Origin of the sequence: Halorhabdus amylolytica (assembly GCF_004944975.1) — an archaeon.
Classification (GTDB): Archaea; Halobacteriota; Halobacteria; order Halobacteriales; family Haloarculaceae; genus Halorhabdus; species Halorhabdus amylolytica.
Map to the genome: position 1 here is coordinate 107320 of NZ_SPQG01000007.1, position 57671 is coordinate 164990.

The following is a 57671-nucleotide window of genomic DNA, read 5'->3' on the forward strand; positions in this document are numbered from 1 at the left end:
CCACTGATGTGGTGGATGGACAACGACGTACTGACGGGCTGGGAAAATAATGATACACTGGTGGGATGGATGGACAACGCCGGAACCGTGTGCGTTCGAACATCGATCCGAGGGCGTCAGAACGAGCCATAGAACGGACATCACGGTCAGTCACCAAATATCTCACTCCGGAGTCGTGGTATATCAGTAGACATATCTGGTTTCAGGTAGACGGTGTCCGTTCGACGGCATCGGTACGTATCCTGACGGGCTCGGACCGTCGTTCGTCACGGGACACTGTGACACGTTCCGCCGCAGTCCGTGCCCTGATACGTATAAAGAACTAACACGGCGTATGTCACGTCGACGTATCGGTCGCGTAGCCTATCTGGCCGCGTTCATCGCAATCCAGCAGTTCACCACCGTCTTCGACCAGTACCCGCTCCTGGAACTCCTCGGGATCGTCGGTGTCGCGATCGTCGGCCTGGACGCGCTTGTGTGTTCGCTCCGTCGCTGGCGGTCGATGGACGCAACGCTGTTCGGAGACGACGCTTCAACCAGCGAGTAAAGGGCGGTGTCGTATCCTGCAAGCAGGATCACGGTCCAAGGGCGACGCCCTCGAGTCGGTGACGTCCTGACTGACGTTCGGTGTCGTCTCCGACGACCGTCAGAGAGTGCCTCCCCGTGACGGTCTTCCGACGACTTTGGTACGCCGTGGTCTCATCGCTGCCCATGCAAATACTCGTCACCTCTTTGGAGACGTATATCGGCGAACTGCGCCGATTTCGGTTCGATCGCCACGACCAGAATCACAACAGTCGCGATCACTTCCATCCGCTGCCGGACGCCAGCACGGAGGACGCACAGGATCGGGAATTCCCGACTGACCTGACGACAGTGATTCGGGACATCGTGTTGCCGTGGGTAGAGACGCGATTCGGTGAGCTTTGGGAGCAGGCATAGGGCCAGCCATGTCCTCATAGGTTTCCCAAAGCCACGTTTCAATTTATGTAGCAAACCGACCAAATCGAATCACAACCGATGAAGGTCTACCCGAAGATTCCACGCCACGACCATCCGGTTGTCCCGTTGTCGTTCTTCGACGCTCCGGACCTGTGCCTCCTCGAGAAGTACGACGGGAGTTCCTTCCGGTTCACGCTGTACGACGACCGCTACGCCGACGCGTATCCGGACGCAGTCATCGAGGCCGCAGACGGCGACGGCAGCCTCGTCTTCGGGACCCGGCGCTCGACCCGGGGCTCCCATCGCGATCCGCTCGGTGACATCGACGGGGCGCTCCATCGTGCCGTCCGCTGTCTTCGCGAGGGGATCGACGCCGCGGCGCTACGGTCTGCCCACGACGAGTTCGACGGTCCGCTCGTCGTCTACGCCGAGAACCTGGTGTACTCGACGCTGGACTACGGGTACACCGAGCGCGAGATTCCCGCGCTGGTCGGGTTTGATGTGCTCCCGTACGCCGCGATCGAGACGATGACGCCGCCGGGGAATCCGTACGCGGAGACCTTCGAGGGGTTCCTCGCTCTCGAGGACGCGTGGCAAATATTCGATCGGATCCGCGTTGCGGACGCGCCGACAGATGCGGCGTTCGTCCCGGCGCGGATCGTCGATCGGCCCGATCCCGGATTCGACCCGGAGGCGTACACGTTCCCCACCTCTTCGCTGGCCGACGACGTGCGGGTTGAGGGAGCCGTGGTCAGGAGCGACGAGACGAACCGTCGTGTGAAGGCCGTCCGCGAGGCCTTCGCGGAGTTGAACCGCGAGCAGTTCGGCCAGCGTCCCGAGGAAGCCGAGACGGGCGCGGAGTACGTCGTCGCGACCTACTGCACGCCGGCCCGGATCCGCACGCAGGTCCGGGAACTGCTCCTCGAGGAAGGTCGCGAATTCGGGCTCCACCTCAACGAGGAGCTGTACCCCCGCGTCGTCGAGGACATCTGGGCCGAAAACTGGCAGGAGTTGATGGATCTCGACGAGTCGTTCACTCCAGCCGACGTGTATCCGCTGGTCGCCGAGCGCTGTATCGCGGAACTCCGGACCATGCAGACGAACGCCGAACTCAACGAGACCGATCCGGCGAGACTCTGGGAGCACCTGGAGTGAGTTCTGTTAGCGCGAACACGTCACGCCACTGGTCGAGCCAGATCCGTTCGCCGGGTAGTTGGTCGTTCGTCGGTCCACCGCAGAACGTCTGCGGTTCGGTCGAACGTATCACTCGTCCACGAGCGCTGCCTCGCCCGATCGCAGCGCCGCTTCGAGTGCAGGGGAGTCCCGGATGGCCGCGATCGGTTCGGGCGGGGCCGGATCCCTCGGCCGGTCGCCCAGCTGTCGATGCCACCACTGGACATCCTGCCACGAATCCTGCTTGTAGCCAGCCGCGGGGAAGGTTCCGACCTGTTCGAACGCGACCTTCTCGTGAAGGCGCACACTCGCCTGGTTCCGCACGGTCACCGCGGCGTAGGCGTCGACGTAGCCCTGCTCGCGCAGGATTTCCAGCAGCGCCGTGTACAGCGCGGTTCCGACGCCCGATCCCTGGGCATCGCCATCGACGTAGACGGTGAGCTCGACCGACCAGGCGTAGGCTTCCTTCGACCGGAGCGAACTCGCCGTCGCGTAGCCGATGACGCCTTCGTCGTCGGTCTCATAGACGATCCAGGGAAATGCCTCGTGGGTCTGCTCGATTCGCTCTTCTATCTCTGCCGTCGTCGGGGCCTCGGTCTCGAAGGTGATCGCCGTTGACTCATACGGACTGCTGTAACTGTTTCCCGGTACGACCGCCCGCACTCGGGGGGTCGATATCGAAATGACTTACAGCAGTCCGTATCAACATACGGCGCGTAGATCGAATGGATCGCGGCCGCGTCTGCGGGCGTGGCGATCCGGAGCGACGCGTGCATGTCCAAACGGTTTCGACGGAAGTACTGGAGTGTTGTTGGTTCCCTTCCGGTCGGCAGCACGTCGATTTTTCTCTGTCATGTTCCTATCTCACCGATCTTTTTATACCGGAGTTCGGCCAGCTAGGAATCACACTACCGCTCGTTGAGCTTCCGCCCGCCGGAACGCTCTCTCCGCAACAGCGATGTGATATCCATGCCAATCGAAATTTCAGGCGAACACACGACCGCTGAATTTCTCGTCGACGAGGAGTCACTCATCGAGGACAACTGTCTCGAACAGGTCCGCACGCTCGTCGATCACCCGGCCTTTACCGAGCCGATCCGGATGATGCCCGACGCCCACGTCGGAGCCGGCGCACCCATTGGGTTCACCATGCCGCTGCCGGATCGAGTCGTTCCCAACATCGTCGGCGTCGACGTCGGCTGTGGGATGGTCGCGACGAACCTCGGTGAGGACCTGCCACTCGACGGCCCGGAACGCGAGCGTCGGGTGCGCGAGGCCGTGCCGATGGGGCGGACCGTCCACGACTACGACGATGCACCCCACCTCGTGGAAGAGTTCCCGTTCGACCGGGCGAACAAGGTGTTCGACCGCTTCGACGCAGCGTATCGCGAGCGCTTTGGCCGCCCGATAGACCCGATCGAGTTCGACTTTGAGGGCTACGACGACGAATACTTCAAGGCGCTGTGTCGGCGCGTGCTCGCTGGCTCGCGCCAGGGAATGGGCTACGTGATTCGCGGCGCGGGCACGCTCGGCGGCGGCAACCACTTCGTTGAGTTCGCGAAGGCTCGTGATTCCGGGGCGTACTGGCTGGTCATCCATAGCGGCTCGCGGTATCTCGGCAAGTCCGTCGCCGAGTACTGGCAGGACAAGGCAACGCAGTACCGCGAAGCCGACGCGATCCGGGAGGCCTTGCCAGCGGAGTACGCCGAGTATCTGAAGTTCGATCCCGAGACCGTCAGTGACGAAGACCTCTTCGCGTGGGTCACCGGTGGGAAAGGCGAGTCCCACGTCCGCAAGGAGGCCATCCGGGCGGATTTCGACGGTGAGCGAGTCGACGAGGTCTTTCGGGCGCTCTCCCGGTCGCAGGAAGCTCTCGAAGGTCGCGACGAGGATCTCGACTGGCTGGAGAGTCGAGAGGCTCACGGCTACTACGTCGACATGCTGTTCGCCCAGCAGTACGCCCGCTGGAGCCGCGAGCTGATGAGCGACGCCATCTGTGCGGTGCTGGACGTTGATCCGGTCGACCGGTTCCAGTCGATCCACAACTACGTCGACTTCCGGGATCTCACGATCCGGAAGGGCGCGACACCAGCCCGGGAGGGCCAGCGACTCGTCATCCCGTTCAACATGGCCGAGGGCTCGCTGCTGGCTCGCGGGAAGGGGAACCCGCGATATCACTCTACGGCTCCCCATGGGGCCGGCCGGACGATGGGGCGTCGCGAGGCTCACGAGACGCTTTCAGTCAAGGACTTCGAGACGGCGATGGCCGAGGTGTATTCGGAGTCGGTTGGCGAGGCGACGCTCGACGAGGCACCGACGGCCTACAAGCCCGTGGGGTCGATCGTCGAAGCAATCGAACCGACCGCGGAGATAATCGATCGGCTCGACGTCGTTCACAATCTGAAGGCGACAGAGTGAGTGACGTCGACGGGCATCAGGCCCCACATTTCGGGGACGACACCGCGTTCGTCTACGCAGAAAGACTTAATGACATAGAGTGACAAAAGATGACAACCATGCCGCGCCACGTGAACGACCTCCGGGACGGCGACCCGTTTCCGGTGAAACCGGACACGAACGAATATCGCGCGGTAAGTTTCCTCGTCCAACACCGCGAGTACGGTTTTACCCCACGGGAAATCGCTGATCACACCGAGATCAGCGGGTCAAGCGCGTCAAAAACGATGACCCGGCTGTTCGAGAAGGGGCTCGTCGAACGGGCAGACGGCACGTATTACGTCGAACCCGAACGTGCTGACACCCTCCAGCGCCGACTGGAGTCGATCGACGCAGCGACTCGATTGTTCGACGATGCACCCGCGGATGACGCGTACGCCGAACCCGGGTGGGAACAGCACGTGCCGAGCATTGGTGAGGAGCGTGCCGAGCAGACCGAGCGTACTCGTTCTGAACACGACGCTGACACAACGGCTGCAGATCCCACCCGAAAAGCCGAGCGACTCGTCGCCGAGCTCACAGACGACGAGACGATCGACCGCGAGGAGTGACGTCGATGGCGTATCGTCACGGGGACGTGGTGTCGATTCCGGATCCCCACGACAGACGACCGTCGCGACCGGCGGTCATCATCTCCGATTCGGACTGTCCCGATCACGGGACTTGCTATACAGTAGCTGCGATCACTGGAAGTGAGCGATTTGGGGAGACACGGTACGCAGTCGAAGTGGAGACTGACGAACCGGTCGAAGGGACGCTGCTCAAGCGCTCGTTCGTCGAACCGTGGACGACCGAACGGATCGCGCACGACGACATTCGAGACGTCCATGCGCGATTCGGGGCTGAAACGATGAAGCGTATCGCAAAGGCATACGCCGCCATGGTCCTACGGGGATGAACGACCACTGTCCATCGCTACGGATGCAAAACAAATCCCTGGGACGTTGGTCTCGGCGAGAATTTGCATCCGTCCTCAGTCGGCTTCTTCGACGGATTCAGTCCCGTTCGCGACGAGCGTCCGGATCCGGCGTTCTCCCTCCTGACGTGCCGACTCGTCGGCGCGCTCCCGATCCGCGAGTTCCTCACGGTGGTCGTCGTAATAGTACGCCAGGGCGGTGCACAACGCTGCCATCGAGATCTCGTACTCGCCCGCGACGACGTGTGGGTCCTCGTCCTAGTCGATCACCCGTCGCTTACAATCCAAGACCGTGATTCGCGTCCCCGCTACCCGTGGCGAGCCATCGTGGATCTCGTCGTCGCGAATGATCGTCGTCATGGCTAATACTATAGTTTCAGAACTGTATAACGGTGAGGCGACCGAACCGGTATGTTCTTTCTGCCGGGTATGGATGTCCACGTATGCGCATCCTGCGGGTCGCCCAGAAGGTCTACCCCGAGGTCCCTGGCGGCGGGACCTACCACGTCCACGCGATGTGTCGCGATCAGGCCGCGATGGGTCACGACGTCACGCTGCTGACGATCCGTCACGACGAGTCGTTGCCACACGTCGAGGAGCGTGTGCGGGGTACACGGTGGTGCGCTACGATCCCGCGTTTTCCGCGCTGGGCAACAACATCAGTCCCGGGCTGGCGCGGTATCTCTTCTCGGCGGAAGATTTCGACGTGGTGCATGGCCACTCGCACCTGTACTTCTCGACGAATCTGGCCGCGTTCCGGTGTCGACTGGGGGACGTGTCGCTGGCGCTGACGAACCACGGGCTGTATTCCCAGAGTGCCCCCGAGTGGGTGTTCGACCTGTACCTGCGGAGCGTGGGTCGGTGGAAGTTTGAGCAAGCTGACGTGGTGGCGTGCTAGTATTTATTGTGTATTTGACCATTATGATTGATGTCGTTGGTTCGTGCTGTGGGCTCTAGGAGCGCTTCGCCCAGTATGGAGGTTGCATGAGATCTTGTCATGCGGATTCGAAGTGATTGTGGCCACCCTGAAAGCCCTCGTCAGTTCCGGTCCCGCGACTCTCACGGATCGCTTCGCTCCCCGTTCGAGTGAACGTGGCCTCGCTTTGCTCGGCCACGCACTCGCTGCGCGCTTCGAGCCTTCAGGCTCTGCAGTGCTTGCTTCATGAGGGTTCCCGGAACTGATTTGCCCTTTCATTCCGCCAGGGTTCCGCTGATTAGTGGGGAGGAACGGGCTCTTCACTCAGTGCTTATCTGCAGCCGCCTGGTTGTGGGTTCGAACAGAGGACTGCTACAAGGCGGTCAAAGAATTGTTTGGTAGACTTCCTGATATTCTGACACCATTCGTTCCTCTGTAAACTGTGTGGCGGCTACCGCCTGTGCTCGTCGGCTCATTTCGTGTCGTCGCTGGGGGTCTTCGATCAGAGTCTCGACGCGATCGACAAACAGTCCATCGGTCGTGTTTGGAGGGACCACAAAGCCGGTTTCGCCGTCGTCAATTGCTTCAGCAACGCCACCAACGTCGCTGGCGACTAGGGGAACACCGGCATGCATACATTCTAGGACAGTGATTGGAAATCCTTCGAACCGTGACGGCAACAAGAAGACATCGAAATCAGGGAGGAATTCCAGTGCGTCCTCGACGAATCCCGGCATGTACGTGTTCTTCATGTTATGATCGTCGATATATCGGTGGCACCGTTCCTCGAGCGGTCCACTCCCGATCAACACTGTCGCGACATCGTGGCCCTGCTCTCGGAGATGCTTTGCGGTTTCGAGGTTCGCGAGTGGATTCTTCTGAGGGGCAATCCGTCCGATAGATCCGATGATTGGCGTGTTTCGATCGATTCTGTACTCGTCATGGAGGGTCTTTCGATCGGACGGGAGTTCCAACGGTGGAATCCCGTTATGAATGATTGTCCCCTCGTTCGCAGAGAGAATTTCGTGGCGTTGCCCCTGTTGGCGGTCGTTACGGGAAACGCAAACGATCTCTTCAGTACGTCGTTCGAGAAACCGCTCGCCACGGATGACGAGCGGGCGGAGCACACTGTATTCCGTGTTGTAGAATCCCCAGCCGTGAACGGTGAAGACGCTCGGGACACCAGCGCGCGATGCGGCAATGCGGGCGAGTGCTCCCGCCTTGGTGCTATGGCTGTGAACGAGATCGAAGTCGCCCTCGTCGATCAACTGGCGCAGGTCACGGTACGCGAGCACGTCCTTGGGATGAGGAGTACTCTGTAGGTGGGGTTGGACGTGTACCGACACACCTTCGTTTTCGAGCCGGTCAATCAGTCGTCCACCCGGGCCGCAAGCCACGGCAGCAACGTCGTCGATCTGGGTTGCCAACGATTCGACGACACGGGGTGCTCCACCCCACTCTGACCGGGTGATTACCTGCAGGATACGTTGTGAATTCATTTGATACCCTTTTATTTCAGTAAATCAACTACAATCTCCGATGAGCCGGACGATTTTCTTCACTTCCTCCTGTTTAGTCATGATTAAACTGATGGCACCCGATTCGTCCACAGCTATAGAGACGCTTCGGTTTGTGTGGTGGGTTGCACGACTCAGATCCGGAAAACTGAATCCCTTGTATAGTTTGTCTCCCAGAATACCAAGTGCCCCGCTGTGGCACAATAATCTGACAGATCTGGGTGGATAACCCAATCATTAGTGTTATTGTCGACTTTTGATATTCACACATCCATGGATGCCAATATTCTCCGGGATTGCTTAGGACTGATGATGTTTGTGGTTGGTCCATGTAGTGCGATTTTATGTTGAGGATATTGGTACTGAAATCGTGGCGTGAAATGACTCATACGGATTAGTGTAGATTATTTCCGGATGACGTCGACCCGGGGGTCGACGGATACCGGTAAATCACTACACTAATCCGTATCACTTGATCTCTGGTGGAGTTCTCATAAGCCTATTCCAACTCATTATGTTAACGAGTCATATCCCTTCTAAAATCGCCGGGTTCGGATTGATTGACTATCGATCGTGAAAGAGACTTATGAGTGGGGGGACCTCTCATGAAACACACTTAGCGCCGTGTTTACATAACACACTATTGATTATCCGCCCTCTTGCAGTTCTGGTCTATACAAGTGAGGCTCGAATCATACCACAAAAACGTTCAGATTAGAACTCGCCGGCTGCCGTCCAAATGCAGTTATAATAACTCCTTGACAAGAACGTCGCCGATTCAAGTATATCTACAGTGGGGTAAATCAAGTCAACAGTCCCGCAACTATCTAGTATATAACTATTCTAAGTACCCGAGTTCTTTAAGATGGTCCTCAATCATTTCCTCGTCTTCGACGGCTGTCTGTCCGTGAGCACGCCGGTGTTGCATCTGATCTAAATGTTCGTCAAGTGTCGAACTCAATAACTCGTAGATTTCTCGTTCATCGTCAATCCGATTTTGCTCTTCGCTTTCTTCAGGATTTTCAGAAATATCAAAAAGATATTGGTCACCCTGATGACGGAGTAACTTCCATCCGTCAGTACGTCGCACACCAGCATGTTCACGATCTAGCTCTGCACCAACATCGATAAACCCGTATTCCCGATCGGGGGATTGCCATTCTTCTTCCCTGATGAGTGGATCACCATCCCACTGTGATGGAACATCAACATCGAGAAGAGAAAGTATCGTTGGCGGGAGATCAACTAAGCAAACTTGATTTTCAACTCTCGTCGCCGCCTGCTTCGGAAGCGATATCGCGAGGGGGACACGGATAACCTCTTCCCAGAATTCTTGTGGGTGACCGCCACGTCCGTGTTCACCATGCATGTCTCCGTGATCTGCAGTAAATACGATAATGGTTTCGTTAAGTTCGTTGCGGTCCGAGAGAGTATTGAATAGCCGCTTTATCTGGTTATCAAGATATCGACACTCAGCCTTATAGAGTTGTTTCTGGAGCTTCCAATCTTTATCATTCATCTCTTCAGGGTGATGTACGGCAGTTCTGGCGAGCTTTTGAGATTGAACCCTATCTATTGGCTCGTCCAAAAATAATCTCTGATACTCGTCTGGTGCTTCGTAGGGAGCATGGACATCCATCGGGTGCAACCAAGAAAACCACTTCTCTTGTTCACGAGACCAGTCAAGTAGATCATCTACAAGGACCTCTCCCCGCACAAAGCGACTCTCTTTATCACTTGCAGTAACGAAGGCGTTATCTATGAGATGGTACACGCGGAGAAGCGACTGGAATAGTATCCCCTCGTGGTCAAGATTTTCTCTGATAAATTGCTTGAATGTTTTCCAAGACGTGGTAGCACTGGCATCACGCATATCGTCGATTCCTCGGTCGTAGTTGTAGGCACTCGACGCGAACCGATTATCTGTGAAACCTCCCGTCGAATACCCCTCTTCGGACACTACCTCAGCCAAAGTCGGATGCGGATCTTCTTCTCCTGGAATACCGAATCCTTCGGTAGAACCTGCGTACCGACTTGCGAGTAGTGCTGGAAACGACCATGGTGTTCCAGGACCATTAGCGATGCATTCGGTAAATTCGACCGCGTCGTCAAAGAACGAACGAGTGAAGGGCATGATGTCCTCCCTAACGTGGTCAGCTCGAAGAGCATCCACCGTAATATAGAGGATGTTCATATCTGGTCCAATTCGACAATCCCGATAAATGGACTGGTTTAGTAATAAGCAGATATTCGTCCACTGATATTCTCACCCACGTTTCGGCAGAAACCGTTTAATGCTTGTTTATAGAATGGGTGGATAGAATATCGAATGGACGTCAGAATTGCACACTCAGAATCGCTTGACCGCGGTGGTGCTCTCACTGTGGCAGAAGAAGCTGCACGCACTTTCGATTGCCCGTTACATGTTGGCTTCCACGTTCCGGGGATCGTGGCCGACGATATCAATGCGATTGAACTGTTTGATGCACCGATCGCCCGTTGGCTCAGTCACCATTCGTCGGCCATTCGCGATGCATATTTCTCTTTGGCTTGGCAGCACGTCCCTGAGTTGCATGACGCTGACGTAGTAATCGAAAGTGGCAATAATCCTGGCTGGTACGTCCCCCGCGATACACAGGCTATCGTACGGTACGTCCACAGCACGCCCTATGCCGCCTATCACCGGTTTCACGAGTCTGGGCAGACCCTGGCAGGGAAACTTTATGGTACCGTTCTCCGGACGTTATATGCTCAGACAGTTCCATACCCAGATGTTTGGGTTGCCAATAGTGAACTCGTTGCCCGTCGAATACGGCGGTATTGGGGCGTTCAAGACGTTGAAATCGTTTATCCGCCTATTGACGTCAACTCATACGGCCCTCGTGAATCCGCTGACTATTTTTTCACTTTTTCACATCTGCGCGCAGAGAAACGCATTGATGAGATCATTCGTGCCTTTACCAGTCTTGACGAGCGTCTTGTTATTGGGGGGGATGGACCTGAGCGAGACCGGCTTGAACGGATGGCTCCGCCCAACGTGGAGTTTGTCGGTTACCTTGATGAGGACGAAAAGCGTCGCCGACTCGGGGAGGCACAGGCGTTTTTGTTCAACGCCCGTGCAGAGGACTTCGGTATCGTGCCTGTTGAGGCCTTTGCCTCTGGGACGCCAGTAATCGGTGTGGCTGAAGGATATACGCAGCATCAGATTGAGGATGGGAAAAACGGGATTCTTTATGCACGAGGCGTTGAAAACATCATCTCTGCTATACGATCATTTCAACAGGACGGAGTTGATTGGGATGACGAGTATCTCCAGAATATAGCCCAACAATATGACATCGATCAATTTCGCACTCAGATGCGAAGTGTAGTAGAGAAAGCTCACGAACAGACGAAAATTAATCCTGAGTATGAATAAATATAGAATATATGAAATCTACTAAATCATTAAACCTATCAAAAGAAACAATAATCTCTGTCGGTGCTAGAATCACGCTTTTACTCTCTGGATTTATTGGTATCGTATATTTCGCTAGGACTGTCCCGCCTGAGAATCTCGGAACTTATTTTTTCATAATCGCATTTTCTCAAATCATTCAACAAGTTATCGAAGGACTGGGTAAGGCAATTAAAAAAAGAATAAGCGAGGAGGGGGTTGATCCTGAAGGCTATTTTGGCCTCGGACTATTCTCTAACCTGATATTTGTACTATTCCTTTTGGCTTTGGTTAGTGTGGCGTATTTTGTTGGATTAGAGCAATCTATCGGTATTCCATTTGAATATATTTACTGGATGGTCGGCATAATCGCAACGTCGGGGTTGTTTGTTCTAACTAGTCAAGTGTACGCCGGCATCGGTTATCCTGGTCTTTCGATGTGGATGAACACAATTCGAAACATTGGAAGAGTCACGATCCAAATCGTTTTAGTAGCGAATGGGTTCGGCATTGCCGGTCTATTTGCAGGGTTCGTCATCTCTAATGTTATAATGGCTGTCACCGTATCTATCATATCAGGTATATGGCCACACCTACCATCGAAACGAACAATCAAAAGAACGGCCTCATTTGCGAGATGGAGTATCCCAAATGTCCTTTTTCAGCGATTTTATTCCAGAGCCGACGTTTTGTTGATTGGTATTTTGGTGGGAGGGACAGCTGTGAGTTATTATGAGGTTGCGCTTAAATTGACAACGCCAGCAATATTCATCCCAGTCAGTCTGGGTAATGTTCTTTTAGTGAAAACGAGCGGACTTTCGTCAATAAATGAAGATGCCAGATCTGGGTTACGACGTTCAATTGGATATGCAGGCCTCTTATCCATCCCAATATTTTTTGGCTCTCTTGTAGTTGGCCAGGAACTTCTTGTTGTTGCTTACGGTCAGAACTACGCAAGTGCTTTGCCTGTTCTCATTGGTTTGGGGTTGTTTCAGGTAGTAAATACGTATCGTATCCCGTTTGCTAGATTTTTTGATGGTATAGACAAACCCCGATTGAATACTGGGGTAAATCTTGTAACCATATCAATCCACTTATTGCTTGCTTTTTATTTAGGTACGAGATACGCACTATTGGGAATCGTTGCTGCAACGATCGTAGCTGAGGTAATTCGAATAACACTATATCTATACTTCTGTAATAAAATATATAATGATATATTTATTGACAAGATGGTTGCTCATCAGATCATCTCTGGAACGGTAATGTCGGGTGTAGTTTATATCCTTGCAAAACTCAATTATTTAGAACCGAATCTATTCGCCCTGTTGAGCCTTATCGCTATCGGGGGGGCCATATATGTCACGGTCCTTTCTACTATAAACGAAAATATCGAAGAAAATGCCAGAGAAGTCGTGAGTTTCCTCCGAGGGGCGTTCGTATCTGTCTTTAACTAAGCCGAATCTGTTTTCATTCTAATGTGCCCACGTATATTGTTTGCGATATTATTATATTTACCATGTGTGTTCTAGAGAGATAAACTACTCTTCGTTTCGTGTTCAGCGCCATTTGTCGTTGCTAACAATAGGAATGAGAGATCATCATACATCTAATCACGGCATCAGACTGTGTCTATGTCATTCATTCGATCAAATAATCAAACGATAAATCTTTTTTCTTTGTCTCACATTATCCTCAGTAAATGTACTCATTAGCTCAAATCCGACGTGGATTGTCTAATCCTGCATTGTTTTTACGGGAAGCAAATCGTCTCTTCCATCGTCGATTATACTTCCATACTTACAACCGAAGCGGTATTGATATATTTGATGAAGATTGGGACAACCTCATCTTGTTAGACGGGTGCAGGTATGATATGTTGGAAGAAAGATATAAAAAACTTCCAGGAGAGCTTGGGTATAGATACTCACGCGGGTCGACTACGGTTGAGTTTCTTCGGGGGAATATGAGTAACCGAAAGTTGACAGATACAGTATATATAACCGCAAACCCTCAATTGTATATGAATAAAGAAAATATTAACGTAGAATTCCATCGTGTTATTGATGTTTGGAAAGAAGATGGCTGGGATGAAGAAGTTGGCACCGTCTTCCCGGAAACTGTAGCAGACTGGGCACTGGACGCGTATGAACGATTTCCTAACAAGCGATTATTGATACATTTCATTCAACCCCATTACCCATTTATTGAGTCATCAATGAAAGAAGATAAAGGCCACCTGGATAAGGCGCATCTCGATGATGCCGATCAAGGACTTTCCCTTTGGTCAAAGAAGATGCTCGGAAACACAGAAATTACTAAAGAAGAAATTTGGGAAGCTTATACAGAAAATTTAGAACGTGCCTTCCCCTCGGTTAAAAAATTGATGAGTGAACTTAATGGACGTACTGTTGTCACGTCTGATCATGGGAATATGGTTGGGGAACCCTCGTACCCGATCCCGATCCGTGACTGGGGCCACCCTGCAGGGATCTACACTGAAAAGCTTACTAAAGTCCCGTGGCATATTTATGAGAAGAATCCGCGTCGAGAGATAATCACTGGCGAATCGAAACGAGAAGAACAAAAGGTACCTGAAGAGACGGTCGAGAATCGGTTGGAGGATTTGGGATACGTAAGTTAATTTTAAATATAAATCACCATTTAAATATTCTATACCTAACGAATGGGTTTTGGGATTCTAAACTTCATTCAAAATCAAATAAATCCTCTGCCATGACTATCTGAAGCTATTTTCTATGAGATTCCGGTCGTGGGAGTTGGGATGACCCCCCAGATCGTGACAAGAGAGGGCAGTCAGATATCCATCCATCAGTATTGACGAGAAACTCTGTCTTTGCGACATCGTTTTTCTCAGTGAATCGATGCAGGAACGCTGTCCTCAGAAATCGGAGATTCTTGTTGTGCAAACGAATATTTTGCTCTCGTTAACGCCGGGGAGTCTGTCCTGCGGCGGTTGAATATATCTTTTTCCAACAGCAGTTTCGACTCCGTATCGAAGCGGCATAGAGCCACTTCTTTTCGCCGTCTCCCTTGATCTGTTTCTCATCGACCGCGACTCACCGATAGCGCTACTGTCGATGGGTCGTTGGATCATAGCAAGTTCTTTTTCCTATTACCAGACTGCCTGATGATAGCAATCGAATATTTAGTCAGTCAAAGAGAGCCTCAACATCACCCAATGACCGACCCTTTGAGAAAGTCGAAACTCGAAACAGCGCACGGGAGTCAGCGTTCACTCGTTCTTCCAACTATCTTGATTTTCCACATCTAACAGTTCCCTGAAATGGTCCATGAGTTTCATGGACAGAACTCATCACGACCTCCTCGCTTCTCAATCCCTCAACTAGACAGTTCCATATTCTGATGTAGATAAAGCAAACAATCTTTGGGGGCCCTGAACTTTGAACGCATATGCCCACGAATCCGTCTCGAATTGAACGTGCCTTACTTCTTTTTGCTACCGCAGCCAGCCCACTGTTTTTCGTCCAGCTTGCAGGCAAAAATTTAGCTCCGTGGACAGTATTTTTCCCGATTGTTGTGTTGTTGTACGCAGTTCGGACTAATACTATTATAGTTGGTCCGACAACTCGATATCTGCTTGGACTTCTCATATTTTGTCTTGCAATTACATTATCAACGGTTAACAGCCCATTCCCGTTGGAATCTCTACTTGATAGTGGTCAATATTACATTATTTTACTCATGGTTATGCCTGCCTGCTTACTTGGGTTTCGCGATCTCACCACTAGATGGTGGGTTGTGCTTATCCTTGTTCTTTCACTGAATAGTATTAGCGTGATCGGCGAGGTCGTTGCGATCATTAACGGCTCACTTGTAGTTGAGCTTGCCTATGGTAACCACAATTTAATCCCTATGTTGACAGGTGCTGCAGCGATATTGAACTTCGGACTTGTATTTTCAAATAATTTTAATGATGAGTGTCGTAAACTTCTAGCAATGTTGTCTACCGTTCATCTATTTACTGTGTTTCTCGGACCTTCAAATGGCGCGAAAGTCATGCTCGTCATTGCCGCGTGGCTTTTCGGCTGGTGGATGGTTGAACGGTCACGCTATCCAAGTAGATTCTACGGTCTTGTTTCCGTGGTGGCCGGATGTATCGGCCTTTACGGAATCTATGCTTTCTGGGAGAAGATCTATGAAGCTGCTTTCTACCATCGGATACCAATGTATTATGAAGCGCTAATCGATGGCATCCGGACATTCCCTTTGGGCGGCGGCATGTCTTCGGCGAACGTATATCTTGCCGATCTGCCCATCGGCATTTCTCGAGAAGTTCACAATATTTGGCTATCCCACTGGCTCGAATTTGGTGTTCTTGGAGTCGCTGGCTCTGTTCTTCTATTCCTTGACTGGCCTATTCTCTTTACCCGTGTCATTCACAGTCGATCCGATGATCTTGCTGGTTGGGAGTTTGGGACCGCCGTGCTGTTCGGCGCTTGGTTCGTACAGGTCCAGTTTCAGCCTGCGCCAGTTACGCGATTCTGGTGGATTGTGTTCGCGCTTTCGTGGACGGTTTTGCTTGATCACCACCCAGACAGGTTGGCGCTTTCGTCACAAGTTACGCTTGATGGGTCGTCAGTACCACTCTCGACCGTTTGGCAGTCTTCGCGAGTTACTAGCGCTTGGGTGACTCTGAAGGAAACCATGTGGGCCGTTTCACAAAGGGTTTCCTCAGTTACTGTCTGTAGGGAGGACGAACCCATCACGCTGGACCAGATAGGGAAGGCGTTTACAACGCCTTGGCGACATTCGTTACTCCGAGATTTAGTACGGCTACTATTGTCGGACAGTGGTTCAAATACAAAATAGTATTATTATATAGTAATTGAATATATGTACACATTTGCCTTTACTACTGCGACTGGAATCCGGACTGCATAGGATCGTATATAATCATTTTTATGGCTCTTTTGGACCTTATCTTGTAATCATCTATATTGTATGTAGATCAATGAATGGTGGATGCTTCTTATTTTTGAAATCACTACGCACAGCGATTATCAACCTCGTACACATGGATATTTGGTTCTTGGGTATAGATCAGTGATAGTTCAGACCCCTTAATTTCTCCTCGGACAGTTGATGTTCCTCCAGAGAGTGGTACTGATTCATTACTGGAGATAGTCCGACCAATAGCTAAGGCATCAAAGGTGACCTTACCATTTTTCTCACGGACGGAGAATTGTTGACCAATTTCCCCATAGTATGCACCTTGTAACGATATACCGTGTTTTGTCAACACATGTTGCGTCTCTAGTGCATGTGCTAATCCAGCGATACCGCCATCTCGTGTTGGTGCCGAGACCTCAATCCAAGCAGAATCACAACCAGACTCGTTTATTTTGTCTGCAACTTGTTCTCCATTGTAGACATCTATTGCCTGGCCACTGTCTACCTGAACCCAAGCAATACCTGATGTAATTAAAGAAATCATAATCAGTACTGAGACCAATTCTACTTTGATATCTGATATAGATTCTTTGTGAATGAAAGTCCACGCCCCGAGTATACAAAGAGTGCTGAGGAGGATCAATGCGCGGGGTGTTACTCGAAATGTGGAAAGTATCGGAAGGCGGTAAAGCGGTTGAAAACTTATTGCTAGTAGAATACTGCCAATTGTGGCAGTACTCCAAGCGATCCACCATTTCCTGTTGTTTTCTTTATAATAAATATTGTATAAAAATCCAAAGACTGCTAATCCCACAAGCGGGGCACCAATAACTGCATAAGACTCGCGACGCATAGTCCATTGAATAGCTGGTGTCGATGACAACTCGATAGTGAACCCGATGAGATTTGGCAGGATTTTCCCCAGAGAAACACCACTGCCAACGGGGGGTCGAGAGATATCACGAATTATAACAGGTAATATAGATAATGCCAATTTCGGAAGTGATAGAAGGCCTCCAATTAAAAGACCCATGATGTACCTGTTATTCCAGAGTGTTAATGCAAAAATGCCGGTTAACAAGCCGAAATAGAAAAACCAGTAACCACCGCCAGTCAAAAGCAAAACTGAAAGGGAAACGCCAGCGATCGCTCCGCGGAACATAGTTTGCTGATTTAACCGGTTTGGAGTCAGTTGAAAGAGTAACAAAAGAACCCAAGGGTACGCAAGAATCTTCTGATAGTGGCCTTGAAATGCCGCAATCGGCATTATAGAAGCAATAGCAAATCCTGCAGCCAACGTCATATCAACGTCTTTTCGAGCGTAATAATATGTGACCGCCGGAGCGACGGCCATATGGCCTGCAAGGACAGCCTTCAAACTGCTTTTCAAAGGTAACGCTGGAATGTATACCGGCCACCAACCCGGGTAAAACCCCTTCCAAAGTGGATTTACGAATTGGTACATTCCACCGTACCAGAGGTCTGTATAGATTGGTAATGCACCATTTGCTATACTGTGGCGTGCATGAAGAACTGGTAGGAGGTTCGATATTCCATCTGCGCCGTACGGAATGCCCGGTGAGAAAAAATGACTAGCTGATAGAAAAACTGGGATGAGCATTATGAAAAATAGAACAATATAATCCTCTTGAGTAAAGAAACAAATCTCTTTCAACCTATTGTTCCGGTATCTTTTGAAGACCTCATTTAACTTGGATATAAATGCACTAAACAAGGTGTATAGTCGTTCTTGTGGTTGAGTGTAAAGGTTTTGATCCATCCTAGTGTATTATCCTTGATAATATTCTGTGAAAGAACCTTCTACTGTCAATTCAAATGGGGATATATAGATTATTCACTGCTAGAGATCTCTCATCGTAGTGAGCCCGTCTACGAGAGGACATTTCTATTCACGATTCCCGCCAACAGCCGGCACGTCCACTCACAAATGATTTGGTGGCATTAATTCAGGTCTTTCAAGCAATATCTTGTTTTTTCACTCTAATCTGAACGCTATCGCTTACTGAGTAAAACGTCATGACGAGAATTCGTCACTCACGACCTGCTATATCACAATATAAGTCTGCGTATTCCTTTGCCGATCGCGTTATAGAATACGTATCCTCAATTCGTTTTCGCGCTCTCTCACCGAGCTCAGAACGGAGGTCCGGGTTTTCGATCAACCGTTCTAAGGCATCTGCCAGTTCATTTTCGTCTGTGGCATCAACAAGAATCCCCGCGTCACCGACTACTTCCTGAAGAACCGGGATATCGTTACAAACAACTGGTGTTTCGGCAGCCATCGCTTCCGCGTTTGCCATACCAAAGCCTTCGTAGTGAGACGGAAATGCAAAAATATCGATCGCATCATAAAAACTAAATACGTCTTTTTGGCTAGGAAACCAGCCAAGAAAATGAATGTTATTTGTCAACCCGTGGCTACGTACTTTCTCTTCGAGTAGTTCCCGCTGTGGGCCTTCGCCTGTAAAGACTAAATGGACACTGGAATATTTTGATTGAATACACGAAAATGCATCAATGAGCGTGGCAAGATTTTTTTGGGCAGAAAGACGTCCTCCAGCTCCAATGATGGTACCTTCTGGTAATTTCGGGGCTGATCCTTCTCGGCGACAGGTATCGATGCGAGCAATATTCGGCCCGTATGGGATGACAATCTGATTCGTATCCGCAAGCTGTAACAGACGCTGTTCCCAGGTCGAAAATGAGTCGGCAGTGGCTTGTGAATTGCTGACGACTACTGACCGGAACGCATTGGTTATCCCATTGACCACCTTTTTAATTTTCCCATGGTGGGTATGCGAATTGTGTTCTGTCGTTACAACAGGGATGCCGAGACTTCGAGCCATTCCCGTCGCAATAGTCCCAATTGCTATTGGATGAACGTGGAGAATATCGGGACGTTTCTCGGAGAGATACTGCCAAAGTTTTCGATATCCGTCTAGATCGAAACGTGATTTCGCACCTAAATCTGTAACATCTAATCCATATGGCTTTCCATTAACTTCTTTCCAAACAACAATATTGATTTCTACTCGCTCGTCTTCTGAGTTTGCAACCGTTTCAAGTGGCGTGTTCCCCTCACGGGCACCGTTAAGTAGCACAGCCACTTCAACTGGATCATTCATCTGTATCAACTATTTCCAAGATGTAGGGGTACCAATGGTGCATGTGCTTACTCATCAAGCTGAACTCATCTCTTCTTTTCTTGGTAGAGGGTTTGAATCTCTTCTGTTGTCCAGGCATCCTCGTCGATGCGAACTTCGTCAATATGTCCAAACCAACTATTCGCACCACCCATCCGTCCGATCGTCACTGGCGAATCGTTTTGTTTTAATCTGCCTGTCACGATTTTCCTCCCAACCAAGTTTCCATCCACGTACGCGTGCAATTGATTTCCATCGTATACCAAGCCAACGAAATGCCACTCTTGTGATGTTATATCCGTAGTAAGTCGGTAAATTGAATCTCCGGCCACGATCGAAAATCGAAACGGTCCTTCCCGATCATTCCGTAGAACAAACGTATGCTCCTGTGGTCCGGTTTTGGGTGACGGCCCTTTCCCGATCACGACGGGCCAGTTCTTCGACGAATCAGTCAATGTGATCCACGCAGCAACCGTAAATCCGTTTCTGAAGGTCAGGTCGTCAGTATCTGTACGTATTCCTCCAGAGCCTCGGAATCGGAGCGCTTTTTGTTCGATGCCTTCGCTCCATTCAGCACTATAGATCTCCCCGTGGTGACCACCCTCTACGTCGAATATGTAGTCTCCGCGTCCGGAATTCATCGGCCAGTATGCGCTGTCTCCTTTGTTTGAAACGAAATTACCATCCGAAATATCTTCTGTGGATACTTCTTTAGGACCGTCTGGACCAATATATTCTCCCGGGTAAGCTACTCTTGTAGCATACCATTCTGTCTCTGTCGGTGTTGGTTCTTTTTGGTACTCAAAAGATGCATTATTGATCTCCACCTGCTTTCGAATAGTCATCGACTCACGTGATTCAGCTTTGCCTGTTACGATGGCCCCCTTGACGGGGACGTAGATCCATTTGTTCTTATTTTCTGTTGTCCAGATTGCTTGGTAGTGTCCTGTTCGACTTCCCCCCTGGTTATACAGCTGATTAAATAGAGACTCGGATAGGCCTCCACTTATATTGTCTGATGAAACAACAATAAATCCGTATTTGTTGTCTTTGATCAATTTTTGATACCAAAACTCGTCTCGGTTAGATCTGAGAAAATCAGTAAAATGCTGTTGAGAATATCGATAACTCCCTGATTCACCATTCACGAACCAGTTGTATACCCGATTTCGTCCCCATTCGCTGAACACGTAATTCTCGGGATATTCCCAACCCCGTTCCTCAGAGTATTCCCGCATGAATTTCGTGGCCTCGTACGTCGACTCGTCGATCAGCAGTTGGGAGTGCTTGATTGGCGTGTTGATGATTCCAAGCGAACCGACGCCCAATCCGAACCCCATCAAAGACAACGCCCGTCGTCGTTCGGGCCATTCTAGATCGTCAGTTTCGTCCGCGTCTTCGCTCGTGGAAATGCCATGTTTTTCGGATTCGTTTGACCCGCCGCTGAACGGCTGTGGATACATAGTCAGATCAACCCACGCGGCGACGTGCACGAACCCGAGCCCCCCGAACAATGCTGCGAACAGCGCTAGCTGTCCAGCGAAGCGGATCTGGATCATTGATAGTAAAAGGAACCACCATCCGTAGATGCTGACGACCAGCCACTCCGGTTCGTTTCCACTGTAGCACTGCCAGGTCGCCCATCCCATGTATGGCAGTGCTAGGAAGAGCGCGAACCCGAACAGGAAGATTGGACCGATGATAGCCCCGAGATCCCCCGACACAATCGACATCGTTTCGGCGACTCCGCCTTTCGAAATCAAGAAATCGATGCCACGCCCAAGTTCGCTGACGAAGTCCGGAAACACTAACCACAACACAGCAAATCCGCTGGGAAACGTGAGTACTTCTATACCCATCAGCGGCCGCGCCGAGACTTCGAACTGCCTCGCCGCTTCCCCCAATCCGACGATCACGACAGCCTCGACCAACAATAGCAGCGGCGCGAAGGCGACGACTCGTGTATGCCAGCCCCAGCTCACGTGTGTTCCGAGCACCACCAGCGTAGCCAGCCCCAACCCGCCGACGAACACGGCGCCTTCATGAACGGGTGATCTACTAGCACGAACCCACGACGGTACCGCCAGCATCACGAATATTCCCAGCGGTACGAGCAATAGCGGCCCGGCCTCCCAAGCCAGCGTCTGGCCCGCCACACCAACCCCAAGCGCGACGCCCCATGCCCACGTCCGCCAATCTCGTTCTTCACGATCGACCACAGACACCACGGCTAGTGTCGTCAACGCCAGCCAGGGATAGTCGAAGGCGTGGTGGTCGGCAAACCCGAGCCCGGTTCGGAAGGCGTGGCCGGGCATGATCGCCAGCAGCGCCACGGCGGCGATCCCGACACGGCGGTCGTCGGTCAACCTTACCGATAGCACGTACACCAGCAAAGCGGTCACGAGCGCCGAGACGACTGGGAACCACGCCAACACGCCACCGACGGCCGACGTACCTCCGAGCAACGTCGACACCCACGACAACGTCGCCACAATAAGTGGCTCGCCGTGGCTCACCCCACTAGGCAACGACGCAAACACCGAGAAATCCAGCGGTCCGGCACTCGCCTCGACGATCTGATGCACCAAATACCGGTAGTAGTACGGATCGTTCCCCGAGAGGACGACATCCTCGCCGCGGAACACCGCCGGCCAGGGCAACACCCGAAAGAGCACCACCAGCGCGAGCGCCCCAACAAGCCCCAGCGTCGCCACCGGCCGCTCGACGCGCAGGTCCGGCATCGAAATGTCCTCGAAGATACTTCCTGCCGAACCGGTGGTGTCACGTTCCCTGCCTTCGTCAGCCTCTTGCTCCACACCCAGCGCACGCCGCACAGCCGCACGATCCGCCAGCGCGTACTCCCCCTCGCGCTTCTCGACGACACTACGCGACACCAACTCCCCGAACGTTCCCGAATCGAAGGGCACGTCATCAAAGGTCCAAGTCTCCTCCGCAGCGTCCACGTCGAGAAGTTCTTTTAGTCCATCTTCGAGATCCGGCTTCTCCGCGAGGAGTTCCGCAGTCGTCGCCTCCACGTCGGTCATTACTCGCACACGCCCCGCCAGCGTCAATAAAGCCACGGGTCACGACCTAGTACCAAGGTGAAGAGAGACACGACCGATAGGTCCCTCCACTGGGCACCTCGGGATGGAGATTTTGGGCGACCCGAAGAAGGCGCACGTATTCCGGCTTCCGGGCTGCCGGACAAGAACACACCGGATCGCTGGCGGTGTGTGTCCGCAAAAACAGGCGTCAGTTCGCCACCACGCCCTCGGCGAGGGCTTCCCGGCAGTTGGCCGCTCCTCCGTGATCTCTGTGATATCCTTCGCCACCTCCTTTCTCCTGCAGAACAGAGAGAACGTTCTCGGAGCAGTCGAAATGATCCGTTACTATCTGTATAGAGATGATAAACACTCGGAAGAAGGGGGAAAGACTAATAATGTTATATTCGATACCGATAACTAGTGATGATGGAGTACGTCGACGAAACGGCGGCGAAAATCATGTTGGCGGTGCGGCCGGGCGACTCGATCCGGCGGATCGCCCAGAAGATCGACGGCTCCTACTCGTGGGTCTACGACTGGATCGAACGGTTGGAGGAGGCGGGATTCATCCGACGCGATGACGGGGTCTACATTGAGGATTACACCATCCGAGATCGCTATCACGAGATGGTCGCGACTATCTCTCGATCGAGAGCCCCCTCGATCGATGAGGCCTACGTCATTCCGCATTTCGCCGGGATGCCGTTCGCGTATACGAAGATCGATAGCGTCTACGTCTGGACGAATGGCGGCTATCAGATCGCCCGCGGTCACGATGACTATCCGATCTTCATCCAGGTCGCTGACCAGGATGTCGACCGATGGATGGCGTTTTTCGACGAGTTCGGCGTCCCCTGTACGATCGAAGACCGGCCCGATCCGACCGACTATGACGTGACCGTCTCGTATGTCTTGTTTCCCACTTCGGAACCGATCACTCGCGAGTGGGTCGACGGCAACCCGGTCATTCCGTTGGATGAAACGATCGATCACATGAGGGAACACCGGGTGAACTACGAGCCTGCGTTAGAGATGATCGCCGACGAGTACGACCGTGATATCGACGCGACCCACGAAGACCCCCGTCTCAAACCATGAGTCTTGGCGAACGCGAAGCCGAGCTGCTGGACACGCTGGAAGCTATCATTGACGCCGAATTGCCGTACGTCCTGGTCGGCGGGTGGGCGATCGCGGCGTTCAACCAACGGTTCACGACAGACGTCGATGTCGTCATTCCCGACCAGGCGATCGACGATTACAACGCGCTCCTCGATGATCGCGGCTATGAGAAAACTGCCGACGTCGAACGGAATGATCTCTACGAGGGCCGTACGATTCGGTTCGAGAAAGATATCGGTAATCCCGTTCGATTCGACGCGATGATCGATGCATTGGGCTGTCGCCAGACGGAGGCCGAGTGGTCGTACCGCTATCTGGCACAACACTCTGTCTCGGAGGACCTCCGGACAGGTCACCCGATTTCAGCGAGGATTCCGGAGCGAGAATTGCTGTTCGCAGTGAAACTCCACAGTGGTCGCAAGGCGGACACACGAGATTTGGTGGTGCTTGCTGCCGGCGCCGATTTCGACCGGATTGCGACCCATCTCCATCGCGGCGACCTTGAGAAACTCGCCGGACGAATCGATACGGTCCTCGAACGACTCACTGCAGATGGATTCGAGGATGCGTTCAAAGGCGTCTTCGAACAACAGACTGTCCCGAAACGGGATGTCGATACTGTCGTTGACTTCCTTCGTGACGAACGATCTGGCCTCAACTCTTACTGATCTTGCCGGTTCGAATGGGGATCCAACGGAATGCTTCTCCAGATTGAGGTTTCGAAGACTGTTCGCTTCCCGTCATCCTGCTGCGCATTAGATGGACACGCTGAGTATCTTCACTCGTTAGCGCGACCAAGTCCCCCTTGAGGGGCTCTCAACGACTCATGTCTTTCTCTTCGAGCCAGCTGATCTGATCGCTGCCGGTCGTCCCTCCTGAACGGTCCCCGCCGGGATTACCCTACCCCGAGGATGAGCCGTTAGTCGTGGATCCCCGAGATCGCGCTAGCCAGCCACGCGTGGTATCGCCGCCAGTTTCATCTGTCAACAGCGTCAACACGCTAGTATGGGAACGAAGCAAGTACGGGTGAGTGAACGGCTGTACGCTCGCGTTGAAGACGAGAAACGCGAGGGCGAGTCGTTCAGCGACGCACTCGAACGGATGGTCGGCGGGTACGGCCTGCTCGATTTCGCGGACGACGTCCAGGACGCCAGCGATGCGTGGGACACTGACGCGCTCGAAGCCGACTTCGAGGCCGACGACAAGGCAAACCGCGAGGCCCTCGACGAGGAACTCCCGTGATCCTGGATACCGAGTTTCTCGGAAAACTCGTCGAGCAGGACCCGGCTGCGAAGCGGAAAGCCGGGGAGTTGGACGCGACCGGTGTCCCGACGCGCGTTCCAGCGATGGTAACGTGGGAACTGTACTACGCCGTCTCGAACGCTCCTGAGCCGAAGCGACACACGCTCAGGGACGGGTACGAGAAACTGCTGCAGTCGTTTCCCGTCGTCGAGATGGACGCCAGGCTCGCCCGGAAAGCGGGGGCACTTCGGGGACGGCACGCTCGCTCGGATTCGCTGTCAAATCTCGACGGGGCGGACTCGATGGTTGCGGCGGCAGGGCTCACCTTGGATGAACCAGTCGTGAGCAACGACGAGGACTTCGAGGACGTGGACGGGTTGCCAGTCGAGACGTACTGAGGGAGTCAGCTCTTCCCCGCCCTACTGCGTTACGGAGATTCGAAGCGAAAGCCTCGCCCTTCAGCGGCATGGCGAGAGCGAAGCTCTCGCTGCACCCGAAAAGCTTCGCTTTTCGAGGACGGGGATGAAGCCGACAATTGAGAAGCTCCCACGCTCGTAGCCCCGGTTGGATATTCAGCGCCGGGTGCTAATATTTATATAAGTAAAAATACTATGCTTACATATGCCGAATCAGGTCGTCACTCGGACACTCAAAGCGAGTATCAGTAACCACTCGCAAGTTCGTGATGACCTCGATTCGCATGGCTTTGCCGCGTCGAAATTGTGGAACGTCGGCCGATGGACGATTTCGCGCGTCGGGGATGCTATCGGTCACATTCCAGACGCAGATGAACTCTGTTCGTACCTCAAAAGCCACGAACGCTATGCAGACCTACACAGCCAATCTAGTCAACGAGTTCTTCAGGAACTCGGTGAGGCGTTCGTCTCGTGGTACGAACAGGACGACCCGGATGCGAACCCGCCCGGCTACCGCAAATATGGCGACGACCACCCACGCTCGACGGTGACGTGGAAAAACCAGGGCTTCAAACTCGACACCCAGTACAATCGTGTCCGTCTCTCCAAAGGGACGAACATGAAAGAGTCGCGCTACGCTGCCGACTACATCCTCTGTGAGTACACGCTCCAGACAGACGACCAGACGCTCGACGCTGTCGAAAACGTCCAGACGGTGCGGGCTGTCTGGACTGGTGAGCAGTGGGAACTCCACTTCGTCTGCAAGATGCGGATCGAGGCGCCTGAGACGCCCGGTGAGAAGACAGCAGGTGTTGATCTTGGCATCTGCAACACGGCTGCTGTCTCTGTCGGTGATGAGACACTGTTGTATCCCGGCAACGCCCTGAAAGAAGACGCCCACTACTTCCGGCAAGAAGAATACGACACCGAAGGTGAGAACGGGCCGAGCGACCACGTGGAGTGGGCACGGCAGAAGAAATCCCGGCGACAAGAGCATTTCCTGCACGCTCTGTCGAAAGACATTGTAGCGCAGTGTGCTGACAGAGGGGTTGGGACGATAGCAGTCGGCCACCCGAAGCATATCCGCAACGATACTGACTGGGGGCGGCACGGAAACAAACGCCTGCACGACTGGGCGTTTGAAACCCTGCTGAGTCACATCGAATACAAGGCCCAAGAGCGTGGCATCGACGTGGAGCGGGTTGATGAGTACGGACTGGCCACGTCGATAACCTGCTGTGAATGTGGGACAAAAGCCGATTCGAACCGTGTTGAGCGTGGCTTGTACGTGTGTGAAAACTGCGAACTGGTTGCGAACAGTGATTTGAATGCGGCGGAGAATATGCGAGCGACGGTAACTCCGAATCCTGAAAGGGATAGGAGTAACGGCTGTTTGGCACAGCCATCGGTCCGCCTGTTCGACAAATCCACGGGGCGAGTAGCCCCACAAGAACAGGTCGTCCCGTAAACCGTAATATCCCAACGTGGGAATCCTCGCGCTTCAGCGCGGGGAGGATGTCAATTGGCCACCCCGCACATCTCTTGTCACTTGCCGAACTCGCCTACATGACCGCCAAGAGTCAGGCGGCCATTACCGATCAACTGGAGGCGCTGATCGACGCGGACATCCTCGCACGCTACACCTACGAGCCGAGCGAGGAGAAACGCGATCTTCCGGCGCAGTTCTACGGCTTCACGGAGCGCGGCGTCGAGATCCTCCACGACTACAAATATCTCCGTGGGCTCCCGGTCGCCCGGGCCCTCTACGAGAACACGCGGAAAACCGAAAAGATCGAGCGTCACGAGTCGGCACCGCGTCCGGAACTGCCAGACGCTGTTGTAAACGCCCTCGACTTTGAGGTGCCCGATCTCGACGCCGTCGAGTGATCCTCGGCTGTGCGCTCCCTTAGGAGTGTCCTGGGAGGGGCTACACCCACACGATGGCGCGAGAAAGCCTCTCGCCGAGGAGCAGGATCTATCGATCAGAGAGGCGACAGAGTTGTGGATCGAGACGCGCGACGTGGTCGATCCAGACGATCCACTCTTTAGGTCAGTCGAGGCCCTTCGGGGCGGCTCACTGCCAGAAATGGGGGGACCGGTGGGGGGGCCGATCGACGGGGCTGTCTTGGAGAACTTCCGGGATCGGGCACGAACGCACGAACTGGTCGAGAGTGTGCGTACGGATCGGACCGGCAGGAACGCTATAAGTGAAATTGGCGATCACACCAAGACGGTCTCGTAGCCGGCGTCGTCGAACCACACCTCTCGGACTTCGTCAGTGGAACGTTCGAACGACTCTGCCGGGACGCACTCCAGACGCTGTTCCCGTCCTATACGATGACTCGCTATCCGGGGGCCTGGTGGTACGACGGCCACGAGATCGACGTTGCCGCGCCGACGACCGACGGGACGCTGTTGCTCGGGGAGTGTAAATTCACCAGTCAGCCACTCGGATACGACGTGCTGGCTCAGCTCGAAGCCGATGCCGAGCGCGTCAGGTGGACCTCGCCGGACGGCGGTGACCCGGACGTGGAGTACGTCCTGTTCGCCAGGAGTGGGTTCGCCCAGTCGGTCCGTGAAGCGACGGACGAACGGGCCTATCTCACACTGGTCGAACTCAGTGACGTGATCGACGCTCTCGAGGCCACTACGTGATTCACTGCTCTAGCGCCGGCGTTCCTTCGACCGGTTGTCCAGCCATCGACCGCAATCGGGGTTCCAAGAACGGAACGCCAGATTTTCCCCACATCCATCAATCGTTGAAACAATGCCAGACGTGGATCTGACCGGACAGACAATCCTGATCACCGGCGGGGCGGGCTTCATCGGCAGTCACCTCGCCGACGCACTCGTGGATGCGAACGACGTCACGATCCTCGACGACCTCTCGACAGGCGCCCGCGAGAACGTCCCCGAAGAAGCGACCTTCGTCGAGGGTGACGTCCGGGATGAACAGACTGTCGCCGAGGTGGCCGACGACGTCGATCTGATCTTCCACGAGGCGGCGATCGTCAGCGTCCAGCAGTCCGTCGAGGCACCGCAGCGCTGTCACGACGTCACCCACGATGGCACGCTCACGATCCTCGAACGCGCCCGTCACGAGGACGCCCGCGTCGTCTTCGCCTCGAGCGCCGCAATATACGGCGAGCCTTCGACCGTCCCGCTCGACGAGACCGAGCCAGTAGATCCTTCATCACCGTACGGGATCGACAAGTGCAGTGCCGATCAATACGTCCGCGCCTATCACGATCTCTACGGGCTCGAGACCATTGCATTGCGATACTTCAACGTCTACGGCCCGCGCCAGACCGCTGGCGATTACAGCGGCGTGATCAGTATCTTCCGCGAACAAGCCAACCGGGACGATCCAATCACCGTCGACGGTGACGGCACACAGACACGAGATTTTGTCCACGTCGAGGACGTCGTCCGGGCGAACTGCCTGGCGGCGACGACCGAACACGTCGGCACCGCGTACAACGTCGGAACGGGCGAGGAGACGACGATCCGGACACTCGCCGAGAAGATCCGCTCGATCGCAGACGCCGACTCCGAGATCGTCCACGGAGACCCGCGGCCCGGCGACATCGAACGGAGCTGTGCCGACATCTCGCGAGCACGGGACGCGCTCGGCTACGAGCCGACCATCGCACTGGGTGACGGGCTCGAAACGTTGTTTGAGGCGTGAACACGGAAAATCGAAGTCTCATTCCGTTCGTTCGGACAGCGTCGCGACGACATCCCCGAGGACCTGCCAGATCTGTCTGATCACGATCGCCACGTCGAATCGGAACGACTGTTTGCGGATGTACTCGACGTCGTAGCGGAGTTTCATCTCCGGTTCGTGTCCGGTCGCGTCGTTGATCTGGGCGAGTCCGGTCAGCCCAGGACGGACGAACCACCGTTGTCGCCACTCGGTCACACCACTCTCGATGTCCTCGTCGAGCGCCGGTCGCTCCGGCCGCGGGCCGACGACACTCATGTCGCCCTTCAGGATCGACCACAGCTGTGGGATCTCGTCGAAGTGCGTTCGCCGCAGGAACCAACCGACGCGAGTGACACGGGGGTCGCGCCCACCCTTGTCTTCTTCGCTCAGTTTGACCCCGGTATTCGATTCGGCGTCCGGCACCATACTCCGGAACTTATACACTCTAAAGGTCTCGCCGAACTCGGCGGTCCGCTCCTGGCTGTACAGCACGGGTCCCGGACTGTCGAGTTTGATTGCGACGGCAATCACGCCCAGCAGCGGCGCGGTCGCCACCAGGCCGAAGCCCGCGAACGCGATGTCGAAGACCCGCTTGACGAACCGGTCCTGCCAGTCCCAGGGTTCGACGTCGACGTCCACGATGTCCTCGACCGGATCGCCGTCGACGAGGACGTTGTCGGCTTTCTCGCGGTGGATCTTCGCGTCGACGCCGTGTTCGTGACAGGTCCCAAGGACGCCGAAGAACTCCTCGCGGTCCGTCTCGTTGAACGCAAAGACGGCCGTGTCGACATCGTACTCGACGAGGATGTTTTCGAGCCTGGACAGCCCGCCCAGACATTCGAGGTCCATCTCCGGCGCCGCGTCCTCTCGAAGCAGTCCGGCGCCGTCAGTGGCCGTCGTCGTCCCGGTCGGATCGCCGTCGACGGCGTAGGGCGTCGGCGGCGCGACGTAGCCGATGACGGCCACGTCGATGGCACCCAGGATGCGGTCGATCTCCTCGGGGTCGTCGCCGATGATGACTGCCCGGCGGGACTCGCCGTTGGGCCGGTGACGGATCGCCACGAACCACACCGGCAGGACGACACCCAGGAGACCGAACGTGACGAGTAGCGTCGCCCGCGGGACGCGCGAGGAGTGATCCAGATAGCCGATCGTCGCCAGGGCGAGCCCCGCCACCGCGACCCGTCGCTGGGATCGGAAGACCGTGTTCAGGATACGACGCGGACGCGGCTTGTACAGCGGCGCCAGCAGCGCCGTGACGACGGCCGTCACGAGGACGAGCCGGAAGAACAGGTCCTCACTCGTGAGCACGACCGGGCGCAACCGCTCGACGATCGGGACCGTCGTCACGACGAACGCCTGGATCGGCTCCGTGTTCGCGACGAGGACCGCCGCGACGGTCGCGACGACGACGCCCAGTGCACTCACGATCCGGTACCGCGCTCCGGCGACCATTCGACCGACTAGTGTGGGAGCGACCAGTAAAACCCATCCATTCGACCCGGCTTGTTCGTCGCCACGAACGGACGCTCGTCGAAACGATAGTTATAGTACTGTCCTCCGATATCGACCGGCGTGTTCCCGATAGCTCGCCCGGAACGACCCGATCATCGGTTGTACGCGTCGCCACGATTGGACAGGAGGCCTGATCGATGAGGCGCCCGCCAGTCCCGCTCGTACCGCGAACACTGCGGTGGGGCTTCGTCCTCGTCACCCTCGCCGTCGTCGTCTACTTCTCGCTGGTGACGGTTCCGCCGAGACCACCAGCGACGCGGACGCCGTTCTGGGACAAGTACCTCCACTTCCTCGCATACTTCGGGGTCGGCCTGGCGCTTGCGTACGCGACCGCTACCTATCGTGACCGGCCGTCCGTGCGAGCCGGACTCGTCCTCGGTGGGGCGATCGCCTTCGGTGCCGCAATCGAACTCTTCCAGGGAGCGCTTCCCCACCGGTACTTCGGGTGGGGCGACCTGCTGGCGAACTGCCTCGGGGCCGGCCTGGTCGCGCTTTGGTTCCCGATCGAACGTCGGATCCGGTACGTCCGGGCGCGTCGACTCGCCGAGTCAATCGCCCCCCGGTAACGCGGGGGATTCGTTCCGTTGTCGTCCGTGCCGGCCTAGACGACCAGCAGTCCGCCGACGATCGCCAGCGTCCCGAGACCGACACAGACGCCCCAGAAGGAGACGCGTTCGACCACGCGCATCAGTGCGTCGATCGTCGCGTAGCCGACGACGGCGGCCGTTCCCAAGGCGAGCGCCATCCCCAGCATCGTCGCGTCCCCGACTCCGGCGTCTTGATAGGCGAGCAGGCCACCCCCGATCGCCGCCGGGATCGACAGCAGAAAGGAGAGTCGAAAGGACGTCGGCCCGTCGTGGCCACGCAACAGGAGCGCGCCGACTGTCACGCCCGACCGCGAGACGCCGGGGAGGATCGCCAGCCCCTGGAGGGCACCCACGAGGACCGCGTCGAGTCCGCCGGGCGGCGACCTCTCTTCGACGACCTCCTCGGCGGAGACACGCTGAAAGACGCCAGTCACGACGAGCAGGACGCCGACCAGCACGACGACAGCACCGCCGGTCAACGCCGAGACGACCGCCTCGAGGGTCGCGTACGCTGCCAGTCCGACGACACCCGAGACGAGCGTCCCGAGAGCGAGGAACGTGACCGTCGCCTGTTCGCCGTCGAACGCCCGTCCCGGTCGCCAGTCGGGTACCAACCGGAGGACGTCACCGAGTTCGTGGCGGTAGTAGGCCGTCGCCGACAGGGCCGTTCCGAGGTGTACGAACAGCGCGAACGCGACCGCGTCCGCCGGCGATCGTCCCAGCGCCGAGAGTGCGATCGTGAGGTTCCCCTGGCTCGAGATTGGCAGCCACTCGAAGATCCCCTGGAGGGCGCCGACGACCACCGCAACGATGATCGACCAGTCCATACCTATCTCCGACGCCCCGACCCGAAAGGGCGTTCCGGTTCACTCCCGGCACGGATCGTCGGCGTGGCGGTCGTCCTTCCTCTCTCCCGCTCGATCCGGCGGCTCTGTCGGCTCTGTCGGCTCCGGCGGCTCCGGCGGTTCCGGCGGTTCCGGCGGTTCGAGCAACGCGATCGCCAGCCGCGCCGGTCGTGACTCCCGGATCGTCTCCCAGGAGTAATCGACGCGAGTGCCGGCCAGCGCCAGCGCGGCACCCACCCCTCGGACCCAGATCCCCGTCGTGTCGAGCGTCCCCAGGACGGCGCCGAGGACTGCCGACAGTAGCAGGGCGAACAGTACCGCGAAACTGACCACGCGGATCGGCGCGGCACGGAGGCGTCGACTCGCCGCGCCGATCGCCGCCCTGACGACGGACGTCCGTCGTCCGAGCAGGAGGAGACCGATCGATTCGTCGAGGGCGATCAGGAACGGTCGGATCGTCACCGTCTCCCGCAGGTCGATGACGATCACGTCCGGCTCCGGCTCGGCCGTCAACCATCGATACAGCGCAGATCGGCGCGTCCATCGGCCGATCGCCCCCAGGAGATCCACCGTTCGCGCCCCGGTGGCCAGTCGAGTCAGGCCCGTCCGAGCCGAGATGGCAGCATCGCCGACAGTTGACCCTGCGGTCCAGGACCGCCACGTCGCCAGGACTGGATCGACGGTGGCCCCCCGAATCACATCGACCACGCGGGACCCGTGGGTCATCTTGCCGATCACGTCCCCGATTCGGGAGGTAGCGAGTGCCCGCCGAGCCGTACTGCGAGTGGTCATCCGTCAGCCCGGATGTCACTCACCGTTCCCTGGACCGTGAGCGTCCGGAAGTCGAGCGTGATCGCGTTCCCTTCTGCGAGCGGACGCGCGTGGAACTGATATCCGTCCATCGTCTCACGGACCTGTACGTCGACGGTGAGATAGACGTCCTTGTTTCGAGGATGGTCCCGCTCGAAGATATCGCCGCCGTCACTGGTCAGGATGACCGAGGCCGGTTCGACCCGTTTCTCGACGATCCGTCCGGTCGTCTCCCCCCGGATTTCCTCGGTCATCCCTTCGGTGATCCCGTCGGCGAAATCCGGACGGACGTTGTCGGCCCTGACCAGTATCGTCCGGGTTTCAGTCGTTCCCGCTGGCACGTGAGAGCCGCGCGCGACGATCGTCCCCGAAAGCGCGTAGGCGTCGGTCTCGAAGGGGAGCGCCGAGCCGAGTGAGACGCGACTTGTCCCGAAGTACTCCCCTCCTTCCCGGTCGATCGTCCGGATGTCGACCCCTATCGTGACCCGCCGCGTCGTCGGGTCGTCAGCCGGATACGTGTCTACCGCTCGGATCGTGCCGATGGGATCCCCACCCACGTTGTACGTATCCTCGACCGCGATCTCGTTGGCGACGGTCATCGGGACGGTCGCCTCGATAGCGAGTTGCCGCGTATTCGTTTCGAGAGTTGTTCCGTCCTGAGACAACCGCGTGATCGTCCCCTCGATCCCGTAATCGTCGGTCTCCAGCGTGAAGGCGTTCCCTCGAGTGATCCGCTCTCCGGCGTACGTGAACCGCGGCCCGGAATCCCCGCTCTCCTTGAACGTGCCGTTGATCCGGGCTCGAACCACGGCAGTGACGTTCTCGCCGTTAGCCGGGCCGACGTAGACGTCCGTGACGGTGACGTTCCGCGTCGCTCGTTCGGGACGCATTACGTCCCCACGTTGGATCTGATCGACCACGTACTGGGGTTGGTCGCCGAGGTCGATCGTCGCGAACCGGGACTCCTCGGTCCCCGATGGGCCGAACGGATCGAGGAGGGCAAAGCCGGCGACGGCGACCGCGAGTACCAGTAACACGACCAGTGCATCGATGACGTTGACGAGGCCGAACAGACGCCCGTCCTCGTCGATCACGTCCATCGGCGGGAACCCTCGGTTTGCATGTGCGTACCCTTTCCGGTGCCGATGTAAAAGATTTCGATGGACCGCGTGACCCTTTCGACCGGTCAATCGACGGTGCAACGAGCATTCACTCGACGATTTCCGTGGCGATCGCGGGGTGTTTGTCGTTCGTCGCAGCGATCGCGCGTCCGGCGGGTGGACATATCCGACGATTTCCGGATCGGTCGGAGTTCGATACCGTCGAGGATCCACTGTCCGGGAGCGTCAGCGAATGGCGATCGATGCACGCTACAGAGAGCGCTTCGATGGTTCGACAACTGGCCCAAGCATAATCTCTTTGCCCCGGGGTCCGTTACGAATCGGCAATGACGACTTGCGACGTGTGCGGCAAACAGACGAACATGCCGTATCACTGCAAACACTGCGGTGGCACCTTCTGTGCGGAACACCGCCTCCCGGAGAACCACGACTGTCCGGGACTGGACGACTGGGACGATCCCGGCGGCGTCTTCGACAGCGGCTTCGACGACAGCGTCTCGACCGGGCGGGACACCGGTTCTTCGAGCGGTCTCCTCGCCAGGCTCGGGATCGACACGGGTCCCGGCGGGCCGATCGGGTACTTCCGGGGGAACATGACCTATGTCTTCCTGGCGGCGATGTGGCTGACGTTCCTGGCGCAGTACGTCGTCGGCTACGCCCTGACGGGTTCGCTCAGTCAGGTCGTCCATTCCTTTCACCCGACCTGGCGGAGCATCTTCGTCCTCCGGCCGGCCCATCCCGAGTACGTCTGGACGTGGTTCACGTCGATCTTCTCCCACGGCGGGTTCGGCCACATCGCCGTCAACAGTATCGTGATCTTCTTTTTCGGCCGGCTGGTCGAGGACTACATCGGATCGCGTGATTTCACGTGGCTGTTCCTGGTCAGCGGTGCCCTCGCCGGCCTCGGACAGATCGCGATCATGCTCGTTCAGAGCGATCCCAGCGGCGTCCTCGGGGCAAGCGGTGCCGCCCTGGCGATCATGGGCGTGTTGACGGTCCTGAACCCCGGACTTCGGGTGTATCTATACTTCATCATCCCCGTCCCGATCTGGGTGCTGACCATCGGCCTCGTGGTGATCAACGTCCTCGGGATGTTCGGCACTGGCGGCGGTGGCGTCGCCAACGTGGCACACCTCGTCGGTCTGGCGATCGGCCTGGCCTACGGCCAGCACGTCCGCAACAGAATTCGCGTCCCCAACCAGCTCCAGCTCGGCGGCGGCCCCGGCGGACCAGGTGGCCCGGGCGGTCCGGGCCGGCGTCGCGGGCCATTCTGAACGATGGCACTCACGCGCCCCGAGTTCGTCCCCAATCCTTCGCCTTCCCGCGAGGAGATGGAAGCCCTCCAGCGGGAGATCGCCGACGTGGCCACCTTCGAGGACGACTTCGACTTCGATCCGGCGACGCTCACGTTCGATTCGCCCGTCGATCTCGGGGACGACACCCAGCAGCGACTCACGGACGACGGACCTATCGTCGCGGGCGTCGATCAGGCCTTTCTCGACGACGGCGATCGAGCTCTCAGCGCCGTCGTCGCCCTGCAGGACGGGGCGATCGTGGATCGCGCGTCCGCGGTCGTCGACACCGAGATCCCCTACATCCCCGGGTTACTGAGTTTCCGCGAGGGCGGAGCAATCTTGACAGCCCTGTCGAACCTGGCCGTCGAACCTGACCTGCTCGTCGTCGACGGCAGCGGCCAGATCCACTTCCGGGAAGCCGGACTGGCAACCCATATCGGCGTGACCATCGATGTCCCCGCGATCGGCGTCGCCAAGAATCTCCTCTGTGGGACGCCTGCCGAACCGATCCCCGACCACATGCCTGAGGGCGAACGGATCGCCGTCGAAGCCGACGAGACCGTCGAGACCGCCGAGCCCGGGACCGTCATCGGCCACGCGGTCCAGACCCGCCAGTACGAGTCGGGGTCGACGTCGATCAACCCGCTGTACGTCAGTCCGGGCCACCGGCTGAGCCCGGAAACGACCACCGACCTCGTGTCCCAGTGCGCTGCCGGGTACAAACTCCCGGAGCCGACGCGGCTAGCCGATCGGGCGGCCGATCAGCGAAAGCGCGAGGGTGGCGAGGAGTGACCACACGGCCGGCAGCCACGAACCGCTGATCGACCGCCAGGGCTTACTTCTCCCCGCTCGACGGCGACCGTATGGACGACCACATCGCACTCATCACCGGCTGTTCCTCGGGCATCGGCCGGGCGAGCGCCGAACAGTTCCTCGAAGAGGACTGGACGGTCTACGCGACAGCCCGCGACATCGACGATGTCGCCGACCTCGCAGACGCTGGGGCCGAAACGGCCAAACTGGACGTGACCAACGCCCGGCAGGTCGAGCGCGTCGTCGACCGTGTGATCGACGAACAGGGGCGTATCGACTGCCTGGTCAACAACGCGGGGACCGGTCAGTTCGGCCCTGTCGAGGACGTGCCGACCGATGCCCTCCACGATCAGTTCGACGTCAACCTCTACGGTCCGCACCGCTTGATCCGAGCGGTCCTGCCGCACATGCGCCAGCGGGAGGAGGGAACCATCGTCAATGTGTCGAGCCTCCAGGGTCGACTTGCCGCGCCGGGACTGGGTGCCTATTCGGCCTCGAAGTTCGCCCTGGAGGCGATGAGCGATTCCCTCCGTGCAGAGGTCGACCCGTACGGTATCGACGTGGTCGTCGTCGAACCGGGCGTCGTCGAAACGGGCTTCGCCGATCGGACAGACAAATCTCAGGAACGACTCGAACAGTCAGGGGCATACGACGGGGTCTACGAGGCCCAGGCGGATCGCCGGGCGATCGAGTACGACGGCGTCTTCGGGATCCCGCCCGTAGATGTGGCGACGGTGATCTACGACGCGGCGGCGATGACCGATCCCGATCCCCGCTATGCGGTGGGCCACGGCGCGAAGTTGCTCCTGGCGTTGCGTTATCTCCCCGACCGCTGGCGCGACACCGCTTTCGGTCTGTTCCGCCGCGTTTCGGGCTTCCGACGATGATCGCCGACCGCGATCGGCTGGCGGCGACGCCGGTCCACGACGTCGCTCTGTCCTGCATCGAGGCGGGCATCGAGGCGTCGACTCCCGAGTACGTCCTCCGGGAATCGCTCTCGGTCGAGAGGGACGTTCTGACCGTCGCCGGAAGCGAGTACGACCTCGCGGCCTATGACTCGGTTGTCGTCCTCGGCGGCGGGAAGGCCGCCGACGTGGTGGCCCGCGAACTCGAGGCTCACCTCGGGGAGTACGTCGACCGGGGGTTGGTCGTCTCGACGTCACCCGTCGACACCGACACCGTCGAGACTGTCGAAGGGAGTCATCCGATCCCCGACGCGGACAGTCTGGAGGGGGCCCGGCGAGTCTTCCAGCGGGCAGAAGACCTGGGCGAGGGGACGCTCGTCCTCGCGCCGATCACCGGCGGCGGGAGCGCGTTGCTGGCGTTACCTGCAGGCGACATTACGCTCGTCGATCTCCAGGCAACCACCGAGGAACTCGTCGAAAGCGGCGCGTCGATAACGGAGATCAACGCCGTCCGCAAGCACTGCTCGGCGATCAAAGGCGGTGGACTGGCCAGGGCGGCCACACCGGCGACGGTCGTCAGCCTCCTCTTCTCGGATGTCGTCGGCGACGACCCTGGGGTGATCGCCAGCGGGCCGACTGCACCTGACGAGACGACCTACGAGGACGCTCTGGAGATCCTGGATCGCTACGACGTGGGCGTTCCCTCAGCGGTCCGCGAACACCTCGAAGCCGGCGCGGCCGGCGAGCGTGAGGAGACTCCCGCTGACCCGGCCGTGCTCGGTCACGTCGACAATCACGTCCTTGCCGGCGCCTGGACGGCCCTGTCGGCAGCCCGCGACGCCGCCAGCGAAGCCGGCTACGAGCCGCTGGTCGTTTCCTCGCGGGTTCGCGGGGAGGCGACCGAGGCGGCGCTCTCCCAGCTTGCGATCGCCGAGGAGTGTGCGGCGACCGGGACGCCCGTCGAACCGCCCGCTGTCCTTCTTTCGGGTGGCGAAACGACAGTCACGGTGATGGGAAACGGCGACGGCGGGCCCAATCTGGAGTTCGCACTCCGGGTCGCCGTCGAGCAACCGGAGGGAATCGTCTGTGCCAGCGTCGACACCGACGGCGAGGACGGCGGGACCGAGGTCGCTGGGGCGATCGTGGACGGCGAGACGCTGTCGAACCCACAGCGCGGGCGGGCGGCGCTGCTGGAGAACGACGCATTGCCGGCCCTCGAGGAGTCCGACACGGTGATCGAGACCGGGCCGACGGGGACGAACGTCAACGATCTTCGGATCTTCGTGATCGAAGCGTAGATCGGCAAGGCACAGCCGTCGATTGCGGCCGACTTATCTTTCGTCGACGGATTGGTCGTCAAGGTCGTTTACTAGTTCTCGCCCCTCTACCACCGTCACCCTGTCCCCGACTCCTGAAGCGTCTAGCACGTCACCGATCGCCTGCTCAGCCAGTGTATCGCTCACCAGTACGGCCACGTGGTCTGACTGCTCGATCGCGTACTGATATGCGAGTCCTGCGAGTACGGTGTCCGCCTTCTCGATTTCGTCTTCCGTGACGTCGGCGTCCGACAGGCGATCCATCCGCGTTCGCGTGCGATCGACGATGTTGGAGACATCCGGGTTCGAGAAATCCGCGACGCCACGCTCGAGCCACCCGGCATTCCGGGCTGCCTGCAAGCGATCACGCTGATAGGCGTATGCGTCCGGACTCTCGCCGAGTTCTTCGGCGACGTGGTCGGGAATCCGAACCTCGATATCTCGGCGTGTCACGAACCGCTCGAAGGCCTGGTATTTCGCGTTCGACGGCCCGCCCATCGCGAAGAGCACACTGCTATCGATGACCGCGGTACTCCCGCGAGGAATCTGCTCCCCGGACATCACTCGCCAGTGGCCAGATACGGATCGTAGGCTTCGGCCGCCTCGACGACGTCCTGGAGCGCAGTGATCACGGTCATCCCCTCGACCGGATGGACATCGAGTTTGGTGGCGGCAGTGCGCTGGGTGAGATCGCCGTCCATCACGCGCAGCGTGTAGTGCAACGCGGCGGCGAGTTTCGGGATTCCCTGGCGCTCGACAAACACGCGGATGTCCTCGGTGTCATGCTGTCGAGCGATCGCGTCGACGAGGACGGGCGTGACGACCACGTCGCCGTGGTCGGTTTCCATCGTCAGTCGGATCGGCTCGACTTCGATCGTCGTCGGCGTCGCCTCCTCGTGGCGAGTGAGGACGCCCATCTCCTCGAGTTCGCCGACGTACTTGTAGGTCGTCGAGTGTGGCAACTCGAGATCGTCTTTGACAGTCTCGATCGCGACGGGGCCGTTCCGGAGCACGTAGACGTAGAGTCGCGCCAGTTTCGGCGTGTTGAGCAACGCCGCGTAGGTGAGGAGATTCCCAACCGTCGCTTCCGGATCGGTCGCGTCGGCGAGGCGATGCTCGGACGACATCACTATCCATGTTCTATGTATGGCATATTAACGGTTCCGGAATTGTAAGTGAATATCGGTGTAGCGAAGCAGAGATGGCCCGTCACGTATCCGGGTGTCGACCGCAAGTCGCTCCCAGCCACCTTTTCGGAGAGATGGTCGGGAGTTGGTTTGGGGTTGTCTCTGGCGATGGAAGCGGATCAAGCGACGAAACTGTAGGTCACTCTTCTAGACAGGCCGCGACAACGCGGAGCAACTGCTCGCCCCGCACTTCGTCGGCGAACAGCGGGACTCGGCGGACGTCGTGACCACGGAAGACATCTTGTGACCGTTCGAGGGCCGTCTGTTGGACATCCCAGCGACGCTGGCAGAACTCACACGTCTCCAGGTTCGGCGAGACGTACCAGTCGGTGTCGACGTCCGCGACGTCTGCGAGGTCCTCCATGACGCGGTTGACCACGACCGTCCCGACGGGGATGTCGAAGGCGGCCAGCCGCTCCAGGAGGCGCTCGGATTCCATGACGCTCAACTCCTCGGGGACCATGACGACCCGGAAGTCCGTTTTCGCCGGGTCTTGAAGGATCGTTCGGAGGCGCTCGATACGTTCCCGGAGGACGCGCAGGTCGTCTAAACCCTCCTCTAAGTCTTCCTCGTCGGCGTCGCCGAACATCCCGGTGATGGTCCCCATCATCCCGCTCATGCGCTCCCGGAAGGAGAGCAGTTTCCCGACCATCGTGTCCATGACCTCCGGGAGTTCGAGCAACCGGAGCGTGTGCCCTGTCGGCGCGGTGTCGACCACCACGCGATCGAAGCGCTCGTCGTCGAGATAGCGGATTAAAAGACGGATCGCCGCCGCCTCGTCGGTACCGGGCATCGCGTTCGTGAACGGGTCGGTGACGTCCTCGCCCAGGAGTTTCCCGAGGCCGCCGAGTCCACCGCCTTCGAGGCCGAGCGGATCGTCGCCCAGCGCCGCCTCCGGATCGATCTCGGCGGCGTACAGCGGTATGTCCTCACGGATCTGGGCCGGTTCGGCAGGAATGTTCGCTTCCAGGGTATCCGACAGTGAGTGAGCGGGATCGGTCGAGACGACCAGTGTGGCGGTCCCGTCCCGGGCGCTCGCCAGCGCAGTGGCCGCTGCCATCGTTGTCTTGCCGACGCCCCCCTTCCCGCCGTAGAGGACGTACTCCGACCCCTCGATCCCCTCCGGGACGACCGACTCCTCGATGTCCTCGACGGGTTCCACGTCGATGTCGTTCATGGACGGTGTTTCCCGCGCGGACTTGAGAACTCGTCGGTCCCGATCCGATCCAGCCATCGAAAGACCGCTGCCTCCCATCGAATGATCGTCTCTTCCCATCGAATGATCGTCTCCTCCCATCGAAAGACCGCCGCCTCCCATCGAAAGACCGCCACTCCCGGTCGTTGCCCGTGTCGCGGCCTCCTCGAAGGTGAGACAGCGAGTCGGCGCATACTACGGGCTGGACGTTGACAGAGAGATTCGACATCGGAGGGCGAATACCGTCGAAACGGGACAATCGACGGTTTCAGTCGGCGGCTGCCGGCGCGTCGATCAACGGGCTGGATTCGAGTTCTTCGAGGATAGCGTCGCGGTCGGCCTCGACGGAGTCGATCGGTTTGATGTCGAACTCCTCGACCAGCACGTCGATGACATTCTCCGAGAGGAACGCGGGCAGAGTCGGGCCCAGCCGGATCCCCTCGACGCCCTGGCTGAGCAACGCCAGCAGGACGGTCACGGCTTTCTGTTCGTACCACGCGATGTCGTAGGCGATCGGCAGGTCGTTGACGTCCTCGACGGGGAGGGCGTCCCGCAGTTCCAACGCAATTTTCAAAAGCGAGTAGGAGTCGTTACACTGGCCGGCGTCGAGCACCCGCGGAATGCCACCGATGTCGCCCAGGTCCAGCTTGTTGTACCGGTATTTCGCACACCCGGCGGTCAGGATGATCACGTCCTCGGGCAGAGACTCGGCCATCTCGGTGTAGTAGTCCCGTTCGGGGTGACGGCCGTCACAGCCGCCCATGACGACGAAGCCACGAATGTCGCCGGCCTGGATGGCCTCGATGATGTCCTCGGCCCGGTCGAGGACGGCGTTGTGGGCGAACCCGTTGGGTACCGTCCCGGATTCGATCTCCTCGGGCGGTTCGGTCTCTTTGGCGTGCTCGATGAGCGCCGAGAAGTCCTTGGGGTCGCCGCCCTCGCGGTCCTCGACGTGGGGCAGGCCGGGGAACCTGACGACACCCGTCGTGTAGGTTCGGGGGGCATAGGAGTCCTCGGGCGGGACCAGGCAGTTGGTCGTCATCAGGACGGGACCGTTGAAGGCCTCGAACTCCTCGTGTTGTTGCCACCAGGCGTTGCCGTAGTTGCCGACGAAGTGGTCGTACTCCTCGAAGGCGGGGTAGGCGTGAGCGGGTAGCATCTCGCCGTGGGTATAGACATCGACGCCCTCGCCCTCGGTCTGTTCGAGCAGTTCTTCGAGGTCCTTGAGGTCGTGGCCGCTGACGAGGATGCCCGGGCGATCGCGGGTCCCGATGTCGACCTCGGTCGGCTCGGGATGCCCGTAGGTGCTGGTGTGGGCCTCGTCTAAGGTCTCCATGACTTCGACGCCGACCTCACCACACTCCAGGACGAGGCCGATCAGTTCCTCGACGCTTTTGTCTTCGAGCGTGGCGGCGAGACCGCGCTGGACGAACGCGAAGACGTCTTCTTTCTGTTCGCCCAGGACGTGGGCGTGCTCGGCATAGGCGGCGATGCCCTTGATGCCGTAGGTCAACAGCTCACGTAGCGACCGGACGTCCTCGTCGTCAGTCGCGCGGACGCCGATCCCTTCGGGAGTCGCCTGCTCGTACATCGCCGCGGTGTCCCCAGGCTCCCAGGTCGCTGCCTCGGGGAGATCCGCGTCGTCGATCGGTCCAACTTCGGCTTCGAGGCGCTCGCGGAGGTCACGCCGAAGATCCAGCGCCTCCTGGATCTGTTTCTCGAACCACTGGGGGTCGAAGTTGACGTTCGTGATCGTCGCGAACAGGCTCTCGACGACGAACACCTGGACGTCCTCGTCGACGATCCCGGCGTCTCTGGCCTCCTCGGCGAGAGAGGCCAGTCCCTTCAGTTCCCAGACGAGCAGGTCCTGGAGGGTCGCCGTCTCGGCGTCCTTTCCACAGACACCGACCTCCGTGCACGCTTCGTTCTCGATTGTCTCCTGACACTGATAGCAGTACATACTACTCATAGTTGATCGTGGGGTGGTGGGGGACGGCCACGTCGTGGCGCACAGCCACCCGTCGTCCGCCACTGTCGGGGCGGTGATGGCTGGCGAGGCGACGTTGCGAGTGCCGGTCTGCGGGTGGCGTCGTGTCCCCGCGTGACCGGCCATGTGTCCCGTTCACGACATAATGTTCGACTCGGTACTGCTTGGGATTTCTCCCGAACGTGTTCGTGGTATTTATTTCTGGTAGCGATCTCCCGGCGCCGACATTTCCAAAGACTGACTAAAAAGATAATCCAAATTATTGTTCATCTTCGACTCGGTGACGATAGCTCTCGAGGTTCCTGCCGAGGTCCACACGGCGAGTCATACGGATTACTGTAGATTATTTCCGGATGACGCCGACCCGGGGGTCGACGGATACCGGTACATCACGACAATAATCCGTATCAGATCCGGACGATTTTCGAGCACCGAACCCGTGAGAACCTCGGGTCGATCCCGGAAGAGCGGATGGACGAGGTGGATACTGCACTCGAATACAGCCTCGGTATCGTCGATATCTGATACGTCGCACTGGACTGCTTGATTGAATACAGGCGCTAAGCCCCCACTCTAACGAGTACTCCAGGCGCGCAAGCGGACAAGAAGCGTTAACGAGAGCAGAACTCTCGTTGGCACATCAGAACGCTTCGTGCTCTGCGGATGCAGTCGGATGGGGATACACTGTTCACAAGGGCAAAGTTCTTGCTCGCATCGCAGAATCGTTCACAATCAGGTCGCCACTCATCGCGACGAAGTAGCAGTTGATCTGTCAAAGGAAGATAATCATCTGGTGCTGAAAAGCAAAGGTTCCCGATCGCTTACTTAGAAATCACCACGAAATCGTCATCTTGAGTGATAGCTGCATAGTATGGGACAAGATGTTCCAAAAAGGCATAGACTGGTAGTAGTGGAATCAACGTATAGGACAGCAACCCTTCACGGAAATATGTCCCTGTTACAATTACTATCAGATAGTATAGGGTACCAGTCCAGATCAGGGCTGTTGCCCAAAGAGGGAGTGTTATCCCGAATCCCATAACCCAAAAAGGAGACCAGATCCAACTTGCTGTTATACCGCCAGCCCAGATCGCAAGGCGAGACCCAACTACGATAAATGTAATCATATTAGACATTTCCTGTAAACAACCGAGGAACCATCGACGTCGCTGTCTGAGAAAATCGTGAAATGAATGCGGAGATAGAATCGAAACTCGTGTGGATGACTGCCAACACTTCACGTCGGATTCTACACATTCCATAGCAAAAGAAAAATCTTCGACGATGGATTCTCTGTCGAAGCCGATCTCAGTCAGAACGTCTCCTCGAACAGTGAGAAGTTCACCGTGAAACCCCATGTAGGGACTCGACACAAATCCTGTGAAGAACCGAAATACCGTTAGGTCATCGTAGTACCTGATATGATCCGCGATATAAGTGATGGCCGATTTCCCCTCTCTGGGTAACAATATTGGGTTCATGGCTTTGTATTCAGTTTCTTCGTATGCTGAAATTTCGTACAACCAGTCATCGTCTAAAATCAAATTATCGTCATCAAGGAAGGCATACCAGTAATCTGGAGCTTCAACAACTACGTTTTCAGTAAAATACTGTAATGCACGTCCCTTTGCTCTCGCCTGTGAGTCGTACTCATCCGGTACTACGAGGGTTTTGATCCCTCCGTACTCCATCAGCTCAGATTGTAGTTCGGCTCCTTCGTCAAGAATTACCCATATTTCATAAGATCCATACTTGTCGGTAAGGTCATCTAGAACTGTAAATAGGGAATCTCGAACCTGATTGGAGGCTATGGTCGGAATAGCTATTTTCACATTCTTTGCTCTTTCTTCACCAGTTTGGGGCGTATATCCAACTGTCCCAATCAATCCCAAGACCGTATACACGCCGAATGCGAATCCGAATACGACACCCATCCCGATCACAAGGATAATTATTCCTGGGAAGAACGTTTCAATGAGGTATTGGACGAATTCTGATCTCATTTACTAGTACTCCATATATACTTTTGAGCGCCAGTCTCGGTAGCCCACGTTTCATCGCCGGGCGTGGCCCGTGCGTTTCCCGTACTAAAATGTCCTCCTGCCGATCCCAGACTGACGCCGAGGCCAGCCCTGAGAAATGTCCGTCGGCGGTGCGTGGCCGGTGTTTCCGGCCGCTGGTCACGCATGTCTCCGCCAATGGCTGGATGTCACATACAGTTACTGGATCGGAGTCCCGTGGTTCCGGAGTGCAGACTGTGATCGAACGTGCATAGCTTCGTGTGATACGCTTTGGTTTTGAAAATACTCGGAGAGTGTACCGATCGACGAGTCATCGATCCGTCCAGAACCGCTCGATCTGGTCGGGCAGGAACTCCGGACTCATCGTGACGAACTCCTCGTGCTCGGCCGGTGAGAGGTAGCCATAGACCGAGTGACGCGCGTCGGGCGTGTATCGGGCACCGACCAGCGCCCGGACGCCCACCTCGTCGGCACCGCGGATCACCCGGCCGATGGCCTGGCGGGCGCGCCTGACGGCGGGGATCGTCAGCGCGTACTCGAAGGCGTGTTCCTCGCCGAAGACGTCGCCGTAGGCACGCTTGACCGCCCGGACGCGGGGGGAACCGATGTTGACCAGCGGCACGCCCACGACCGCGGTCGCCCGGAGTTTCGCGCCGTCGTAATCGACGCCCTCCGTGAGCGTGCCCCGGGTACTGGTGACCAGCACTTTTCCCTCGCCAACGAAAAAGTCGCGTTTGAGTTCCTCCGTCGCCTCGCTGCTGGAACTCTCGTCGACGAGGATGGGTTTCTCGACCGCTGTGTCGAGGTACGCCCCCGCCCACGTCGCCTCACGGTAGTTGGGCATGGCGATCAGGACGTTGCCAGGGTTGCGGGCGAGTGCCCGAAGGACGTGAGCATATTCGTCGCGGGTCGGATTCCACGCCTCGCCAAGCGGATCCATACTCTCCGGATCCCCGCGGTTACGGGCAGTAAAGGGCGTCGCGTCGACGATCCAGCTTGCGCGGTTCGCCGGCGGGAACGAAAGGCCATAGGAACGAGTCAGTACCGGCCGCCCCTCGTCGTGTTCCTCTCGGTCGGCGCCCCCGCCGTTCCTGTCCCCTTCAGCGACCGTGTCAAGGCCCGCGACCCGGGTGAACACGGACAGTGGCGAGAGCGTCGCGCTCATCAACACGCCGCCACCCACGTCGTCGAAAATCCGGGCCAGCGGCTCGGCCGGCAAGCAGTCGAACAGGGTCAGCCCGGCCGTGTACGTCGAACGCCACCCCTCGATCCGCTGGTCGTCTCGCGGGGCGTGTTCGAGTTCGATCTCCCGGAAAGTCGTTGCGTGGTCTGTCTCCCACCATCGGCGGGCGATCACTCCCGCGGCGGCCACGACAGGCGTTCGTGAGATTTCGAGGGCTTCCAGGGTCTCCTCGACCGCCAGCCCGACCGTATCGAGTTCTCGCCAGAACCCGCCGTCGTAGCCCGCCCGCTCGGCCCACCGGGTGAGTTCGTCCGGTTCGGGCGTCTCGGGATCACGGAGTGGGATTTCCAGATCGCGTTCGGGCATGAGGCTCTCGTCAGTCCGCCATGCCCGGCCGACCTCCTCGTCGAGGTACTCGGCGACGCGGTCGTCCAGCCAGCCCAGCAGGTCGTCGAAGAAGTCCCGTGCCCGATCGACGATGTCGAGGGGGACATCGTGATCAGCGAGTCTGGCCCGGACCTCGCGCTTGTGGTCCGCGCTTTGCCGCGCTCGGGAGAGCAACTGGTGACAGTCGTTACGAGCCTGGACGATCGTCTGACGACCCAGTCGATCCGACAGCAGGTCCCGGACCCTTCCTTCCAGTCGGTGGGCTTCGTCGACGATCACGAACGTCTGGTCGTCGAGGATCGATTCGATCAGTGGGCGCGAGTTGGGATCGAAGAGGTGGTTGTAGTTGCCGATCACGACTTCGGCGGCCTCCGTCAGGACCTTCATCGCGCGGTGTGGGCAGGTCCCCCGCTCGACGGCACCCGGCAGGTACTCCTCGGCGGTGACGACCGATTCCGCGCCCGCGTCGAACCCGATCGGCGATCCCTTGTTTCGGGCGAACCAGTCGGCCTCGAAGGGGCAGTAAAGCGGCGGGTCCTCGCCGCCGATATCTTCAGGCGCAGTCGGTTGCGTCCGGCGATAGGGTGATTCAGCCCCCGCTGTCGAGAGTGCGCCAGCGACGGCCTGCTGGCCGATCCCGCCGGGTCGGGCCGCTTTCGCCAGATCGCTGGCGACTTGCGGATCCCACCATACGTCGTCGATCTTCGGGCTGACGGCCGCCTCGGCAACCGGATGGTCGTCGCTTCGCCCGTCACTCTCAACCAACTCCGCGGTGTTCTCCCGGAGGTCCTCACAGCGATCCTGGACACCCACGTCGGGTGGGAAGACGTCCTCGCGGCCGTACGGACAGAGGTCGCGCTTGCCGACGAGCGCAATACCGGGGAGCGGTTCCCGGAGCCCCGCGTTCAGTTGCCGGAGATCGGAAACGAACTGGCGGCGCTGCTGTTTGACCGGTGTCACGACGAGGATCCGATCGTAGTCCCCTTCGCGGACGAGCGTCGCTCCCGCAGTCAGAGCGGCCATCGTCTTGCCGGTCCCACAGGGTCCTTCCATCGCCAGGAACCCGCGGCTGCGACCCGCATTCAGGGCGGACTCGATCGCGTCGGCCTGGTTGTCGTAGGGCTCCTCGAAGCCGAACACGTCCCGCCAGGCGGGCGTTCCAGACTCGGGGGACTCCGCCATCGGTTCGGACTGTGGCCCCGGCGGGTTTGAACGCACGGGTTCGACCCGGAACCGTGATGGTTTCCGACAGGGATATTAGCTGCTGTGGCGACCTGCCGGATAGCCGTGTCCACGCCCGCCGACGCCGTCCGAGCGGTGCTCGAGGAATCGGGGCCTGACTACGAGTCGTTTTCCTATCAGGAACTCTCCGGCGGGACGCGGGCTGACGTCTACTTCGTCACGCTCGAATACGAAGGCACCGTCTACGAGGTCGTCGTCAAGTTCGCCCCCGAGTCCATCGAGAGGTTCGCCGTCGAACCGTTTCTCCACGAGTTCGTCGCCGAGCGTACGGATCTACCCGTCCCAGGTATCCTCGTTTTCGAACAGGAGCCCGAACGCGACATCCCGGCGTATTTCGTGACCGAGCGGGTTCAGGGCACCAACCTCGGCGAGTCATTCGCGGCACTCTCCATCGAGGAGCGTCGCCACGTCATGGAACAGGTCGGGTCCGTCCTGGGTGACCTCCACTCGACGATCGCCTTCGAGGGGTACGGGCGACTCGACCTCTCGCGGGGTCGACTCGTGGTCAGCGATCTCTCGACCGACTGGCGGGAGTACTTCGCGGAGATGACTAGCGATCACATCGACGGGCTGGCGGGGACCATCTTTGCGGACCTTCAGGACGTCGCCCGGGACGGTCTCGCCGCCCGGATCGAGTCGATTTCACGCCAGGGGATTCCACGACTCGTCCACGACGATTTCCGGCCGGGTAACCTCCTGTTCGATACGGGCACCCGATCGGCGATCACCGCCGTCCTCGACTGGGAACAGCCGCTGGCTGGCGATCCACTCTACAACCTCGCCCAGGTCGAGTTCCTGTTTGTCGACTCGGTCATCCGCGATCCCGAGGAGTGCGAGCGGATGCGAAAACGACTCTACGACGGCTATCGGCGCCAGCGGGAGTTCGATCCCGACGACGAGGGCTACGCCGCCTGTAAGCCACTCTATCAGTTCTCGACGCTGATCTGGCGGATGGCGGGGTTCGAGGCTCTCTACGTTGATTCGAACGAACTCGTCCGATCCCGAGCCGAGGCCTACTACCGCCAACAGTTCGACCGACTGGCATCGACGCTGACGGGTGGCTGATCGTCTCTCCATCGATATTTTGGAGTAGACGCGAGGGAACTGCTGGGACTCCTCGCCTGGATTCCTGCGTCAACTATCCCACTCTGCTTCGCTCCGTTGAAACGTCCTTGCCGCGCTCGGTCGACTCTATCCCCGATTGGGCATCAACTATCCCACTCTACTTCGCTCCGTTTGAACCCCGTCGCAAGTTCGTCTTTCCGTTCGGTACCGGACGCTTTTGGTCCGGGCCGACCCACAATCCTCTATGACCGACGAGGAGTCTCCGATCGAGGAACGCGTCGGCGACGCACTGCGTGAGCGCGAGGGAACTGTCGCCGTCGCCGAATCCTGCACCGGCGGCCTGATCGGCTCGCTGCTGACCGACGTTCCTGGCTCCAGTGACTATTTCGACCGCTCGCTGGTGACCTACTCCTACGACGCCAAACTCGAAGAACTGGCGGTCAGCCGTGAGGCCCTCGACGGAGAGGGGGCCGTCAGCGAACCAGTCGCCCGCCAGATGGCCCGGGGCGTGCGCGATCGAGCCGGGTCGACCTGGGGCGTCTCGACGACGGGGATCGCCGGCCCGACGGGCGGGACCGAGGACAAACCCGTCGGGACGGTCTTCATCGGGGTCGCCCGTGCCGGACCGTGGGGCAGCGGCGAGTCCTCGACAGCCGTCCGGCGCTACGAATTCGACGGCTCGCGGGTCGAGATCAAACGGCAGATCGCCGAACAGGCGTTGACGGACTTGTTGGCGGCTGTCGAGGGCGGTACCCCCTGATCGGCGGTTCCGGGTCCGTTGGGGAAGCCTTTCGGTCCCCGCCGCCGTCCGATCGATCGATGAACAAGCGTGGGCACGTTCTGAACGCCCTGCTGTTGAGCATCGGGATCGGCTACCTGCTGGAACCGTCCGGCGATCTGGCGACCTTCGAGATGATCGCGAAGGTGTCGGTGCCGATGGTTCTTGGGGCGCTGTTTCCCGACGTGGACACGGCATTCGGGCCACACCGGAAAGCCCTGCACAACCTGTTCGTCCTCGGCGTGATCGCGGCCTATCCGGTGTACTTCGGGAACCTCCAGTACGTCTGGATCGGCGTCCTCTCCCATTTCGCGCTGGACCTCCTCGGGACGCGCCGCGGCCTCGCCCTCTTTTACCCGCTGCTCAACCGGGAGTTCAATTTCCCGATCGGCGTACGGGTCGACAGCAAGTACGCCACGGCGATGATGCTCGCCGTGACGGGCTTCGAACTCGTCGTCGCCGCGGCCATCATCTATCGGGTGCCACAGTTTGCCGCCCAGGAGGGCGCCCGGATGATCGGGCTTCTTTGAGTTGCTGGCTGTTCTGTTCTCCTGTGACCGACCGTTCGCGCATGGTCCGACGGGAAACCAGACGACCGGCGGACGATGCCTTACTCCCAGCAGTAGCAGTCCAGCGGTGCCTCGGGGTCCTGAGTCCACTCCTGGGCGGCCCCGTTGTATACTCGGGCGTTCTCGTAGCCAAGTACCTCCTGCATGACGTACCGCCAGGACTTCGAGAACGGGGAGGCGCCACAGTAGAGGAACACCTTCTGTGAACGGTCCTCGCCGACGAGTCCCTCGACGAGGGCTTCGAGTTCATCGGGCTCTCTGAACGTCCCCTCGTCCGTCCAAAGCCAGGCAGCGGGGAGGCAGGTCGCGCCCGGGATATGCCCGGGTCGGTCGGTGAAGTCCTCCTGCATGGCTCCGAAGTACGCCTCCGGCGAGCGGGTGTCCAGTAAAGGGACGTCCCAAAGACTCGATTCCACGTCCGCTTTCGTCACGAACATGCCTGCCTCGAGGGTACCCGAATACTCCGTCTGGGTCGGGACGACTGCTCCATCCTCGGTCGGTCGCTCCTCGTCGATCCACTTCGTGTACCCGCCGTTGAGGACGGCGACGTCGTCCAGGCCGGCGTACACCAGCGTGTCGGCGGCGTTGAGTACGTCAGCGAGGTCGAACGTGTCTCCGGTCCCACCGACGACGACCACCCGCGAGTCGGGTGCGATCCCCAGCGAACCCACCGTCTCGAAGAGGTCCTCGGCGTCCGGCAGCGTCAGGAGGAGGTCAGCCTCGGCGTCCATCCACGTCCACTTCGGCGCGTTGACGGCGCCGGGAACATGGCCGTCCTCGTAGGCTGTGGGGCCCCTTGCGTCGACGACGACCAGATCATCGTCGGTTCGATTGTCGGCGAGCCATTCGGTCGAGACGATCGGATCGATCGATCTGGCGTGCGTCATTCACATTTTCACCTCCGTGAACTACTCCTAGGGCTTTGATAAATGCTCCTGCTATCACTCATATGTCGGTTTTGGCCGGACAAGACAAGGGTAATCGTCGCTTCTCGTTGGGGGCCTGGTCGGACATCCCTGCGATCAGCGCTTGTCCGCTTCGAGTGCACGCTCGAACGCGGGCGACCCTTCGATCACACTGAACGGCTCGGGCGGACTCGGATCGGCAGGTCGTTCGGTCAACTGTCGATACCACCACTGGACGTCGTGCCACTCGCCGTCCTTGTTTCCGACGGCGGGGAACGTTCCGACCGGTTCGAACCCGTGTTTCTCGTGTAACTGTACGCTCGCGGGGTTCGGGAGCGTCACTGCCGCGGCCGCGTTATAGTAGCCCTGTTCGGTCAACAATTCCAGGAGGGCGGTGTACAGCGCTGTCCCGATACCTGACCGGCGTGCGTCCTCGGCGACGTACACTGTCAGTTCGGCCGTCCATTCGTACGCTCCCATCGACCGCAGAGGTCCCGCCGTTGCGTACCCCAGGATCGTTTCCTCCCGGGACTCGTAGACGAGCCATGGGTACTGCTCACGGGTCGTCTCGATGCGGGCGGCCATCTCAGCCCTCGTCGGCGCCCCTGTTTCGAACGTGATGGGCGTCGCTTCGACGTATGGCGCGTAGATCGAACGGATCGCGGACGCATCCTCCGGCGTGGCAACTCCCAGCGAGCCTTCCATGTACGATCGGTTCCGGCCGATCGTTGTATGACTCTCGATCGACGGGTAGCCAGGAGTGTCCGGGGCGTCCGTCGGCGTCGCCCGGAGTTTCGTTGCGGGAACGTCAGTAGACTGCCGCGTCGTCGAACCGTCCCTCGTAGGCCGGATCATCCGGATGGGTCGCCTCTCGACCCGAAAGCAGGAGACGGTCGACCTTTTTCCAGGAGTTCTCCCAACCCAGGTGGGCGAACTCCAGGGCACACTGCCCACGGTGGGCGAGACCGGTCCGGTGGTGGACCGACCCTGGGGCACCGTTCCGGAGCGCCTCCACCAGTTCCCGTTCGTCGTTGATCGATCGATCGAAGGTCGTCCAGGCCTCGCCGACGGACCGCCACAGGTGGGCGTACGAGGAGGCGAACTGCGGGAGGTCCGCTTCGACTGCGATGGTTCGTGCCCGGCGATCGTGATGGGGCCAGTGTTTCGGGTTATACGTCTCGACGGCGTCGATCACGTCCCGATAGCTGTCGATCTCTTCCGCGCCGAGGCTCACGTTCAGAAACGAGGGATGGGGGACGAGGACGGCCGCGTCCTGGCGGCCGAACTCGCGCATGGCCGATTCGAGCGTGATGAAGTCCGGGACCGGTTCTTCCAGACCGATCGCGAGGACGTGCCGGCGCTCGCGCCAGGAACCTGTGAACACTTCTCGTCCGGGGACGACCAGCAACTCTTCATCGGAGAAGCGCTCGGCCGCCTCCCGGATCGACGGCAGGCGCTGGAAGTGGGGCGCGTACACGATGGCGTCCAGACCACGGGCCTTCGCGCGTTCGACGACGGACTCCTCGAGGACCTTCACGTGGAGGTCGACCGCAGTCGTGGCCGCTGTCACGACCTGGGTTATTCCGGCGGCGAGGAAAGCCGTTCTGATTCTCGGTGACGAGACTGCCATCGAGGTGCCGTCCGTTGGGCCCTCTGTGACGGCACACGGGCGAGCTCCCCGCGCCTGGGGATGGGTGCCTTTTTAGGCCTGGTGGCGTCTACCTACGGGTATGACAAGCTGGGAATGCGCGCTCGAGGGCTGCGGCGAGGTCTTCGACCGGGTGGAGGACCTTGTCGTCCATCAGTCGACGAGCCACGAGCGTATCGAGTGTGCGGTCTGCGGGACGGTCCTCCCCGACGGTTATTTTGCGATCCGGCACGCCTTCGAGGAACACTCCCGTGCGGAGTACGTCCGCGCTTACGACGCGAGCGCCGCCGAGGTCCGCCGTCGGGAGAAGGTCAAGGATAACATCGAGACCTCAGCCGACATCCGCGAGGTTGTCGACCGCCTCGAGGGTGGCGACGGCAGTCTGTGAGGGAGCCTGCAAATACTTTTCCCGGGGGCCGCGCTACCCCGTAGTATGTACGTCCGTGACGCGCGAAACCGTGACGAGGTCTGGTTGCTCGATCACATCGAGGAGATGGGCTTGGACGAGACGGCCTTCCGATCGCGGGACTACGTCATTTCGGTCGACGAACGCAGTGACGAACGGACAGGATTCGGCCGGATCCGGATCCACAAGGACGACGACGGCGACGTCTGCGAACTGACAAGTATCGGCGTCCTCCCGGAGTGGCGCGGCCAGGGCATTGGCGCCCACGTCGTCGAACGGCTCCTCCAGGAGGCCGGTGACCAGGACTTCGAGACCGTCTACTCGCTTTCGGGTGCCCCGGAGTACCTCGTCCAGTTCGCCTTCGAACCGATCGACGAGGACGAACTCCCACCGAGTCTCCAGGACCGACTTCAGACCAAACGGGACTCCCTGGAACCCGACGCCGTCCCGATGCGCATCGCGATCGATGACTTCGAGATGCCCGCCCACCTCCGCGAGGCGTTCAAGGCAGCGACGGCCCAGGAGGCCGATGACGAACCCGAAGAGTCCGCCGAGGACTTCGGTATCGACCCCGACGAGGCCACCTACAAGTACGATACCGGCGACTGATTCTCGCGTTTCCTCTCTTGGTGCTTCTCTCGGACACGCGGGTGACGTGGCTCTCACACGCTATATCACTAGGTTATATAACTCAGTAGTTCATCGTGACAACCGACGATGCAAACGCAACTTCAGCGCGCACGCGACGGAGAGATCACGTCGGCGATGAAGCGGGTCGCCGAACGCGAGCACCGCGATCCCGAATTCGTCAGAGAGAAAGTCGCCGCAGGCGAGGCGGTGATTCCGAACAACCACGAGCACGACGCTCTCGACCCGATGATCATCGGGACAGATTTCTCGACGAAGATCAACGCCAACATCGGCAACAGCCAACCGGAAAGTGACCTCGAAACCGAACGCGAGAAGCTCCACACCGCCATCGAGTACGGGGCTGATACGGTGATGGATCTCTCGACAGGTGGTGACATTCCGGAACTCCGTGCCGGGCAGATCGAACACTCGCCGGTCCCACTCGGCACGGTCCCGATATACGAGGCGCTGAAACAGGCTGGCTCGCCCGAAGATCTGACGGCCGACCTTCTCCTCGACGTGATCGAATCCCAGGCTGCACAGGGCACGGACTACCAGACCATCCACGCCGGGATCCTCCGGGAGCATCTCCCGTTGACCGACGGCCGTATCACGGGCATCGTCTCCCGCGGTGGGTCGATCCTCGCCGAGTGGATGGAGGCCCACGGCGAGCACAACCCCCTCTATACGCACTTCGAGGAGATATGTGAGATCCTCGTCGAGTACGACGTGACGATCAGCCTCGGGGACGGCCTCCGGCCCGGGTCGCTCGCGGACGCAAACGACGATGCCCAGCTGGCAGAACTGGAGACGCTCGGCGAATTGACTGAGCGTGCCCAGGACCACGGCGTCCAGGTCATGGTCGAGGGCCCGGGTCACGTTCCCCTGGACGAAATCGGCGATCACGTCCAGTACCAGCAGGAAGTCTGTGACGGTGCGCCCTTCTACCTCCTGGGTCCGCTGGTGACCGATGTTGCGCCGGGCTACGACCACATCACGAGCGCCATCGGGGCAACTGAGGCCGCGCGTCATGGCGCGGCGATGCTGTGTTACGTTACGCCCAAAGAGCATCTTGGACTCCCGGACGCCGAAGACGTCCGGGACGGCCTGGCAGCCTACCGGATCGCCGCCCACGCGGGCGATGTGGCTGCCGGGAAACCGGGCGCACGCGACTGGGACGACGCGATCTCGAAGGCCCGCTACGACTTCGACTGGCGCGAGCAGTTCCGACTGGCGCTGGACCCCGACCGAGCCAAGGAGTACCACGACCAGACCCTTCCGGAGGACAACTACAAGGACGCACGCTACTGTTCGATGTGCGGCGCCGAATTCTGCTCGATGCGAATCGACCAGGACGCCAGAGAGAGCGGGGAGATGGAGGGTCTGGATGCTGGGGTGGACCTCACGGACTCGGCGGCTGCCGACGTGAATTTGCCGCCGACGGGCACCCACGACACCAGCGGCCTGCCGACGGTGCCCGAGGCGCTGTGTGATCACGCCGAGGGCGTCCCGAGTGACGATTGAGGGCGAGTAGCTGCAATACCAGTCCCGAAACTAACCTTTACCGGGGACTCGCTGCAACCTATCTTATGACACGGAGCGATCCCGACGCCCAGCGGAACGTGCTGGGCGACCCGCTCGAACCCTGCAGCGAAATCCTCTCGACCGGCTATCAGCGCGACGGCCACTGCACCGCTGTCCCCGGTGACCGCGGTGCCCATCACCTCTGTGCGGAGATGACCCAGGACTTCCTGGAGTTCTCGCGCAAGCAGGGCAACGACCTGATCACGCCGCGGCCGGAACTGGACTTTCCTGGACTGAATCCCAAGGATCGTTGGTGTCTCTGCGTCGGCCGCTGGTTGGAAGCCCGCGAGGCCGATGTTGCTCCGCCTGTCGTCTTCGAAGCGACCAACGAGACTGTCCTCGAAGAAATCGATCTGGAGACGTTAGAAGCTCACGCGGTCGAGTTCTGATCGACTACCGTTCGATCGCCCGATCAGACTGGGAACGTCTCTTTGCGCTCCCGACTGACCGCCTCGGGTTCGACGGTCTCGCCGTCCACGTCGACGGCCTGCCCGTTCGCCAGCCTTCCGAACTTCGGCCCCTCCGGGACGCCCGCCTCTGTCGCGAGTCCGGGATCGAACGCTTCTTTCCTCGCGACGACCTGCTCGTCTTCGACGATCACTTCGTCGTAATCCGATCGGAGTACGTCCGCGAGCGTTTCGACCAAGGCCGTCCGATCTCCTTCCTCGGCGACGGCAGCCCGGTCACCGACCAGCGTGGCGCTCTGTTCGGTGGTGAACGCCAGCGCGACCTTCTCGACGGCCTCCCGGGTCGCCTCGCGGTCGATCCCCTGGGCCTCGTCGAGTAGTTCCCCTGGAACCTCGACGATTTCGAAGGGGCCGTCGTAACCCCGGGCCGGCTCGCCGAACCGAAGGCCGTCGTCGACGGACGCCAGTCGATCCTCGACGCGACCGGCGAACGCCAGCGGGACGGCCTCGACGGCTCGAAGCCACGTCTCGCCGACGGTCTCGTAGCCCAGTTCGTCGATCGCCCGCTCGACTCGGGGCCACTCCCCGTCGATCAGGGCGTATTCGGCCGTGCTCTCTTCGAAGGCGGCTCGAAGGACGTCCTCGTTCCCGAGTGGATCCCCGAGTTCGTCCAGACCCCAGTCGGCGGCGACGTGGCCGACCGCCCAGTCAGTCTCGTGGACGATCCGCTCGAAGCGCGGGGCGTAGTGGTTGCCGCCAAACCCGACGAGATGCCGGCGAGCGCTGGAGCTACCGTCCTCCCGTGGTGCGTCGGGAACCGTCCCGCGGAGGTCGAGGATGGCCCGCGCGGCGGCTTTCGCGGCGTCGGGATCGTCCCACTGCTCGGGACCGCTGCCGATCTCGACGAACAGGGATGGCACGCCGATGTCGGTCGGACCGTGGTGGGTACATTCCATGCCTATCTCGTAGTCTTCCGGCGCATGCTCGGCCAGCGCGTCGAGGACGCGACTGTGGGCGTTGGGGGCAGCGCGGGCGAGATCGCGATCTGTACCGCCGTACTCGGCCGGTCCGAAATTCCCGGTGTGGTGGGCTGTCAACAGCGGACCGGTCTCGCCGGAGTGACGGGACGCAAAGACGACGAGATCGGGATCGTCGAAGACCGCTGCCACGCCGTCGAGTTCGAGGTGCCACTCCTCGAAGGTCCGCATCTCGAAGCCGTCCGTGCGGTAGACGTCGCCACCACCGTCGGCCGGCATTCGGTCGTCGTCACGGAACGTCGTCCAGTCCGCCACAGCGAGTAGCTGTTCGTGGATGTGTTCGGACGCGCGATCTTCGGCCGAGACGACGATACCGACGGTTCGCGTGGGACGTTCGGTCATCGGTCACTCAGATCGAAGTCGCTCCGGCGACCGAACGCCGTCTGGACCACTTCAGCGGTCATGCCGAGCATCTCCCTGACTGCCTGGCGACGGTGGACGAACATCGCCAGTCCGACGAGGAGGTAGACGGCGGTGTAGCCGAGCAGGATCTGGTGGCTGACTGCTTCGGGATGGGCCAACGAGAGGACGTTCAACACCATGAACTCGGCGAACACCTGGGTCACGAACAATACGAGCAACGCGACGGCCTCCCGGAGGCTGATGTTGAAGTTGACCAGGATCGCCAGTGCGAAAAAGGACTGTGCGGCTGTGATCCAGATCTCCAGTTGCTGTTTGTAGTCGAATTCGAGGACGCCGAGGTGTCCGGCCGCGATCGAGTAGACGACTGCGAGTGTCCCGATCAGCAGCGTCCACTGGTTGAGCTTCGAGGAGATCAGGGCGTTGAACCCGGCCGAGGATCGGGCCTTGTTGACCAGATAGACGACGACGATCAACTCGGGGGACTCACTGGCCAACGGGGCGATCCACTGGATCATGAAGAACTTCGGCACGCCGTACTGGAGACCAAGCTTCTCGAGTCCGTGGGCGAACGGTTCGACGGCGATCAGGATCATAATGCCCGAGTAGATGAACAGCCCGAGTACGGTCGCGATCCGCTTGGGCTTGTGGTAGGACTGGAGGTAGCCCGGGACGCCGATCTGTTCTTCCTCTGTTTCGATCCCGGACCGAATGATGATCAGGATGTAGCTCACGTAGATGCCGACGAGAACGACAGTGTCGATCAGGTCGATGCCGCCGCCCAGCGGGACGAGAAACGCCCACAGCGTCGCCAACCAGAGGAACGTGATCTCGGTCGTCAGCGCCCTGTCCAGGGTGACGACATCGGCGAGAAAGCCGTCCCGGAACTC

52 protein-coding genes and 4 pseudogenes (1 of these 56 running past the window's edge) are annotated in these 57671 nt (G+C 58.7%); 32 read left to right on the top strand and 24 right to left on the bottom strand.

All coding sequences use genetic code 11. The features are described 5' to 3' along the window. Window positions 1–334 precede the first annotated feature (334 nt). From E3374_RS10500 to E3374_RS10510, 3 genes are all read left to right on the top strand, one after another. Window positions 335–547 carry a hypothetical protein gene (locus E3374_RS10500; RefSeq protein WP_136689041.1) on the top strand — a complete coding sequence of 71 codons (213 nt, stop codon included), beginning with the start codon at window positions 335–337 and terminating at the stop codon, window positions 545–547. 164 nt (window positions 548–711) lie between these two features. Then, window positions 712–942 (top strand): hypothetical protein, encoded by a 231-nt coding sequence (locus tag E3374_RS10505; protein ID WP_248299449.1) that lies wholly within the window; start codon window positions 712–714, stop codon window positions 940–942. A gap of 78 nt (window positions 943–1020) precedes the next feature. Then, window positions 1021–2097, top strand: a complete 1077-nt coding sequence (locus tag E3374_RS10510; protein ID WP_136689042.1) for a hypothetical protein — start codon at window positions 1021–1023, stop codon at window positions 2095–2097. Between the two features lie 108 nt (window positions 2098–2205). On the opposite strand, the gene E3374_RS10515 is transcribed toward E3374_RS10510, so the two are convergent. After that, on the bottom strand, window positions 2206–2778 hold the full coding sequence (locus E3374_RS10515; protein ID WP_248299450.1) for a GNAT family N-acetyltransferase: 573 nt from the start codon (window positions 2776–2778) through the stop codon (window positions 2206–2208). 306 nt (window positions 2779–3084) lie between these two features. On the opposite strand from E3374_RS10515, the gene E3374_RS10520 reads away from it, so the two are divergent. The 3 genes from E3374_RS10520 (at window position 3085) to E3374_RS10530 (ending at window position 5470) form a co-directional block, all read left to right on the top strand. Further along, window positions 3085–4533 (top strand): RtcB family protein, encoded by a 1449-nt coding sequence (locus tag E3374_RS10520; protein ID WP_136689043.1) that lies wholly within the window; start codon window positions 3085–3087, stop codon window positions 4531–4533. 98 nt (window positions 4534–4631) lie between these two features. Next, complete coding sequence (locus E3374_RS10525; RefSeq protein ID WP_136689044.1) at window positions 4632–5123, top strand: MarR family transcriptional regulator; 492 nt, start codon at window positions 4632–4634, stop codon at window positions 5121–5123. 5 nt (window positions 5124–5128) lie between these two features. Further along, window positions 5129–5470, top strand: a complete 342-nt coding sequence (locus E3374_RS10530; RefSeq protein ID WP_136689045.1) for a type II toxin-antitoxin system PemK/MazF family toxin — start codon at window positions 5129–5131, stop codon at window positions 5468–5470. Window positions 5471–5545: 75 nt separating this feature from the next. Here the strand turns inward: E3374_RS10530 and E3374_RS17670 are convergent, their stop codons facing one another. Together E3374_RS17670 and E3374_RS17675 are read right to left on the bottom strand one after the other, a co-directional pair. Next, complete coding sequence (locus E3374_RS17670) at window positions 5546–5704, bottom strand: hypothetical protein (RefSeq protein WP_248299451.1); 159 nt, start codon at window positions 5702–5704, stop codon at window positions 5546–5548. Window positions 5705–5746: 42 nt separating this feature from the next. Beyond that, the gene (locus E3374_RS17675) at window positions 5747–5848 is read right to left on the bottom strand and encodes a DUF433 domain-containing protein (protein WP_248299452.1); all 102 of its coding nucleotides are present in this window, start codon (window positions 5846–5848) and stop codon (window positions 5747–5749) included. A gap of 83 nt (window positions 5849–5931) precedes the next feature. On the opposite strand from E3374_RS17675, the pseudogene E3374_RS10540 reads away from it, so the two are divergent. Further along, a pseudogene (locus tag E3374_RS10540) lies at window positions 5932–6383 on the top strand (glycosyltransferase family 4 protein); the annotation flags it as partial. A 404-nt stretch (window positions 6384–6787) separates the two neighbouring features. Here the strand turns inward: E3374_RS10540 and E3374_RS10545 are convergent. Both E3374_RS10545 and E3374_RS10550 read right to left on the bottom strand, forming a co-directional pair. Beyond that, window positions 6788–7903 carry a glycosyltransferase family 4 protein gene (locus E3374_RS10545; protein WP_136689046.1) on the bottom strand — a complete coding sequence of 372 codons (1116 nt, stop codon included), beginning with the start codon at window positions 7901–7903 and terminating at the stop codon, window positions 6788–6790. Between the two features lie 856 nt (window positions 7904–8759). Continuing rightward, on the bottom strand, window positions 8760–10115 hold the full coding sequence (locus tag E3374_RS10550) for a sulfatase-like hydrolase/transferase (protein WP_136689047.1): 1356 nt from the start codon (window positions 10113–10115) through the stop codon (window positions 8760–8762). 189 nt (window positions 10116–10304) lie between these two features. On the opposite strand from E3374_RS10550, the gene E3374_RS10555 reads away from it, so the two are divergent. The 3 genes from E3374_RS10555 to E3374_RS10565 all read left to right on the top strand — a co-directional run bounded on the left by E3374_RS10555 (window position 10305) and on the right by E3374_RS10565 (window position 14001). Then, window positions 10305–11339, top strand: a complete 1035-nt coding sequence (locus tag E3374_RS10555) for a glycosyltransferase (RefSeq protein ID WP_169051829.1) — start codon at window positions 10305–10307, stop codon at window positions 11337–11339. Window positions 11340–11350: 11 nt separating this feature from the next. Beyond that, window positions 11351–12814: an oligosaccharide flippase family protein gene (locus tag E3374_RS10560; RefSeq protein WP_136689049.1), complete on the top strand. Its 1464-nt coding sequence runs from the start codon at window positions 11351–11353 to the stop codon at window positions 12812–12814. A gap of 245 nt (window positions 12815–13059) precedes the next feature. Then, window positions 13060–14001: a hypothetical protein gene (locus E3374_RS10565; RefSeq protein WP_136689050.1), complete on the top strand. Its 942-nt coding sequence runs from the start codon at window positions 13060–13062 to the stop codon at window positions 13999–14001. Between the two features lie 99 nt (window positions 14002–14100). Here E3374_RS10565 and E3374_RS18095 read toward each other — a convergent pair. Beyond that, window positions 14101–14437 (bottom strand): annotated as a pseudogene (locus tag E3374_RS18095) (hypothetical protein); the annotation flags it as partial. 355 nt (window positions 14438–14792) lie between these two features. On the opposite strand from E3374_RS18095, the gene E3374_RS17180 reads away from it, so the two are divergent. Continuing rightward, window positions 14793–16211 carry an O-antigen ligase family protein gene (locus tag E3374_RS17180; protein WP_169051830.1) on the top strand — a complete coding sequence of 473 codons (1419 nt, stop codon included), beginning with the start codon at window positions 14793–14795 and terminating at the stop codon, window positions 16209–16211. A 175-nt stretch (window positions 16212–16386) separates the two neighbouring features. Here E3374_RS17180 and E3374_RS10570 read toward each other — a convergent pair whose 3' ends face one another. The 3 genes from E3374_RS10570 to E3374_RS10580 all read right to left on the bottom strand — a co-directional run bounded on the left by E3374_RS10570 (window position 16387) and on the right by E3374_RS10580 (window position 22500). Further along, a complete protein-coding gene (locus E3374_RS10570) occupies window positions 16387–18072 on the bottom strand; it encodes a hypothetical protein (RefSeq protein ID WP_136689051.1) in 1686 nt (561 codons plus the stop codon). 271 nt (window positions 18073–18343) lie between these two features. Continuing rightward, window positions 18344–19438, bottom strand: a complete 1095-nt coding sequence (locus tag E3374_RS10575; protein ID WP_136689052.1) for a glycosyltransferase — start codon at window positions 19436–19438, stop codon at window positions 18344–18346. Window positions 19439–19503: 65 nt separating this feature from the next. Continuing rightward, the gene (locus E3374_RS10580; protein WP_136689053.1) at window positions 19504–22500 is read right to left on the bottom strand and encodes a LamG-like jellyroll fold domain-containing protein; all 2997 of its coding nucleotides are present in this window, start codon (window positions 22498–22500) and stop codon (window positions 19504–19506) included. A 103-nt stretch (window positions 22501–22603) separates the two neighbouring features. On the opposite strand from E3374_RS10580, the gene E3374_RS17405 reads away from it, so the two are divergent. From E3374_RS17405 to E3374_RS10630, 9 genes and pseudogenes are all read left to right on the top strand, one after another. Beyond that, window positions 22604–22921, top strand: a complete 318-nt coding sequence (locus tag E3374_RS17405) for a hypothetical protein (protein WP_136689054.1) — start codon at window positions 22604–22606, stop codon at window positions 22919–22921. Between the two features lie 5 nt (window positions 22922–22926). After that, complete coding sequence (locus E3374_RS10590) at window positions 22927–23598, top strand: helix-turn-helix domain-containing protein (protein ID WP_136689055.1); 672 nt, start codon at window positions 22927–22929, stop codon at window positions 23596–23598. After that, window positions 23595–24287, top strand: coding sequence for a hypothetical protein (locus E3374_RS10595; RefSeq protein ID WP_136689056.1), 693 nt, complete (start codon window positions 23595–23597; stop codon window positions 24285–24287). The genes E3374_RS10590 and E3374_RS10595 overlap by 4 nt, the downstream gene beginning before the upstream one ends. Before the next feature lie 337 nt (window positions 24288–24624). Continuing rightward, window positions 24625–24861: an antitoxin VapB family protein gene (locus tag E3374_RS10600; protein WP_136689057.1), complete on the top strand. Its 237-nt coding sequence runs from the start codon at window positions 24625–24627 to the stop codon at window positions 24859–24861. Further along, window positions 24858–25259, top strand: a complete 402-nt coding sequence (locus E3374_RS10605) for a PIN domain-containing protein (RefSeq protein ID WP_136689058.1) — start codon at window positions 24858–24860, stop codon at window positions 25257–25259. The genes E3374_RS10600 and E3374_RS10605 overlap by 4 nt, the downstream gene beginning before the upstream one ends. A gap of 223 nt (window positions 25260–25482) precedes the next feature. After that, window positions 25483–26745 (top strand): RNA-guided endonuclease InsQ/TnpB family protein, encoded by a 1263-nt coding sequence (locus E3374_RS10610; protein WP_136689059.1) that lies wholly within the window; start codon window positions 25483–25485, stop codon window positions 26743–26745. Window positions 26746–26792: 47 nt separating this feature from the next. Then, on the top strand, window positions 26793–27164 hold the full coding sequence (locus tag E3374_RS10615) for an ArsR family transcriptional regulator (protein ID WP_248299453.1): 372 nt from the start codon (window positions 26793–26795) through the stop codon (window positions 27162–27164). 363 nt (window positions 27165–27527) lie between these two features. Next, window positions 27528–27932: pseudogene (locus E3374_RS10625) on the top strand (DUF234 domain-containing protein); the annotation flags it as partial. A 112-nt stretch (window positions 27933–28044) separates the two neighbouring features. After that, entirely contained in the window at window positions 28045–28965 is a 921-nt protein-coding gene (locus tag E3374_RS10630; protein ID WP_136689062.1) for an NAD-dependent epimerase/dehydratase family protein, read from the top strand. 18 nt (window positions 28966–28983) lie between these two features. Here E3374_RS10630 and E3374_RS10635 read toward each other — a convergent pair whose 3' ends face one another. Beyond that, on the bottom strand, window positions 28984–30438 hold the full coding sequence (locus tag E3374_RS10635) for a sugar transferase (RefSeq protein WP_136689063.1): 1455 nt from the start codon (window positions 30436–30438) through the stop codon (window positions 28984–28986). 197 nt (window positions 30439–30635) lie between these two features. Between E3374_RS10635 and E3374_RS10640 the strand changes: the two genes are divergently transcribed. Continuing rightward, window positions 30636–31064: a VanZ family protein gene (locus tag E3374_RS10640; RefSeq protein ID WP_136689064.1), complete on the top strand. Its 429-nt coding sequence runs from the start codon at window positions 30636–30638 to the stop codon at window positions 31062–31064. A gap of 35 nt (window positions 31065–31099) precedes the next feature. On the opposite strand, the pseudogene E3374_RS10645 reads toward E3374_RS10640, so the two are convergent. The 3 genes and pseudogenes from E3374_RS10645 to E3374_RS10655 form a co-directional block, all read right to left on the bottom strand. After that, a pseudogene (locus E3374_RS10645) lies at window positions 31100–31897 on the bottom strand (undecaprenyl-diphosphate phosphatase); the annotation flags it as partial. 54 nt (window positions 31898–31951) lie between these two features. Then, window positions 31952–32722, bottom strand: coding sequence for a hypothetical protein (locus E3374_RS17185; RefSeq protein ID WP_169051831.1), 771 nt, complete (start codon window positions 32720–32722; stop codon window positions 31952–31954). Then, window positions 32719–33840 carry a DUF4330 family protein gene (locus tag E3374_RS10655; RefSeq protein ID WP_136689067.1) on the bottom strand — a complete coding sequence of 374 codons (1122 nt, stop codon included), beginning with the start codon at window positions 33838–33840 and terminating at the stop codon, window positions 32719–32721. The genes E3374_RS17185 and E3374_RS10655 overlap by 4 nt, the downstream gene beginning before the upstream one ends. Before the next feature lie 347 nt (window positions 33841–34187). Here E3374_RS10655 and E3374_RS10660 point away from each other — a divergent pair, with 347 nt between their 5' ends. From E3374_RS10660 to E3374_RS10675, 4 genes are all read left to right on the top strand, one after another. Beyond that, complete coding sequence (locus E3374_RS10660; protein WP_136689068.1) at window positions 34188–35135, top strand: rhomboid family intramembrane serine protease; 948 nt, start codon at window positions 34188–34190, stop codon at window positions 35133–35135. A 3-nt stretch (window positions 35136–35138) separates the two neighbouring features. Then, a complete protein-coding gene (locus tag E3374_RS10665) occupies window positions 35139–35948 on the top strand; it encodes an endonuclease V (protein WP_136689069.1) in 810 nt (269 codons plus the stop codon). Window positions 35949–36019: 71 nt separating this feature from the next. Then, window positions 36020–36856 (top strand): SDR family oxidoreductase, encoded by an 837-nt coding sequence (locus E3374_RS10670; RefSeq protein ID WP_136689070.1) that lies wholly within the window; start codon window positions 36020–36022, stop codon window positions 36854–36856. Then, a complete protein-coding gene (locus tag E3374_RS10675) occupies window positions 36853–38172 on the top strand; it encodes a glycerate kinase type-2 family protein (protein WP_136689071.1) in 1320 nt (439 codons plus the stop codon). The genes E3374_RS10670 and E3374_RS10675 overlap by 4 nt, the downstream gene beginning before the upstream one ends. Before the next feature lie 33 nt (window positions 38173–38205). Here the strand turns inward: E3374_RS10675 and E3374_RS10680 are convergent, their stop codons facing one another. The 6 genes from E3374_RS10680 to E3374_RS10710 all read right to left on the bottom strand — a co-directional run bounded on the left by E3374_RS10680 (window position 38206) and on the right by E3374_RS10710 (window position 47332). Further along, entirely contained in the window at window positions 38206–38751 is a 546-nt protein-coding gene (locus tag E3374_RS10680; protein WP_136689072.1) for a hypothetical protein, read from the bottom strand. Continuing rightward, on the bottom strand, window positions 38751–39317 hold the full coding sequence (locus E3374_RS10685) for a DUF7437 domain-containing protein (protein ID WP_136689073.1): 567 nt from the start codon (window positions 39315–39317) through the stop codon (window positions 38751–38753). The genes E3374_RS10680 and E3374_RS10685 overlap by 1 nt, the downstream gene beginning before the upstream one ends. A gap of 199 nt (window positions 39318–39516) precedes the next feature. Then, complete coding sequence (locus E3374_RS10690; protein ID WP_136689074.1) at window positions 39517–40554, bottom strand: ArsA family ATPase; 1038 nt, start codon at window positions 40552–40554, stop codon at window positions 39517–39519. Window positions 40555–40840: 286 nt separating this feature from the next. Beyond that, window positions 40841–42541, bottom strand: coding sequence for a hydroxylamine reductase (hcp, locus tag E3374_RS10695; RefSeq protein ID WP_248299454.1), 1701 nt, complete (start codon window positions 42539–42541; stop codon window positions 40841–40843). 839 nt (window positions 42542–43380) lie between these two features. After that, window positions 43381–44562, bottom strand: a complete 1182-nt coding sequence (locus E3374_RS10705; RefSeq protein WP_136689075.1) for a glycosyltransferase family 2 protein — start codon at window positions 44560–44562, stop codon at window positions 43381–43383. Window positions 44563–44890: 328 nt separating this feature from the next. Continuing rightward, window positions 44891–47332: an ATP-dependent DNA helicase gene (locus E3374_RS10710; RefSeq protein WP_136689076.1), complete on the bottom strand. Its 2442-nt coding sequence runs from the start codon at window positions 47330–47332 to the stop codon at window positions 44891–44893. A gap of 105 nt (window positions 47333–47437) precedes the next feature. On the opposite strand from E3374_RS10710, the gene E3374_RS10715 reads away from it, so the two are divergent. From E3374_RS10715 to E3374_RS10725, 3 genes are all read left to right on the top strand, one after another. Continuing rightward, window positions 47438–48457, top strand: coding sequence for a phosphotransferase family protein (locus E3374_RS10715; RefSeq protein ID WP_136689077.1), 1020 nt, complete (start codon window positions 47438–47440; stop codon window positions 48455–48457). A gap of 244 nt (window positions 48458–48701) precedes the next feature. Further along, a complete protein-coding gene (locus E3374_RS10720; RefSeq protein ID WP_136689078.1) occupies window positions 48702–49217 on the top strand; it encodes a CinA family protein in 516 nt (171 codons plus the stop codon). A gap of 59 nt (window positions 49218–49276) precedes the next feature. Continuing rightward, on the top strand, window positions 49277–49765 hold the full coding sequence (locus E3374_RS10725; protein ID WP_136689079.1) for a metal-dependent hydrolase: 489 nt from the start codon (window positions 49277–49279) through the stop codon (window positions 49763–49765). Window positions 49766–49845: 80 nt separating this feature from the next. On the opposite strand, the gene E3374_RS10730 is transcribed toward E3374_RS10725, so the two are convergent. From E3374_RS10730 to E3374_RS10740, 3 genes are all read right to left on the bottom strand, one after another. Continuing rightward, window positions 49846–50691 carry a sulfurtransferase gene (locus E3374_RS10730; RefSeq protein WP_136689080.1) on the bottom strand — a complete coding sequence of 282 codons (846 nt, stop codon included), beginning with the start codon at window positions 50689–50691 and terminating at the stop codon, window positions 49846–49848. Between the two features lie 135 nt (window positions 50692–50826). Continuing rightward, complete coding sequence (locus E3374_RS10735) at window positions 50827–51564, bottom strand: GNAT family N-acetyltransferase (RefSeq protein ID WP_248299455.1); 738 nt, start codon at window positions 51562–51564, stop codon at window positions 50827–50829. Further along, on the bottom strand, window positions 51518–52279 hold the full coding sequence (locus E3374_RS10740; protein WP_248299456.1) for a PHP-associated domain-containing protein: 762 nt from the start codon (window positions 52277–52279) through the stop codon (window positions 51518–51520). The genes E3374_RS10735 and E3374_RS10740 overlap by 47 nt, the downstream gene beginning before the upstream one ends. Window positions 52280–52439: 160 nt before the next feature. Here E3374_RS10740 and E3374_RS10745 point away from each other — a divergent pair, with 160 nt between their 5' ends. The 4 genes from E3374_RS10745 to E3374_RS10760 all read left to right on the top strand — a co-directional run bounded on the left by E3374_RS10745 (window position 52440) and on the right by E3374_RS10760 (window position 55366). Beyond that, window positions 52440–52745, top strand: coding sequence for a DUF7565 family protein (locus E3374_RS10745; protein WP_136689082.1), 306 nt, complete (start codon window positions 52440–52442; stop codon window positions 52743–52745). Window positions 52746–52790: 45 nt separating this feature from the next. After that, window positions 52791–53372 carry a GNAT family N-acetyltransferase gene (locus E3374_RS10750; protein WP_136689083.1) on the top strand — a complete coding sequence of 194 codons (582 nt, stop codon included), beginning with the start codon at window positions 52791–52793 and terminating at the stop codon, window positions 53370–53372. 108 nt (window positions 53373–53480) lie between these two features. Further along, window positions 53481–54917 (top strand): phosphomethylpyrimidine synthase ThiC, encoded by a 1437-nt coding sequence (gene thiC / locus E3374_RS10755; protein WP_136689084.1) that lies wholly within the window; start codon window positions 53481–53483, stop codon window positions 54915–54917. Between the two features lie 65 nt (window positions 54918–54982). Continuing rightward, window positions 54983–55366, top strand: a complete 384-nt coding sequence (locus E3374_RS10760; protein ID WP_136689085.1) for a DUF2237 family protein — start codon at window positions 54983–54985, stop codon at window positions 55364–55366. Between the two features lie 23 nt (window positions 55367–55389). Here the strand turns inward: E3374_RS10760 and E3374_RS10765 are convergent, their stop codons facing one another. Both E3374_RS10765 and E3374_RS10770 read right to left on the bottom strand, forming a co-directional pair. After that, the gene (locus E3374_RS10765) at window positions 55390–56763 is read right to left on the bottom strand and encodes a D-aminoacyl-tRNA deacylase (protein WP_136689086.1); all 1374 of its coding nucleotides are present in this window, start codon (window positions 56761–56763) and stop codon (window positions 55390–55392) included. Then, a protein-coding gene (locus E3374_RS10770) for a sodium:calcium antiporter (RefSeq protein ID WP_136689087.1) crosses the window boundary here: on the bottom strand, window positions 56760–57671 show its 3' portion. The gene runs 462 nt beyond the window's last position; 912 of the gene's 1374 nt are visible here — the last part of the coding sequence; its start codon lies off the right edge, out of view — the gene reads right to left on this strand; the stop codon is at window positions 56760–56762. Before E3374_RS10770 ends, E3374_RS10765 begins: the two co-directional genes overlap by 4 nt.

Bases quoted from the DNA above. Each gene is read 5' to 3' on its own strand.
- E3374_RS10615 (WP_248299453.1), top strand. From the start codon at position 26,793: ATGTCAATTGGCCACCCCGCACATCTCTTGTCACTTGCCGAACTCGCC.
- E3374_RS10510 (WP_136689042.1), top strand. From the start codon at position 1,021: ATGAAGGTCTACCCGAAGATTCCACGCCACGACCATCCGGTTGTCCCG.
- E3374_RS10635 (WP_136689063.1), bottom strand. From the start codon at position 30,438: ATGGTCGCCGGAGCGCGGTACCGGATCGTGAGTGCACTGGGCGTCGTC.
- E3374_RS17675 (WP_248299452.1), bottom strand. From the start codon at position 5,848: ATGACGACGATCATTCGCGACGACGAGATCCACGATGGCTCGCCACGG.
- E3374_RS10690 (WP_136689074.1), bottom strand. From the start codon at position 40,554: ATGAACGACATCGACGTGGAACCCGTCGAGGACATCGAGGAGTCGGTC.
- E3374_RS17405 (WP_136689054.1), top strand. From the start codon at position 22,604: ATGGAGATTTTGGGCGACCCGAAGAAGGCGCACGTATTCCGGCTTCCG.
- E3374_RS10520 (WP_136689043.1), top strand. From the start codon at position 3,085: ATGCCAATCGAAATTTCAGGCGAACACACGACCGCTGAATTTCTCGTC.
- E3374_RS10530 (WP_136689045.1), top strand. From the start codon at position 5,129: ATGGCGTATCGTCACGGGGACGTGGTGTCGATTCCGGATCCCCACGAC.
- E3374_RS10525 (WP_136689044.1), top strand. From the start codon at position 4,632: ATGCCGCGCCACGTGAACGACCTCCGGGACGGCGACCCGTTTCCGGTG.
- E3374_RS10590 (WP_136689055.1), top strand. From the start codon at position 22,927: ATGGAGTACGTCGACGAAACGGCGGCGAAAATCATGTTGGCGGTGCGG.
- E3374_RS17185 (WP_169051831.1), bottom strand. From the start codon at position 32,722: ATGACCACTCGCAGTACGGCTCGGCGGGCACTCGCTACCTCCCGAATC.
- E3374_RS10570 (WP_136689051.1), bottom strand. From the start codon at position 18,072: ATGGATCAAAACCTTTACACTCAACCACAAGAACGACTATACACCTTG.
- E3374_RS10745 (WP_136689082.1), top strand. From the start codon at position 52,440: ATGACAAGCTGGGAATGCGCGCTCGAGGGCTGCGGCGAGGTCTTCGAC.
- E3374_RS10630 (WP_136689062.1), top strand. From the start codon at position 28,045: ATGCCAGACGTGGATCTGACCGGACAGACAATCCTGATCACCGGCGGG.
- E3374_RS10710 (WP_136689076.1), bottom strand. From the start codon at position 47,332: ATGGCGGAGTCCCCCGAGTCTGGAACGCCCGCCTGGCGGGACGTGTTC.
- E3374_RS10705 (WP_136689075.1), bottom strand. From the start codon at position 44,562: ATGAGATCAGAATTCGTCCAATACCTCATTGAAACGTTCTTCCCAGGA.
- E3374_RS10660 (WP_136689068.1), top strand. From the start codon at position 34,188: ATGACGACTTGCGACGTGTGCGGCAAACAGACGAACATGCCGTATCAC.
- E3374_RS10545 (WP_136689046.1), bottom strand. From the start codon at position 7,903: ATGAATTCACAACGTATCCTGCAGGTAATCACCCGGTCAGAGTGGGGT.
- E3374_RS10565 (WP_136689050.1), top strand. From the start codon at position 13,060: ATGTACTCATTAGCTCAAATCCGACGTGGATTGTCTAATCCTGCATTG.
- E3374_RS10725 (WP_136689079.1), top strand. From the start codon at position 49,277: ATGAACAAGCGTGGGCACGTTCTGAACGCCCTGCTGTTGAGCATCGGG.
- E3374_RS10750 (WP_136689083.1), top strand. From the start codon at position 52,791: ATGTACGTCCGTGACGCGCGAAACCGTGACGAGGTCTGGTTGCTCGAT.
- E3374_RS10655 (WP_136689067.1), bottom strand. From the start codon at position 33,840: ATGGACGTGATCGACGAGGACGGGCGTCTGTTCGGCCTCGTCAACGTC.
- E3374_RS10760 (WP_136689085.1), top strand. From the start codon at position 54,983: ATGACACGGAGCGATCCCGACGCCCAGCGGAACGTGCTGGGCGACCCG.
- E3374_RS10610 (WP_136689059.1), top strand. From the start codon at position 25,483: ATGCCGAATCAGGTCGTCACTCGGACACTCAAAGCGAGTATCAGTAAC.
- E3374_RS10560 (WP_136689049.1), top strand. From the start codon at position 11,351: ATGAAATCTACTAAATCATTAAACCTATCAAAAGAAACAATAATCTCT.
- E3374_RS17180 (WP_169051830.1), top strand. From the start codon at position 14,793: ATGCCCACGAATCCGTCTCGAATTGAACGTGCCTTACTTCTTTTTGCT.
- E3374_RS10665 (WP_136689069.1), top strand. From the start codon at position 35,139: ATGGCACTCACGCGCCCCGAGTTCGTCCCCAATCCTTCGCCTTCCCGC.
- E3374_RS17670 (WP_248299451.1), bottom strand. From the start codon at position 5,704: ATGGCAGCGTTGTGCACCGCCCTGGCGTACTATTACGACGACCACCGT.
- hcp (WP_248299454.1), bottom strand. From the start codon at position 42,541: ATGAGTAGTATGTACTGCTATCAGTGTCAGGAGACAATCGAGAACGAA.
- E3374_RS10675 (WP_136689071.1), top strand. From the start codon at position 36,853: ATGATCGCCGACCGCGATCGGCTGGCGGCGACGCCGGTCCACGACGTC.
- E3374_RS10640 (WP_136689064.1), top strand. From the start codon at position 30,636: ATGAGGCGCCCGCCAGTCCCGCTCGTACCGCGAACACTGCGGTGGGGC.
- E3374_RS10720 (WP_136689078.1), top strand. From the start codon at position 48,702: ATGACCGACGAGGAGTCTCCGATCGAGGAACGCGTCGGCGACGCACTG.
- E3374_RS10685 (WP_136689073.1), bottom strand. From the start codon at position 39,317: ATGTCGTCCGAGCATCGCCTCGCCGACGCGACCGATCCGGAAGCGACG.
- E3374_RS10735 (WP_248299455.1), bottom strand. From the start codon at position 51,564: ATGATCCGGCCTACGAGGGACGGTTCGACGACGCGGCAGTCTACTGAC.
- E3374_RS10680 (WP_136689072.1), bottom strand. From the start codon at position 38,751: ATGTCCGGGGAGCAGATTCCTCGCGGGAGTACCGCGGTCATCGATAGC.
- E3374_RS10500 (WP_136689041.1), top strand. From the start codon at position 335: ATGTCACGTCGACGTATCGGTCGCGTAGCCTATCTGGCCGCGTTCATC.
- E3374_RS10580 (WP_136689053.1), bottom strand. From the start codon at position 22,500: ATGACCGACGTGGAGGCGACGACTGCGGAACTCCTCGCGGAGAAGCCG.
- E3374_RS10505 (WP_248299449.1), top strand. From the start codon at position 712: ATGCAAATACTCGTCACCTCTTTGGAGACGTATATCGGCGAACTGCGC.
- thiC (WP_136689084.1), top strand. From the start codon at position 53,481: ATGCAAACGCAACTTCAGCGCGCACGCGACGGAGAGATCACGTCGGCG.
- E3374_RS10550 (WP_136689047.1), bottom strand. From the start codon at position 10,115: ATGAACATCCTCTATATTACGGTGGATGCTCTTCGAGCTGACCACGTT.
- E3374_RS10730 (WP_136689080.1), bottom strand. From the start codon at position 50,691: ATGACGCACGCCAGATCGATCGATCCGATCGTCTCGACCGAATGGCTC.
- E3374_RS10670 (WP_136689070.1), top strand. From the start codon at position 36,020: ATGGACGACCACATCGCACTCATCACCGGCTGTTCCTCGGGCATCGGC.
- E3374_RS10600 (WP_136689057.1), top strand. From the start codon at position 24,625: ATGGGAACGAAGCAAGTACGGGTGAGTGAACGGCTGTACGCTCGCGTT.
- E3374_RS10765 (WP_136689086.1), bottom strand. From the start codon at position 56,763: ATGACCGAACGTCCCACGCGAACCGTCGGTATCGTCGTCTCGGCCGAA.
- E3374_RS10595 (WP_136689056.1), top strand. From the start codon at position 23,595: ATGAGTCTTGGCGAACGCGAAGCCGAGCTGCTGGACACGCTGGAAGCT.
- E3374_RS10575 (WP_136689052.1), bottom strand. From the start codon at position 19,438: ATGAATGATCCAGTTGAAGTGGCTGTGCTACTTAACGGTGCCCGTGAG.